This window comes from Nostoc sp. WHI, from assembly GCF_015714725.1.
In the GTDB taxonomy this organism is placed as follows: domain Bacteria; phylum Cyanobacteriota; class Cyanobacteriia; order Cyanobacteriales; family Nostocaceae; genus Nostoc.
In genome coordinates this window covers 1-47562 of sequence record NZ_WBKM01000016.1, presented here as the reverse complement: position 1 = coordinate 47562, position 47562 = coordinate 1, and the positions used below count along the sequence as shown (strand labels likewise).

42 protein-coding genes are annotated in these 47562 nt (G+C 41.4%); 15 read left to right on the top strand and 27 right to left on the bottom strand.

The window, feature by feature from the left end:
- Window positions 1–312 precede the first annotated feature (312 nt).
- From F8S12_RS01630 to F8S12_RS01620, 3 genes are all read right to left on the bottom strand, one after another.
- Window positions 313–1008, bottom strand: coding sequence for a haloacid dehalogenase type II (locus F8S12_RS01630; RefSeq protein ID WP_196514482.1), 696 nt, complete (start codon window positions 1006–1008; stop codon window positions 313–315).
- Between the two features lie 92 nt (window positions 1009–1100).
- A complete protein-coding gene (locus F8S12_RS01625) occupies window positions 1101–2192 on the bottom strand; it encodes an ABC transporter substrate-binding protein (protein ID WP_442946779.1) in 1092 nt (363 codons plus the stop codon).
- Between the two features lie 92 nt (window positions 2193–2284).
- Window positions 2285–3415 (bottom strand): ABC transporter ATP-binding protein, encoded by a 1131-nt coding sequence (locus tag F8S12_RS01620; RefSeq protein WP_196514481.1) that lies wholly within the window; start codon window positions 3413–3415, stop codon window positions 2285–2287.
- Window positions 3416–3627: 212 nt separating this feature from the next.
- Between F8S12_RS01620 and mrdA the strand changes: the two genes are divergently transcribed.
- The 3 genes from mrdA to F8S12_RS01605 all read left to right on the top strand — a co-directional run bounded on the left by mrdA (window position 3628) and on the right by F8S12_RS01605 (window position 7893).
- Window positions 3628–5451: a penicillin-binding protein 2 gene (mrdA, locus tag F8S12_RS01615; protein ID WP_196514480.1), complete on the top strand. Its 1824-nt coding sequence runs from the start codon at window positions 3628–3630 to the stop codon at window positions 5449–5451.
- Window positions 5452–5535: 84 nt separating this feature from the next.
- On the top strand, window positions 5536–5766 hold the full coding sequence (locus F8S12_RS01610) for a serine hydrolase (protein WP_230967721.1): 231 nt from the start codon (window positions 5536–5538) through the stop codon (window positions 5764–5766).
- A 573-nt stretch (window positions 5767–6339) separates the two neighbouring features.
- Window positions 6340–7893, top strand: coding sequence for a DUF6798 domain-containing protein (locus tag F8S12_RS01605; RefSeq protein ID WP_196514479.1), 1554 nt, complete (start codon window positions 6340–6342; stop codon window positions 7891–7893).
- Between the two features lie 123 nt (window positions 7894–8016).
- Here F8S12_RS01605 and F8S12_RS01600 read toward each other — a convergent pair whose 3' ends face one another.
- Window positions 8017–8817 carry a M15 family metallopeptidase gene (locus tag F8S12_RS01600; protein ID WP_196514478.1) on the bottom strand — a complete coding sequence of 267 codons (801 nt, stop codon included), beginning with the start codon at window positions 8815–8817 and terminating at the stop codon, window positions 8017–8019.
- Window positions 8818–8919: 102 nt separating this feature from the next.
- Between F8S12_RS01600 and F8S12_RS01595 the strand changes: the two genes are divergently transcribed.
- Complete coding sequence (locus F8S12_RS01595) at window positions 8920–9837, top strand: AEC family transporter (RefSeq protein ID WP_196514485.1); 918 nt, start codon at window positions 8920–8922, stop codon at window positions 9835–9837.
- On the opposite strand, the gene F8S12_RS01590 is transcribed toward F8S12_RS01595, so the two are convergent.
- The 3 genes from F8S12_RS01590 to F8S12_RS01580 form a co-directional block, all read right to left on the bottom strand.
- Window positions 9802–10284, bottom strand: a complete 483-nt coding sequence (locus tag F8S12_RS01590) for a hypothetical protein (RefSeq protein WP_196514477.1) — start codon at window positions 10282–10284, stop codon at window positions 9802–9804. The genes F8S12_RS01595 and F8S12_RS01590 overlap by 36 nt on opposite strands.
- 46 nt (window positions 10285–10330) lie before the next feature.
- Window positions 10331–11260 carry a hypothetical protein gene (locus F8S12_RS01585; protein WP_196514476.1) on the bottom strand — a complete coding sequence of 310 codons (930 nt, stop codon included), beginning with the start codon at window positions 11258–11260 and terminating at the stop codon, window positions 10331–10333.
- 357 nt (window positions 11261–11617) lie between these two features.
- Window positions 11618–12829 carry an EAL domain-containing response regulator gene (locus tag F8S12_RS01580; RefSeq protein ID WP_196514475.1) on the bottom strand — a complete coding sequence of 404 codons (1212 nt, stop codon included), beginning with the start codon at window positions 12827–12829 and terminating at the stop codon, window positions 11618–11620.
- 38 nt (window positions 12830–12867) lie between these two features.
- Between F8S12_RS01580 and F8S12_RS01575 the strand changes: the two genes are divergently transcribed.
- Window positions 12868–13020 carry a hypothetical protein gene (locus F8S12_RS01575; RefSeq protein ID WP_196514474.1) on the top strand — a complete coding sequence of 51 codons (153 nt, stop codon included), beginning with the start codon at window positions 12868–12870 and terminating at the stop codon, window positions 13018–13020.
- Window positions 13021–13797: 777 nt separating this feature from the next.
- Here the strand turns inward: F8S12_RS01575 and F8S12_RS01570 are convergent.
- The 3 genes from F8S12_RS01570 to F8S12_RS01560 all read right to left on the bottom strand — a co-directional run bounded on the left by F8S12_RS01570 (window position 13798) and on the right by F8S12_RS01560 (window position 19108).
- Entirely contained in the window at window positions 13798–16599 is a 2802-nt protein-coding gene (locus F8S12_RS01570; protein WP_196514473.1) for a glycoside hydrolase family 10 protein, read from the bottom strand.
- A 290-nt stretch (window positions 16600–16889) separates the two neighbouring features.
- Window positions 16890–18212 (bottom strand): TIGR03279 family radical SAM protein, encoded by a 1323-nt coding sequence (locus F8S12_RS01565; RefSeq protein WP_196514472.1) that lies wholly within the window; start codon window positions 18210–18212, stop codon window positions 16890–16892.
- Window positions 18213–18283: 71 nt separating this feature from the next.
- Window positions 18284–19108, bottom strand: coding sequence for an undecaprenyl-diphosphate phosphatase (locus F8S12_RS01560; RefSeq protein ID WP_196514471.1), 825 nt, complete (start codon window positions 19106–19108; stop codon window positions 18284–18286).
- Window positions 19109–19527: 419 nt separating this feature from the next.
- On the opposite strand from F8S12_RS01560, the gene F8S12_RS01555 reads away from it, so the two are divergent.
- Window positions 19528–20307: a DUF3120 domain-containing protein gene (locus tag F8S12_RS01555; RefSeq protein WP_196514470.1), complete on the top strand. Its 780-nt coding sequence runs from the start codon at window positions 19528–19530 to the stop codon at window positions 20305–20307.
- A gap of 409 nt (window positions 20308–20716) precedes the next feature.
- The gene (gene psbU, locus F8S12_RS01550) at window positions 20717–21145 is read left to right on the top strand and encodes a photosystem II complex extrinsic protein PsbU (RefSeq protein WP_196514469.1); all 429 of its coding nucleotides are present in this window, start codon (window positions 20717–20719) and stop codon (window positions 21143–21145) included.
- 188 nt (window positions 21146–21333) lie between these two features.
- Here psbU and F8S12_RS01545 read toward each other — a convergent pair whose 3' ends face one another.
- Window positions 21334–22215, bottom strand: a complete 882-nt coding sequence (locus F8S12_RS01545) for an Npun_R2479 family HD domain-containing metalloprotein (RefSeq protein WP_196514468.1) — start codon at window positions 22213–22215, stop codon at window positions 21334–21336.
- 571 nt (window positions 22216–22786) lie between these two features.
- Between F8S12_RS01545 and F8S12_RS01540 the strand changes: the two genes are divergently transcribed.
- From F8S12_RS01540 to F8S12_RS01520, 5 genes are all read left to right on the top strand, one after another.
- The gene (locus F8S12_RS01540; RefSeq protein ID WP_196514467.1) at window positions 22787–24244 is read left to right on the top strand and encodes an efflux RND transporter periplasmic adaptor subunit; all 1458 of its coding nucleotides are present in this window, start codon (window positions 22787–22789) and stop codon (window positions 24242–24244) included.
- A 210-nt stretch (window positions 24245–24454) separates the two neighbouring features.
- Window positions 24455–27604 (top strand): efflux RND transporter permease subunit, encoded by a 3150-nt coding sequence (locus F8S12_RS01535; protein WP_196514466.1) that lies wholly within the window; start codon window positions 24455–24457, stop codon window positions 27602–27604.
- Window positions 27605–27933: 329 nt separating this feature from the next.
- Window positions 27934–28281, top strand: coding sequence for a hypothetical protein (locus tag F8S12_RS01530; RefSeq protein ID WP_230967719.1), 348 nt, complete (start codon window positions 27934–27936; stop codon window positions 28279–28281).
- A 361-nt stretch (window positions 28282–28642) separates the two neighbouring features.
- Window positions 28643–29110, top strand: coding sequence for a DUF29 domain-containing protein (locus F8S12_RS01525; protein ID WP_196514465.1), 468 nt, complete (start codon window positions 28643–28645; stop codon window positions 29108–29110).
- Between the two features lie 719 nt (window positions 29111–29829).
- Window positions 29830–31500, top strand: coding sequence for an MBL fold metallo-hydrolase (locus F8S12_RS01520; protein ID WP_196514464.1), 1671 nt, complete (start codon window positions 29830–29832; stop codon window positions 31498–31500).
- A 40-nt stretch (window positions 31501–31540) separates the two neighbouring features.
- Here F8S12_RS01520 and F8S12_RS01515 read toward each other — a convergent pair whose 3' ends face one another.
- The 9 genes from F8S12_RS01515 to F8S12_RS01475 all read right to left on the bottom strand — a co-directional run bounded on the left by F8S12_RS01515 (window position 31541) and on the right by F8S12_RS01475 (window position 38937).
- Window positions 31541–31852 (bottom strand): DUF6679 family protein, encoded by a 312-nt coding sequence (locus F8S12_RS01515; RefSeq protein ID WP_196514463.1) that lies wholly within the window; start codon window positions 31850–31852, stop codon window positions 31541–31543.
- Between the two features lie 955 nt (window positions 31853–32807).
- Window positions 32808–33020 carry a hypothetical protein gene (locus F8S12_RS01510; protein ID WP_196514462.1) on the bottom strand — a complete coding sequence of 71 codons (213 nt, stop codon included), beginning with the start codon at window positions 33018–33020 and terminating at the stop codon, window positions 32808–32810.
- 261 nt (window positions 33021–33281) lie between these two features.
- On the bottom strand, window positions 33282–34070 hold the full coding sequence (locus F8S12_RS01505; RefSeq protein WP_196514461.1) for a Nif3-like dinuclear metal center hexameric protein: 789 nt from the start codon (window positions 34068–34070) through the stop codon (window positions 33282–33284).
- 32 nt (window positions 34071–34102) lie between these two features.
- Window positions 34103–34852, bottom strand: coding sequence for a hypothetical protein (locus tag F8S12_RS01500; protein ID WP_196514460.1), 750 nt, complete (start codon window positions 34850–34852; stop codon window positions 34103–34105).
- A gap of 470 nt (window positions 34853–35322) precedes the next feature.
- Window positions 35323–35736, bottom strand: coding sequence for a secondary thiamine-phosphate synthase enzyme YjbQ (locus F8S12_RS01495; protein WP_196514459.1), 414 nt, complete (start codon window positions 35734–35736; stop codon window positions 35323–35325).
- A 43-nt stretch (window positions 35737–35779) separates the two neighbouring features.
- Window positions 35780–36004: a hypothetical protein gene (locus F8S12_RS01490; protein ID WP_196514458.1), complete on the bottom strand. Its 225-nt coding sequence runs from the start codon at window positions 36002–36004 to the stop codon at window positions 35780–35782.
- Window positions 36001–36504 (bottom strand): hypothetical protein, encoded by a 504-nt coding sequence (locus tag F8S12_RS01485; RefSeq protein ID WP_196514457.1) that lies wholly within the window; start codon window positions 36502–36504, stop codon window positions 36001–36003. The genes F8S12_RS01490 and F8S12_RS01485 overlap by 4 nt, the downstream gene beginning before the upstream one ends.
- 27 nt (window positions 36505–36531) lie before the next feature.
- Window positions 36532–37614 carry a glycosyl transferase gene (locus F8S12_RS01480; RefSeq protein ID WP_196514483.1) on the bottom strand — a complete coding sequence of 361 codons (1083 nt, stop codon included), beginning with the start codon at window positions 37612–37614 and terminating at the stop codon, window positions 36532–36534.
- Between the two features lie 132 nt (window positions 37615–37746).
- Window positions 37747–38937, bottom strand: a complete 1191-nt coding sequence (locus F8S12_RS01475; protein ID WP_196514456.1) for an aminotransferase class V-fold PLP-dependent enzyme — start codon at window positions 38935–38937, stop codon at window positions 37747–37749.
- A 269-nt stretch (window positions 38938–39206) separates the two neighbouring features.
- On the opposite strand from F8S12_RS01475, the gene crcB reads away from it, so the two are divergent.
- Both crcB and F8S12_RS01465 read left to right on the top strand, forming a co-directional pair.
- The gene (crcB, locus tag F8S12_RS01470; protein ID WP_196514455.1) at window positions 39207–39605 is read left to right on the top strand and encodes a fluoride efflux transporter CrcB; all 399 of its coding nucleotides are present in this window, start codon (window positions 39207–39209) and stop codon (window positions 39603–39605) included.
- A gap of 75 nt (window positions 39606–39680) precedes the next feature.
- A complete protein-coding gene (locus tag F8S12_RS01465; protein WP_196514454.1) occupies window positions 39681–39977 on the top strand; it encodes a hypothetical protein in 297 nt (98 codons plus the stop codon).
- Window positions 39978–40027: 50 nt separating this feature from the next.
- On the opposite strand, the gene F8S12_RS01460 is transcribed toward F8S12_RS01465, so the two are convergent.
- The 5 genes from F8S12_RS01460 to F8S12_RS01440 all read right to left on the bottom strand — a co-directional run bounded on the left by F8S12_RS01460 (window position 40028) and on the right by F8S12_RS01440 (window position 45487).
- A complete protein-coding gene (locus F8S12_RS01460; protein WP_196514453.1) occupies window positions 40028–40711 on the bottom strand; it encodes a Uma2 family endonuclease in 684 nt (227 codons plus the stop codon).
- Window positions 40712–40873: 162 nt separating this feature from the next.
- Complete coding sequence (locus tag F8S12_RS01455) at window positions 40874–41815, bottom strand: HEPN domain-containing protein (protein ID WP_196514452.1); 942 nt, start codon at window positions 41813–41815, stop codon at window positions 40874–40876.
- A 187-nt stretch (window positions 41816–42002) separates the two neighbouring features.
- Window positions 42003–42641, bottom strand: coding sequence for a Uma2 family endonuclease (locus F8S12_RS01450; RefSeq protein ID WP_196514451.1), 639 nt, complete (start codon window positions 42639–42641; stop codon window positions 42003–42005).
- A gap of 103 nt (window positions 42642–42744) precedes the next feature.
- A complete protein-coding gene (locus F8S12_RS01445) occupies window positions 42745–43980 on the bottom strand; it encodes an LL-diaminopimelate aminotransferase (protein ID WP_196514450.1) in 1236 nt (411 codons plus the stop codon).
- A gap of 145 nt (window positions 43981–44125) precedes the next feature.
- A complete protein-coding gene (locus F8S12_RS01440; RefSeq protein ID WP_196514449.1) occupies window positions 44126–45487 on the bottom strand; it encodes an NAD(P)/FAD-dependent oxidoreductase in 1362 nt (453 codons plus the stop codon).
- A gap of 231 nt (window positions 45488–45718) precedes the next feature.
- Between F8S12_RS01440 and ilvC the strand changes: the two genes are divergently transcribed.
- Window positions 45719–46714: a ketol-acid reductoisomerase gene (gene ilvC / locus F8S12_RS01435; protein WP_196514448.1), complete on the top strand. Its 996-nt coding sequence runs from the start codon at window positions 45719–45721 to the stop codon at window positions 46712–46714.
- A gap of 128 nt (window positions 46715–46842) precedes the next feature.
- Here ilvC and F8S12_RS01430 read toward each other — a convergent pair whose 3' ends face one another.
- Entirely contained in the window at window positions 46843–47007 is a 165-nt protein-coding gene (locus F8S12_RS01430; protein WP_196514447.1) for a hypothetical protein, read from the bottom strand.
- 12 nt (window positions 47008–47019) lie between these two features.
- On the bottom strand, window positions 47020–47562 hold a 543-nt coding region (locus F8S12_RS01425), incomplete at its 5' end, for a WD40 repeat domain-containing protein (RefSeq protein ID WP_196514446.1).

Genomic DNA, 47562 nt, shown 5'->3' with positions numbered 1-47562 from the left:
TGAACTCGGAAGTTGCACCTTTTAACTCGGAAGTTGAGCCTCTGAACTCGGAAGTTGCACCTTTGAACTCGGAATTTTCAAAATTCTCAAAGAACAAGTGAAGATTTTGTTTAAATGAATATGAAATTCAAGCTACATATCACCCAATACTTTTCGGTTAAGGTACACAGTCTTTAATGATCCCCCTTAGTCCCCCTTAAAAAGGGGGAAATAGAGTCATTCTTAGCCCCCCTTTTTTAAGGGGGGTTGGGGGGATCGAGTCTTATCCGAAAAGTATTGACATATCACCTTGACAGGACTAGCACTCAGCACTTATTGCTCAGTATTGTTTTGATGACTCAAAGCCGCGAGAGTCTTTAAATCTGGAACTTCTAAGTCAGGTTGACTTACTGCTGCTCCTTTTTGGACTGCTCGACGGTTTACCCAGACTGTTGATAGTCCCAGAGATTTGGCTGTAACAATATCGTGATATACACTTGCAGCAACGTGTAATATCTGCTCTAGCGGCAAATCAATTCTCTCAATAGCTAGTCTGAAGTTGTTTAAGGAGGGTTTATAGCTTTTTGCCTGTTCTGCTGTAATTATCTGGTCAAATTCCACCTTCAAGTGCTTTGCCGAGAAAGCAAAAAGATCATCATCTACATTTGAGATAATTACCAGCTTAAACTTTGAATGCAAAGCTCTAAGTGCCTCAACTGTATCGGGAAAAGGCAGCCAATACTGAATCGAATCAGCAAGTGAATTTAATTCGTCAGCAGTTGGCTCAAAGGCAAATCGTTCACCAAATTTCTGGACTACTCTTCTCAAAACTTCTCGATATTTGATATATTCTCCTTTCTCCAGTTCTGCTTCAAATCCAGCAAAAAGTTCCAGAATTTGATCGTCATCCAAATTGCTGTTGTGTGCCAGCAGAAGCGGCTTTAGTACCCCTAAGATGCCGTTCTCCCAATCGATTAGGGTTCCGTAACAATCGAAAGTTAAAGTCTTGTAATTATTAAAGTCAATCACTTTTTTATACTCCAGAACTTTATCAATCAAGTTAAACTTTTTAGTTTTTTGAATTTAGCTATAGGCAGCCCAGAAGGTAACTTCATCAATTTTTAGCTACTAGTTAATTCAGTCCAGTAGCGCTCATAAATCTCTTCAAATTGTCCTAGAGGAGTGACTCGCTCACAATTTTTTAAAAGCGACTCTGAGGGAAACAAATTAGCATTATTTTGGATTCTTTTTGGCAATTGCTCAAATCCGGCACTATTAGGTGTAGAAACATTCAGACGTTCAGTGATTTGGGCTGCTACTTCTGGTTGCAAAATCATGTTAATCCAAGCATAGGCTCCAGCTAAATTGGAGGCTGTTTTGGGGATAACAATAGTGTCTGTCCATAATGAAGAACCGCTTCGAGGAATCACATATTTGAGCTTAGGGTTTTCTTGAGAGATTCTCACTGCATCTGCTGAATAGCACATTGCCAATAGTAAATCTCCTGCCAGAATTTGATTTTGCCAAGCGTCGGTGTCAAAACGGGCGATCGCAGGTTTTAGTAGCTTCAATTTCTCATAAGCTTCTTTGATTTCGGCTTCATTTTTTGAGTTGTAAGAATAGCCTAGCATCCGTAACGTTGCACCCATCACTTCTCGAACATCATTGATCAAGGTTATCCGTTTCTTTAATTTTTCTTGGTTTTGCCAAAGATATTCCCAATCTTTCGGTGCATCTTTGATTTTTTCAGAATTGTAAATTAAACCTGTTGTCCCCCAGTTAAAAGGGATACTGTAACGATTATTGGGGTCATAGCTAGGATTATAAAACCGGGGAAATAAATTCTCTAAACCAATTAAGCGATCGTGATTTATTTCTGTTAACAAATCTTTGTTTACCATCTTCTGCACCATATAATCGGATGGGTAGATGATGCTATAATTGCCACCACCACTAGCTTGGAATTTAGCCAGCATGACGTCATTGGAATCATACACATCCGCTAGCACTTTCATGCCAGTTTGGGTGCTAAAAGTTTTCAATAATTGGTTGTCAGTATATTGTGTCCACGTATAGATATAAAGTTGGTCACGTTGACCGGAAGTAGTAGAATTAGCACGTACTTGGGCTAGTCTCCAGCCACAGCCAGCTAAAGATAAGCTAGAAAGTGCTGCTACTCCTTTCAATAATTGTCGTCTTTTAATCAACGGCATGGTCAAAATCCTAAATTTTTAATATTAAAGCGCACTTCAAACGCCAAATGTGAGCGGTAAAAACAAACATCAAATTCTTGAAAAAAGGACAACTAATTACTTGATAATGCTAAACAATCGGTTTGTGCCCACCAAGCATAAATTGGTGTGTCGCGGTCTGGAAAACCGCCAAAGGTATTGGGTTGTAACACATTAATGCTAATGCCATTTGTTAATTTCACAACATAATTAACGTGTGTACCCAAATACATAACGTTGATAAGCCGTCCTTCAAAACAGTTAGTCGGCAAATTGGGTTGATAAAGCGAAAGCTGTATTTTTTCGGGACGCACACTTACCACCACTGATTGTGATATTTCAGTTGGTGTATCTTCAGCACGACTAATAATAATTGAGAGTCCGGTTTTCGTCGAAATTTGTACCTCAGAGGAGTTTACCGCAACGATTTCACCACTGAAGAAATTAGTATCGCCAATAAAATCAGCCACAAAAGATGTCTGGGGACGTTCGTAAATTTGGCTGGGAGTGCCAACTTGCTCAATTTTGCCTTGATTCATCACGGCAATGCGATCGCTCAAGGAAAGTGCTTCTTCTTGGTCGTGTGTCACCATCACAAAGGTCAATCCCAAGTCTTTGTGTAAATTTGATAACTCAACCTGCATTTCCTTACGCAGTTTTAAATCTAACGCCCCTAAAGGTTCATCTAGCAGGACGACGGTGGGACGGTTGACTAAAGCCCTTGCCAAGGCGACTCGCTGCTGTTGACCACCAGAAAGTTGATGAGGAAAACGCGATCGCAAACTTTCCATTTTTACTAGCTTTAAAGCCTCTTGGACTCTACTTTCAATTTCCGATTTGCGTAATTTTTTTAACCGCAGTCCAAAGGCGATGTTATCCCAGACATTTAGGTGATTAAATAAAGCGTAACTTTGAAATACAGTATTGACGGGTCGGCGGTAAGGCGGCACATTAGTCATAGACTGACCCTGAATCAACACCTTGCCAGCGTCAGCGATTTCAAACCCAGCAATTAAACGCAGTGTTGTTGTTTTACCACAACCGGAGGGGCCTAAAATACTAAAAAATTCTCCCTGTCTAACATCCAAATCTATTCCATGTACTGCTGGTTCTTGGTTAAAAAACTTGAACACGTTACGCAGTTCAACATCAAGTAGCTGAAAAGTTGTTATCCCCCTTTGATTCTCCATGACAATTTGAGCCATAATCCTCAGTAGAATGCTGTGATATTAAGTTATTTTGTCAATTGATGTAGTCTATTGGGCAAACTAGAGTTGACACTTTGGTTTATTGTATCCGCCAAAAACAATTGTTCAGGAATATACTCGCCTGATTCTTTTGTACTCACTACTGGTTATGAGTTTAGGGTAATTGTATACAGATAATAAATAGCACTCTCAGAATCATTCTTTGTTTTATGAGTTTACTGCAACCATCTCCACTTGGCGGGAAAAAAAATATCCGTACAGTTGGACAAAGTTTCCAGCCGATATTTTTAATCATATTTACTCTATTGATGATGACTGGAATCGGTGTTCGTTTGGGATACTTGCAAATTATTGAAGGAACGAACCACCGAAAACGAGCCGAGGCAAATCGAATTCGGATGATTCCTAAACAACCCGAACGGGGCAACATTTTTGACCGTGATGGTAAGCTTCTAGCCAGTACTCGCTATCCTCGCTCTGTATATTTGTGGCCGATGTCACATACCAAGCCAGCCTGGCCGGTTGTGGCAGCACGTCTATCTCAAATTATTGAGGTTCCCCAAGAAGAGATGGAAAAAAAACTGGAAGAAGCAGGTGCTAACTCTTCTTCACTGATTCGAGTCGCTCGTGATTTGAATGAAGCGCAAGTCACGGCATTGAAGGAGTATCAAAGCGAACTTCAAGACGTGGAGATTTCTACGGAAGCCGTTCGCTACTACCCCCACGGTAAGCAATTAGCACATTTACTAGGCTATACACGAGAACTGACCGCCGAGCAGTTAAAAGAAAGGCAGCAGGAAGGCTACAGATTGGGTGATGTAATCGGTCAGATGGGAGTTGAAAAAGCTTATGAGAAAAGTCTGCGGGGCGAATGGGGCGGTCAACGGGTAGAAGTTGATGGTGCTGGTCGGCCGCTGCGGGTTTTGGGTGAGAAACAGGCGAAAGCTGGTAATGATTTGCACTTGACCATAGATTTAGATATGCAAAAGACAGCAGAAAAAGCTTTAGGCGATCGCAATGGTGCGATCGTGGCACTTGACCCAAAGAACGGTGCCGTTTTAGCAATGGTATCTCACCCCACGTTTGATCCAAATATTTTCTCGAAGCAGAAACTCACCCAAAAAGATTGGGAAACTGTACAAGGTGCCGATCATCCCTTGGTCAATCGTGCCCTCAGCGCTTTTCCTCCCGCTAGCACCTTCAAAATTGTTACCACCACAGCCGGGCTAGAATCGGGTAAATTTTCTCCTAGCACAGTGCTACAAACCTACGGTTCCTTAAACTTTGGCGGCACCCGATTTGGTGAGTGGAACCACGCCGGATTCGGCCCATTGGGTTTTGTCGGCGCATTACAGTGGAGTAGTGATACCTTCTTTTATCAAATTGGTCGGGGAGTTGGCGGCCCAACTTTGATCGAATGGACTCGCAAGTATGGATTTGGTACAAAAACCGGCTTTGAGTTTGTTAACGAAGAAACAAAAGGTTTAGTACCAGATGAGGCATGGAAGCAAAAAGTTTGGAAGATACCTTGGACTGTTGGCGATAGCATCAATATGTCAATTGGTCAAGGTGCTTTACAAACTACACCCCTACAAGTCGCTATTATGTTTGCTGTACCTGCGAATGGTGGCTACCGAGTCCAGCCGCATTTGCTTAAAGACAATGAAGAAGCAAAAAGCTGGCGACAATCTTTAAATATGAAGCCGACAACCATAAGTATCCTTCGTCAGGGACTGCGGAAAGTAGTAGCTGAAGGTACAGGTAAAGCTTTAAACAAGCCAACAGTTCCCCCAGTTGCTGGTAAGAGTGGCACCGCCGAAGCCTGGAAGGGTCGTGTTAAACAAAATCACGCTTGGTTTGGTGCCTATGCCCCCGCCCAGCAGCCGGAAATTGTGATTGTGGCATTTGCTGAACATTCTGGCGGCGGTGGTGGTAGCATTGCTGCGCCGATGATTTTAGAAATTATGGAGGAATATTTTCACCGAAAGAATCCAGGTAAGTATCAGAAACCTGAAAAACCAAGAAACAGCTGAGGAAGCTAAGTATTGGGCATTGGGCATTGGGTATTGATTATTGTCTTCTGCTCCTTTGTCCAATATCTCCATCGCTAAACAGAAATGAGGTCAATGATGATTGACGACTATATTCAAGCCACAATGACTAAAAACCAGATTCCTGGACTTTCTGTTGCAGTGGTTCAGGAAGGTGAAGCTGTTTTAGTTAAAGGCTATGGACTGGCGAATGTTGAACATTCTGTTGAAGTGACTGAATATACAGTTTATGAAATTGCGTCTGTCCGTAAAACTGATATTCTATGGATGTTGCAAAAATGTATGAAGATAATATAAAGATATTATGAAGATTATATGAGTAATTAATGTAGATATGAGTAAAAGAGTTACTCTCTTAAATGAATATTTATTAGGACTTACGCATTGACAGGAAAGACTAAATATGGCTATTTGAAAAACCACATCTGTTGTAGGGGCAATTCATGAATTGCCCCTACAACAGATGTGGGTCTATCTAGCATCAAAGAATGATTAATAGAAGCCTAAAACGACCTATTTTGGTAAATACATACCACGATTAATTTGTATAGTGCGTAAGTCCTATTTATATTCACCGAACTTGGCTTGAGGATCAGAAGTAAAACTAGCGTCAGTGGCTGGAGTTATGTCAGGCGTTTTTTATCTCGTGGATCGCAATTTTTGCGATTAGTTATCCTTTTTTTAGCGGATTGATTTATCATCTCAAGCACTGAAGAATTAAATAAATAAACAACGCCTATCCCAAACTGAAAACTGGTTATGAATTGGAGAAAGCTAAATTTTTATTCGATATCAAAATTATACAAGATAGGATTTGAGGTTCTGGCAATCACAGCACTCTTATGTGTCTTGCAACTACTGGATGAAAATATGTCCAGATCAAATGAAATTGATATCTTACCCTTAGCTAAACAGTACGCGAATCCCAACTGGATTCCAGGAGATTGGTATCTCAATCAATCACCAGGGTATAGATTCATATTCCAGATTTTAATAGGAAATTTGATACTAGCCTGGGGATTCTTGGCAACTTCTATAGTAGGTCGGATACTGTGCTATTGTCTCATTGCCTTAGGACTAGTCTTAATCAAAAGGAAATTGGGACTCAGTTTACCATTATTGTTGCTAGTGGTTTTTCTTTTCATGACTTCTCAAAGCTTTGCTGCTGGTGAACTAATAATATCAGGACTTCAGCCAAAGGTTTTGAGCTACGGTTTTGTTTTGTTAGCTGTTAGAGCAATGTTAGGTAGAAGCTATTATTGGATGGCTTTAATGTTAGGACTAGCTACTTCATTTCATGTGTTAGTAGGTGGCTGGTCATTTTTAATACTTCTAGTATTACTAATTCTGAGATGGAATACTTGTAGGATGAATTTTCGATGTTTCGGGGGGATTGTTCTCATCTATTTAATAGCTAGTTCTTTTTCTGTTAAAGCTGTACTAGAACAATTGTTCAGCCCTAATCCCGAAAGTTCTATACCTACTTCTTACATTTATGTTTTTTTACGGTTGCCCCACCACTTAAACCCCCTGTCCTGGTCTTCACTTTGGTGGATAAAGCTGATAACGTATCTAGTAGTACTAATAATCACCGCTATATTATTAAGGCGTATCCAGCAAAAAAGCGCCACAAATCAGAAATCTATATATGAGTCTTCTGAGCAATATATAGCCAGAATGAGGCTATTCGACTTTACGATTATTAGCCTAATACCTTTCATTCTAGGGATAGCTGTCGCACCTTTTGACTCTAACGGCAGTTTCTTACAGTACTACCCTTTTCGAGTCGGGAGCGTTATATTACCACTTAATACTTATTTACTCTTTGCGTGCTTATTAGAGCAGATATTCGTTGAGAAAAAACGGCAGTTGCTTTTATTCGGAAGTATTTTACTCCTGAGCTTTTTAATGACTAAGCCCAGCATAACCTTTAAAAATCAACTACTGAGCCTAAGTCAATTTCCCGGTGCAATGCAAAGAGTATCTCTTGAGGAAAAATCTTTATCTGCTTGGATTAGAGGTAATACTTCTAGAGATGCAATTGTAATATCTCCTCCAGGCTCTTTTGATAGCTTTAGTTGGTTAACAGAGCGTCCAACTATAGCTAAATTTAGGCTTTTCCCTCAGAACAAACTGGGAATATTTGAGTGGTATCAACGGATGAGAGACTTGAGCGGCAATAACCCTTCTATTTTGCCAGTTATTAGTAAGGAATTAAAAGTAAAAACAAAAGGATTTGGACTTCCAAAAATGCTTGACAGTGGATACTATTCCTTAACAACGGCTCAGGTTAACTTTTTGATGTCTAAGTATCAGACAGACTATTTTGTAACTAACGTTAAACACCAATTAAATTTGCCAATTGTTTATCGGAATCCACAGTACTTAATTTACTACAAAGTAAAATATAGTAATCCGACTTAATATTACCCGGTTTATTGATGACAAAATTGCTTAATTTCACTTTGCAATCTAGATAAAATTTCCCGATTAGATGCGATCGCTAAGAAAATCGCTGGATATTATTATCCAACTCTAATTGCATATCTACTTTTGTATGGTAGGTTTCAAATTTTTGGCTTTGTAGAACATTTCCAAGCTGTCGCGATCGCCTACAAAACGCCAGTGCCAAGGCTCATAACTCACACCTTGAGCATTATCTTTGGGAAATGACATTTCAAAGCTGAAACGCGCCGCATTTGCTTGTAACCATCCAAAAGCTTTAGTATTTTCAAAGTTGGTACTCAGATTAGTTGCTGGTACTGCTCCGTCTCCAATATCTACAGCGTAACCTGTGTGATGTTCACTATAACCAGGAGGAGCGCTAAGGGCAGATCGTTCTGCTGGTGTTTGATTTCGCTGTGCACCAACACCAAAAAATAACGGTTCCTGTTCTTTGACTGAGCGAAAGCCAGAAATTGGCACTAAAATTACACCTGCACTCCGCGCTGCTGCTACCATCTCCTCAAACTTTTGGGCAGCAGCTTTTCGCATTCTAATGCCCCTATTTGCGGAGATGGTTACTAATTCTGAATCAAGGGCTTCTGAGTATGCCAAATGCCCTAACAGAGTGTTAACAGAGTTACCCGATTCTATAGTTGGTGTAGGTGCAGAACTAATAGGTGAAGATTGAGAATCGGCAGTTTTTTTAGGTGCAGTGACGAAAAACAAAAAACCGCCAATTAAAGCCAGCAGGATAAACCCTGTGACTCCTCCAATCACTACAATTCGCGGTTGCAACCACTTTTTAGGTGCTGCATCAGGGGTATCGCGTATTGCTACTGGAATATCATCACCAGGGTCATTTGATGAGTTTTGCGGTTTTCCAGAAAACCCACCTTTATTCAAGGGTAAACTCCTGTTTCTGTGGGACAGCCATAACAGATTTTGCACTGGACAAAAGCAGACTTAACAGGTAGCATTTTACATCTGTGGTTTTTAGGCGCAATTTTGACAAACCTTTTAGAACTATACGTCAAGCTGGGAGGATTAGTCCTGGTAGGTTTCATTCTGGGACGCAAACTACCTATGACAGTTCCTACCTATTTGGGACAGTTTCTTTACTGGGTGGGAGTACCCATCAGCATAGTATCGTTTTTGCGCCAATCTAGCTTTTCGGGACAAATTTGGATTGCACCTGCGATCGCTTACCTAGCCATTTTACTAGGAGGATTTTTAGCTTGGTTAGGGATTAAAGGACAAGCCTATTTTAGAAATACCGTTACCCAAGCACCAACTCAGGCTAGCTTGATCCTAGCGGCAATGTTGGGTAACACAGGTTATCTTGGCTTTCCTATCACCTTAGCAATGGTAGGTAAGGAATATTTTGCCTGGGCGCTATTCTACGATTTGCTAGGTTCATTCCCAGGAACTTATGGCTTGGGTGTGTTTATAGCAGCGCGTTTTGGCGGCGGTGTCCAAAATCATTGGCAGACTGCTAGAGCAATTTTAATTAATCCTGCCCTGTGGAGTTTCGGATTTGGCTTACTGTTTCGACAAGCGACAATTCCAACTGTAGCGGAATTTTGGTTAGAGAAATTTGCTTGGAGTATGGTAGCTTTATCTTTGATGTTAATTGGAATGCGATTAGCGCTGCTCAAATCTTGGCGTAGCCTACCACAAGTAGGGATGAGCTTGGGAATCAAAATGCTACTAGTTCCCTTAATATTGGGGAGCATTTTACCAGTGTTTGGATTAACTGGTTCCACTGCAAAAGTCATTGTCCTCCAAATGGCTATGCCTCCAGCTTTCGCCACACTGGTAATTGCTGAGACATTCAATCTTGATCGCGATTTAGCAGTTACTGCCTTAGCTGCTGGGGCTATAGTATTGCTAGTTACTCTCCCAATTTGGCTGTGGCTGTTTTGATTTTGGATTTATGCACTGTGAGGCGACACGATTTTGAAATCCTACTAATCCGCCTTGGCTCTCCCAATGTTTGTTGAATGTAGGGGTTTCCAACTTCATCACTCTACCCCCTTGAAGATGTACATGATAACCAAACACCATATTTTGTTCTGGAGATACACTCGGATAATCTGCTATCCAAACTACTTGAACGAGACGGGAGATACCAAATTCTCCAGGCTCTTCATCCAAAGTATTGTTCAGAAGTTTGACAATATGTGTCACTTTGCCACGCTGTCTTAAAAGAATGAGATCGCTTTTCTCTGGTTTAAGGGCGTTCTTTGCTTGTTCTTTTTTCCAATTTAATGGAAAAATATTTGAATCTGGGTCAATATTTTGATAAGCCCAATCTTTATCATCACCCTGATGATTTACATTTTTAGTCCACTTTAATTCTGTCAGATCCATACATTTAATCTCTATTGGAACAACAAACTTTATATATCAATATCAGCTAGGGATTTTGTATTACTCCAGAATAACCGCTACTCTCAACTTTTACAGTTTTAACATCACAAGTGGAAAAAGTGCTATTTGCCATATTTGTAGAAATTTGCTTAAACCCTTGTTCTGTTAATATCTTGCCACTATCAGATATAATAATGTTCATAGTCTTGTTACTACTATCAAAGGTTGCTTCAGCCCCTCCTGCCATACTCTCATTAAAATTTTTTGCACATAATCTTCCGTTTACCTTTCCAGATATTGAAGAAGATTCAGATACACTTCCAGAAGATGAAGAAACAGATGAAACTGGTGGAGATGAAATATGGTATCCTCTCAATGCTAAAATTATAACTCCTAAAATAATAAATATGATACTAACAAACATTCTTAAACCTTGGTGACATGATCGGATAAATTTAGAAGATACATAAGTTTCTTCATAGGATTTTCCACTAAATCCTGATATATACCACTTACAAAAATTCCATAAAGCTGATAATATTACGAATATTACTACCTTTGGGTCATATTGCTTTTTGCCAGAGATAGATTGATAATATTCTGAAGATTTATCTGTTGATTGTTTTTTGGTAGGAGAATTTGTTAATTTAATTTCCGATGAATTTGATGAAGGCGGTAATTCCTCTGCTAATGTAAATTCTTGGCTCCATGCCGGAAACTCTTCACCTGTCTGTCGTCCGTACACCTGAACTATTTTAACGGACGAAATATTCAAACCCGTTATTCCTCTGCGAATAAACTCAACTAAAACCTGTTGCTCTGGTACTGTAGTTGATTCCAACATTACCTTTAAGCAACTATTTTTAAAAGCAATCTTGGCATTGATACCTTTAGGTTGGAGAGAGCGGTTTATCAAAACAGCAATCGCTTGTGTATCACCCTGCTTTGCAAGTTTCAGATAATTTAGTTGCGTCATTTTTTAATTCAAATAGGTTTGGTAGTGCTGAACTCCACAAAGCCCTATCTGCTGTGGACACATAGCAATTATTTACCATATCGTATTCTCTGCAAACTATTGCTGTCATCCGAAGAAAACGAAGATTGTTGAAAACTAACATTATGTTGTTTCAAGTAAATTTACTGTAAGATTATCATCTATAAGCTGTAATTTTTTCAATGAGTTTCGTGGAATTCACCGTCCCCATCGCCCTTGGGAGAATACCAGTTTACAAGCATTATGCACCTTGTACTGGATGTTACCCATAATACGGCAAAGCCTCTGACTAATTAGGATACTTGTCGTGGCTCCCCATGTCCAATATCAATCAGATATTTACACATATAAGCATTTCTTAGTCAACAAAAAATTTGCAAATTCTGCTGCTGGCAATGCACAACTAAATAGAAACCCTTGCATATAATCACAGTCATGTTGGCGTAAAAAAGCCAGTTCTGCTTCTGTTTCTACTCCTTCAGCAACTACATCTAGATTGAGATTGTGAGACATTTGAATTAATGCTTTAGTAATCGCTGCTTTTTGAGGATCGCTAGCAACATTATGGATAAAATAACGGTCGATTTTTAATGTATTAATTGGTAAGTTTTTTAGATAAATTAATGAAGAGTAGCCCGCACCAAAATCATCGATCGCAATCTTTACACCCAAGGAGCGCAATTTATTCATAGTAGCGATCGCACTATTTATATCTTGCATAATCATACTTTCAGTGAGTTCTATTTCTAAGTAATGTGGTTCCAAATCATTCGTAACTATAAAATTAATTATTTTCTGAATAAACTCTGGTTGATTAAATTCAATTACCGATACATTGACAGTAATAATTAAGGAATCAATTCCGGCATCACGCCAGTTTTTCATTTGTTGACATACCCTTTTGAATACCCATTTACCAATAGGAATAATTAAACCTGTAGACTCTGCTAACGGAATAAATTCTGTTGGATAAATCATCCCTATTTCCGGGCTTCGCCAGCGCAATAAACTTTCAGCAGCTACTATTTTACCAGAAGCAATATCGACTATTGGTTGATAATAAATTTCAAATTCTTGAAAATTTTGTTGTTTGATAGCCCGGTATAAGCTAATTTCTAACAACTGCGTTTTTGGAGACAAGTTGTTAATTGCAGTCCGAGGAGACAAGTATCTTTTCAAAGTAGCGTGTTTTTCCAACCTGTTAATTATGGCACTCAATAACTCAGATCGAGTGAATGGTTTAGTTATATAATCATCTGCACCCATATCCATACCTTGACGAAAGTCAGATTTGGCAGATTTTGCAGTTAGAAAAATGAAGGGAATTGTTGCCGTCAATGGATCTTGGTGTAATGCTGTTAGCACACCATAACCATCAATTTCTGGCATCATCATGTCACACAAGATTAAATCGGGAACTTCGGAGATGGCTAAATGTATACCGATTTTGCCATTAGCCGCAGCAATAGGTTCAAAATCTTCCGCTTCTAGCAAATCTAAAATGTTTTCACGGACTGATTCTTCATCTTCTATTATTAAAATTCTGGGCATAATTTACCTCAATTTATATGCCATTATTTAATGGCGCAATGTCAGTAAATTTTGTACCAAATTCCAATGTATCTGTGACAAATATTGCACCTTATTGTCGCTGTGGTTGGATACCGTCTGTCACTCTCGCGCCGGGCAATTTATGCTGCTACGCGATCGCCAATGCCAGTATTTCTACCAAGCCGATTTAAAATTTTCCCTTGGCGATCGCATAATCATAAAGCACGTATTTAGATGGCAGCAATAGGTTTTGTCAGTCCCTCTAGCTAAGAACGCTTAGTTGTCAGCGACTCGGTAAACTGAAAGATGCCGTTGAAGATAGCGCGAAATCGCCTTTGACGTTGACGCAATGCTACTTCCGCCTGCACACGAGAGGTAAGATTCACAGAAACTCCTATGAGAGGAGCGTGTTTACGTGTCGTGTCTTTACGTACTATAGCGTGCTAGTAACCATTTGTATTCCGGTAATTGTCCCTACATGAATATCCGATGTTTTACCCCAAAGGAATCAATACTAGCGATCGCCCAGGGGTTAGCCCAAACAAATAGGTATTATCAAACAATAGTTATCTAAAGCGGTTTATCTAAGTATTTTCTAATATTTTGGCGCTAAATAATTAATAATATATTAGGACTTACTCACTGTACAAATTTATCATTTTGTGCATCAATGAAATTACGTCGTTTCCGGCTGTGATCAATCATCCTTTGATAAATAGCGTAGGCGTAGCCCGCCGCAGGCATCGCCTAAAAAGTATCGAAAAACCAAGGTTTAATGACTGAAATCTATAACCCATATTTGGTTTTTCCTGTCAATGCGTAAGTCCTATATATGGAGTATAAGCATGGGAAAAATCGTATTAAGAAATATAAAGCAGTTTATACGGCGGATAGCAAGCTAGTGAGGTGCAGTTTTTTAGTTTACAAACCATATAAGTTAATATTCTGCCCCTCTGTCCTCTACCTCTTCACTGAGGAAGCAACTGCACTCGCCGTTCGCCGTAACGCAATAACCTTTCTATAGTTACAAGCCGATTTTCCCAAACTTTGACTTGATAGGAATTCGACTTAAGCTCTTGGCTCATCAATACCCGAAATTGAGACTGGAACCTACTTAAAGAGGCGATCGCCACTATTAATTTACTGTCAGAAGGCGAGGTGGCTAACTGATTTAAAGCACTGCGTAAAACTTCTGCCTGGTTGTTAAAATCTGAAATTTTTTCAGGAGTCCTTTGTAGTTGCTGATTTTGCAAAACAAACTTCCATTCACGTTGCAGCGCAGTGTAACGGATGGCGGCAGTTTGAAAAGGCTGGCGATGAGGAATAGGTTCACTTGTAGTCGGTGTTGGGGATTGAACCCTACCTTGGGTACTACTAAAAAGTTTTTGTAGCTCATTGTTAAAATTCTCGGCGGCAAAAAGTGCATAACCACTAACTGGCAAGTCCCTTACCAACTGGAGTTGATCGAATGTCCCAACTGTTGGCAAAGAAAGTAAGCGAATTCCCGGCACCAACAAGGTAGCTCCCAATTGTTTAGAGGCGATCCAGGGTTGGGCTAGTCGTTGGAAGCGAGAAGTATCTAGAGCATAAGTCATAGGAACAATTAAATCTACATCCCCCCGCCTTGCCCAAATTTCCCAGTTTTGTTGAATTTTCTGAATTCGCTCTTGTTGCGGTAGAGGAAATACTGCAACCGACAAAATCAAATTAGGTCGCTTTTTTCGCAACTGCTGTGATGCTTGGGCGACAAAACTATCAACTTGCTCAGTCCGAAATGTCGTCCATTTTTGCCAGAGTTCTGGTTGGCTAGGAGAAATACTTATCGGATCTACACCAGTAAGTTGCTGAAACTGCGCTCTTGCAGCTTTACCGTAGCCGTAGGTTCGATCTGCTAACGGGTCTTGGAAGGGGTAGCGAATGTAGTCTAAGTGTACACCATCTACATCATAACGGGTGACAATTTCCTCATACAGCTTGAGCAAGTACTGCCGCACTTCGGGGTTGGCTGGGTCGAAGAATGGCTTAGTTTGGCCAAGGGGAATCATGTTGCCAAGGTTATCGTAGTTTGCCCAATCGGGATGAGCTGCCAGCACTGGCCCTGGATAATTAGGATTAACGTTGAGAATCTCATTGTGACCTTGGTTGCCAGCAGCAAATGTCCAAACCCAAGCGTGTAATTCCATGTCTCGCTCATGGGCTAATTTCACTGCCTCTTCCAGTGGGTTCCACCCACGAATTAATGGGTTTTGCTCTTTTGCGACTTGGCTCGGATAAATGGTATAGCCAGCATTAACAGTTTCAAAAAAGACAGTATTAATCCCAGTTTGGGCTAGACGGTCAAAAATCTGGGCTAGTCCCGCCTTGCTACCAGCACGAACAATCGTCCCCCGATCTAACCAAACTGCCCGAATTTCTGGTTGAGCCAACTTCTGATCAACAGGAAACTGCTGCCACAAAGTCGTCTTAGCTACGAGCCACTGCTGACGAGCCAGAGCGTAGTTTTTTTGTGCAATCAATTGGGGTAAGTTTTTGGCAATTACTCTTACCTGTGCCAAGGCTTGGTCTTTACTTATGACTAGCCCCCGCAATTTGGTTGAGGCCAATTGTGTCGGCTGCTTCTTGACAGATTGGGGGGTGTCGGTGCTAGAGATTTCCTTGTCCTCAGATGTCGCAACGCCTTCATTAGCTGCATCTGCTAACACCGCTAAATGGGCGCTTTCCACCCGCCCAATCAGATTTGCTAGCTCTTGCTGGAGGGCGATCGCTTCGTTGTTGTCAATCGGTACATTGGAGTTGGCTGCAACATCAAGACGCACAGCTTCTTCCAACTGGTCAATAGCCTCCTGAGAACTGGGCGGTTTGACTATAGGAAGCGGTCTAGATTGCGGAGCAGTGACAGTTTTGACAGGAATAGAAGATGAGGGAGATGAATTACCCCTCTCTCCCCCTGCTCCCCTGCTCCCCTGCACCCTCGGCGCAGCCGCCACCGTCGTAGAACAGTTTTGAGAACCTCCTGCTACTTTTTTCATGCGACTTGATGGCGGTGGCGCTGTCAAATAGTGATTGACAGCAGCTTTTAACCAGGCATTATCTAACTCGGCGGCTGTTGCTGTATCTGTTCCCCAGCGCCAGCCCAAAAAGGTAGAGCGCTCAGTTGTCACTACTGCGGCGGGATTATCTTTGGAATTCCAAACAGCAGGAGATTGAGTACCCATATCATTAGGAATCACAACGCCGCCGCGCACTTTGCCAAAAAGTTCAGTTTGATTTGCCCATTTTGGGATCTTGGTTGTTGCCGGTTTGATCTGTTCTGTGTCACTGAGGCTGAATCCCCAATAACCTCCCAAGAGCGATCGCAATAACTGACGCACTCCCGGCGCTGATAGACTACCTACAGGCCCACTAGCAATCAAACGCCCTCCCTTACTCATCCATTCTTCTAGAGTGATCGCTTGAGTTGGCGTTAATGTCTCGACATTTGGCAAAAATAATATCCGGCGATCGCCCCAATCTGCCGCACTCTTGACATTAGTCAGGGGAATTACACAATATTTCACCCCAATTGTTTGTAAGCGATCGCTTATCCCTGTCCATTGATTTGCATTTTCTTGACTATGGACTACGCTCAAAACAGGTTCTTCAGTCGCCGCCGTTACTGGCAAAATACTAAAAAAATTTAAAATTGCAATTTCAAAACTTAAAATAAATAATCTTCTAGTTTCTTTAATTTTTAAACTTATATCTTTTGGTTTTTTCTGATGCTTCACCACTGACTCCTTACTTAATTATTAATTAATTGAGTTATTAGTCATAATTCATTAGTACATCATAGTCTTCTTGGCAATATACTTAGTGAATTACTTTCATCCTAGCCTATCAAAACCATTAAAAAATGCCAAGATCGATACTTAAATTCTCACAGGCGATTACACATAAGTTGTCGATTCTTGCATCGTGAATTTAATTCCATTTGAACGAATAATTAATAATTATCTTGACTCAACTATTGCAAATAAACCTTCAGGGATTTGTTCAGATTTAAAGAGTTAACAAAAGTAGCTTAAATAATACAGGTATTAATTAAATCTTCAACTCCTGCCACTGGTAAAATTTTTGTCTTTAATTTGCAAGCTAGTTCTTCAACACTCATATCATCTAAAAATACCAATTCCCCATGTTTGAGCATTACATTTGGCAGTAAAATCCCTTCTCCTAAATCTTGCCCTTGTAGGTTCAACAATAAATCATGACCAGTTAGTAATCCCGTGACAGTGATACTCTGTCCCCAATAATCACTACATAGAGCTTGCATATTTACTTCTAAACCTTCAACAGAATTCAACCGTTTTAAGATAGGTTGAAATGCCTTTTTAACTGCGTTGCCCACTACCCAAGTTAATTTCCTCTGTGGATAGACTTTTGGTGGTAATAATTCTGTTGCGGCGGCGGCAAATTGCTTGATAAATAATTGAATGGAACCAACACCGTTATCAATTTGCGGATATTCTTCATAGTCAGATTCGCTGGGTAATTCCTCACCTGCAATCAAAAACCACTCATCGGCTAACCAAACAACGCTGGAACCGAATTGTTGGCGAAATTGCCGCGAGAGCATTTGCATTTGGGAAATCACTTCTAGGGCTTTTTCCTGAGTTACGGGTATGAGTTCGTCTTCTGAAGGGCGAAACCGTGTCAATCCAACTGGCACAACTGCCACCGATGCCACCGTGGGCACTTCACCAGTATGAAAAGACGCTAAATCTTTGAGGGTTTGTTCCAGATGTTTGCCATCATTTATACCAGGACAAACAACTACTTGAGCATGAATTTGTAGTCGCCTTTCTTGAAACCATTTGAGTTGTTGCAAGATTTGTCCCGCACGCGGGTTTTTTAGCAGTCTAATTCTTACTTCAGCTTCCGTAGCATGAACAGAAACATACAACGGAGACAAGCGCATTTGCTCGATTCGCTGCCATTCTCTTTCTGACAAATTGGTCAGGGTAAGATAAGAGCCATACAAAAAGCTCAGACGGTAATCGTCGTCTTTCAAGTACAAGCTGGTGCGCTTACCTGGTGGTTGTTGGTCGATAAAGCAGAATGGGCAGCGATTATTGCATTGAATTAAACTATCAAATAAAGCAGTTTCAAATTCTAACCCCAAGTCTTGATCGTAATCTTTTTCGATTTCCAAGCTGTGAGTTTTACCCGCAGCGTCTAAAACTTCTAGTTGCAAGACTTCATCAGCACACAAAAATTGATAATCAATTAAATCGCGGGGATGAGTACCATTGATTGCAACGATCGCATCCCCAGACTCAAAGCCAATCTCTGCGGCTATAGAATCAGGTAATACTCTGGTAATTCGGGCAGGATGAATAGTCATTGGGAATGGGGCATTGGGTATTGGATAAAGGACAAATGATAAATGACAAAGAATTATTAACTATTATGGAATTATCCTTTCCAACCTGCTGCGATCGCCAATAAGATGGCACTGCCAAATGCTAATCTATACCAAACAAAAACCAAAGTGTTTCTGGTTGCTAAGTATTTGATTAAGAATGCAATTGATAGGTAGGAAAAAATAAAGGTTGAAATAATCCCTACAATTAATAGTCCAACAATGTTATCTGGCAATTCTTGAGCTTGAAATAATTTGAATATTTTCAAACTTTTATACAGCGTAGCAATGGTAAGAGTTGGAAATCCTAACAAAAATGAGAATTTCGCTGCTATGTCGCGTTCTAGTCCTAAAAATAAGGCAGTCGTCAACGTCGAGCCAGAACGAGAAACGCCCGGAATCAAAGCAAGTGTTTGTGCCAATCCAACTAAAATACCATCTCGAATCTCTAATGAATCATAACCTCGTTTGCGAGTGCCAATTTTTTCTGCCAAAGCTAGTAAAAGTGCCATGATGATTGACATGATGGCAATAATTAATGCGCTCTCCGGTAGAATATCTTTCAAAAGATAGCCGAAAATTAAGGCAGGTATTGTTCCTACTAAAATACCAACAAGAATCTTCCACTCTTCACGTTGCCAGTCTCTATGTTTTAGTGCTTCGATTCCACCCTTGACAATACTGTAAATCAGTGACCAAAAATACCCCAAAATTGCTATAACACTACCAAATTGAATTGCATCAACAAAATCTTTAGAACCTAGTTCTTTCCAACCAAATATCTTTGTCACAATCAAAAGATGTGCAGTGCTGCTAATTGGCAAAAACTCTGTAATACCTTGAACAATACCCAAAATAAAAGCTTGAATAAACTCCATATCTAATTAATACCTTTTTCTAGAGATCATATTGTTTAGCTGATGATGTTGCTTTATATACTTTCCACTGCACCCAATCTTGGAGAAAATTCAATTTTACTGATCAACAACACTATCGAAGACGCTGACTATGTTCTTACACCCACTTCAATAAGTCAACGCAATTTCGCCAATTTATCAAACTTTAATATTTAGCGGACTGATGCCAGTTCACTTTTTAACCGTTAAATTTACCCCTCGCTCCTCTGTAGTCTTTAGCTTACAAAGTACTACATGAAAGTTCTGTACATAGTGCAACTTTAATGGATTGGTTTGGGCGATCGCTCCCGAAATTTCAGTATAATTACAATGCCCCAGGGGGGGATTCAAAAATGTGATATCTTAAATAAGATAAAGTTTAGTAACAAATATTAAAAACTTTGATTAATAATACATTGTCCTCCTACACCACTTCTACCCCTTCTATTGATACGGAGTTGCATCCAACTGACACTGAGCAAAGAAGTATTAAGGAATTAGAGTCTACACTCTCCTTATCTCCCTCTCTACCTTTATCTATATCTTCTCGACAAACTTGGTTAGTGTTTGCGGCGGCGGTGTTTTTGGTAACAGTGCCAGTCTTTATCGAAGCGCCAATAGTGCGATCGCTACCAAGTCTGAGTTTAGCGCTGACAGGATTTTGGGTGTGGCTAAGTTTTAGGTTAATGTCACATCCTGCAACTTATGTATGGGGAGATTTGCTCTTAGGGTTTAGCTGGAGTTGGTTAGCAGGAGCGATTTACTGGGGCTGGTTACGTTGGGAACCTGTATGGCATCTACCAATGGAGTCTATAGGATTACCCTTTGCCTGCTGGTGTTTGGCGAAGAATTGGGGCAAGGTGGGTAGCTGGTTTTATTTAGGTTCTTTACTCGGTACAGTTTTAACAGATGTATATTTTTATATAGCAGAATTAATGCCCTATTGGCGGCAAATCATGAGAGTAGAGGCTGATATAGCACCGCAAATATTACAAAATGCCTTAACGCAAGTACAAACACCTTGGGGACAAACTTGGGCAATAATTCTCGCCTTCCTGCTGTTAACAGTGGGGAGTTTACCTTTAGCTAGAAAGCAAAGACACTGGTATGCCTTTGGTGGCGCAGTTTTAAGCACCATTTTGGTAGACAGCCTATTTTTGTTAGCTGCGATCGCTGCGTGAAGGAGGCAGCACTTCTCTACGAGAGGATGCGCCAACAGCACATCAAGAATGATGTTGTAGATGATTAATTAGTTAAGAAATATTACATAACCGTCCATCAGCATCAAGTCTTTTTTGGTGGGGTTTTCGGTATTAGACATCGCACAGTTTCGTGTCTGGTTGGGAGGTAGAATCAGCCACCCCGAAAAGATTTCGTCTAGCTGGGAATGCTACCAGGATCATGGATGCAACGCTATTGCAGCTATGCAAGCACTCTTACCACTATGAAAATTTTTTGCAAAAGTACAGTCAAACCCAGTAACGGTAAATATTGTGGATATTAATACGCTGTATATTAGTTTCTGATGACTGCTGACGGCTGTTAGCTTAAAACTTTTATTTCTGTTTGATGGAAAGAGGTAGAAAAATCGTGAAAGGATTGGCGCGTTTATTAACAGTGTTTAGTTTGTTACTTAGTTGCTGGGGATGGTTGGGAACAACTCAGATAGCCCAAGCTGCTAGTTTCAACAGTTTTGCTTTTCCTCAAGTCCCAGTTCTGGCAATTGAGCGGCAGAATCGGGCAGACGCTAAACTAGGAACGGAATTCGGTAAAAAAATTGATTTGAATAATACCAACGTCCGAGCTTTTCAACAGTATCCAGGGCTTTATCCCACCCTGGCCAAGAAAATTATCACGAATGCTCCCTACAAAAAAGTAGAGGATGTATTGGATCTTCCAGGATTGAGCGATCGCCAAAAAGAAACCCTGCAAGCCAACTTCGATAAATTTACCGTGACAGAACTAGAGCCTGCCTTCAACGAGGGAGACGATCGTTTTAACAACGGCATCTACAGATAACTGCCTTTGCAAATGTAGCAAATAGCAGCCCACTCCTGATTCTAGGGAGTGGGACACGATTATGAATTAGGAGTTAGGAGTTATGAGTTAAAAATTCAAAATTCCTAACTTCTCACCCCTAACTTCTCACTCCTAACTTCTCACTCCTAACTTCTCACTCCTAACTCCTCACTCCTAACTCCTAACTCCTAACTCGCAACTCCTAACTTTTCTAAATACCGTTGCTGTTCTTGCTGTTGTTTTTCGTGTTCTACAACAAACACATTTGAGTAGAGATTAGCCAAAATTTGTTTTCCCTGTTGTGTCAATGACAGATAATGCAGTCCTTCTTGGATATAGGGAAAAACGCCATTCCAGTAAAATTTAGCGTAGTTATTACGTAAATCGGCAGGGGTTTTATAGCCCAAAACTTTATTTACACCAGTTTCTTCAAACTCGTAAAATAAAGAAGTAATTTTCTTCAAGTAACGTGGGTCGCTTAGTTGCCCAATCAAATCAGCAGCACGTACTAACCCTGCAAAGCACTTTGTCTCTTGCTGATCCTCTGCCGCAGGCACGGGAAATCTAGTCAATTCAATATTGCTCTTAATCGCTTCAGCATCTATTAACTTGTGACCCCCAAAACGCTCATCAATAAATAGCTTTGCTCTATCAACATGATAGGGTGTGAGACTGGCATCAGAAGCGCCAGAAGCTACAGCAATCATTTTGCCATTCTTACCTGTGGCATATAAGTCTGCTGCTTCTCGGTCTTGCCGGCAAACTCCCTTAACGTAGCCAATATCATGACACACTAAGGAAATGATACAATGCAACCAGTCTTCACTGGAAACACCGCCTTCTCTAATGTGTTTCCCACGTAAAATTTCTTGCCCCACTAGGGCTACTAGGACAGTGTGTTCAACATTGTGATAAAGGGCATCGCTGTTGGCAATGTTTTCCAAAGCCATGTTACCAGCCCAGGCAATAATGTCCTGATAATCATTTTTGAAACAGCCATAAGTGCGACGGTAGCCTTCTCGAATTTCATCAACGAAGGCATCAATTAAAATTTCAGTGGCATTGAACATATTTGATTAATTTGGTAAATACCAATTATTTATTGATTTTATTGATTGATTTCAAAATTCCATAATCAGGGCCACCCTTGCTGGAATTTAGGGCAATGGAGTTTGCTCCTTTGTAACTCAGGTATAGGTCTGGATGCTAGCTTTCCCTATGTGTAGATTGCATGGTAGACCATAACTTCTTTGCAACATAAAGGGTTCTGAGGGATTATGGGTTGCGTAGAAAAAATAATTGGCTAGTGTACAAAGATACATTAATGTTTTTGATTTTAATTAGCTAAGTCTACATTAGCTTCATCAGTATTTCATAGCTAACCACTGGTTGACAGTGATCTAAATACATATTGTGTGTGACTTAGAGTAGCCAGATGAGATAATTTTTCGCATCATCATTTACATAATTTTCTTAGTAATTACTCGTAGTATAATATAGTTTATGCAATATTTTATACTATAAATTATGAAGGACATTTACTGATAAATGCGTCATAGTTGATATAAAGTAAATAAATTTCAAGTTTTCTTAAGAAAATATTTAAAGTTGTATGGGTAGACGAAAAGTGGAGGTGAGACTGTGAGCGATGAAAGAGTTTCAGAAGTCGGGGTGGAAGAACCTGTAATATCTGAGGATGCTAGCTTTACGAGCCAGTTAGATGAAAAACAAACCAGAGCATGGTTGAAGCCATTATTCTTGGGTGCTGGTTTAGGAATTGCGATCGCCTTTGGTGGGATGGGTGTATTAAATCGTCTTCCATCTGGTCAACAAAGTGCGATCGCGGATAAAAAAGTTAACCCAGCGCTGACAGTCACCATCGCTACAGTAAGAACCGCCCGTGTTGTCCGTACCCTCAAAACTACTGGGACTGTCGCAGCGCGTGATTTAATTCCGGTGTTACCGCAGACAAACGGCTTACAAATCAAAAGCATCCCCGAAGATGTGAAAGAAGGAGCTTTTGTGAAAAAAGGTCAAGTTTTGGCGGTATTGGATGATTCCATACTGCAAAACCAAATTAGCCAAGCAAAAGCAGATGTGGAATCTAAGCAAGCAGATGTAGAATCCAAACAAGCGGATTTAGCATCAAAACAGGCGGATTTAGCATCAAATAAAGCGATAGTCCAGCAAAAACAAGCCGATTTAGCTCAAGCTAAGGCGAGGCTAGAGGAAGCAGTCAAAAATTATCAACGCTATCAACAACTTGCTGACTCTGGGACGATTAGTAAACAAGAACTTGATACTCGTTCCTACAATGTGAAAACTGCCATCCAAGTTGTGAATCTCGCCCAAGAAAATGTGCGTAGTGCCCAGGCGAATATTGGCAGCGCCCAGGCGAATATTGGTAACGCCCAAGCTATTATCAACAAAGCCAAAGCCGATGTCCGCAGCAGTTCTGCCAAGGTGCAACAACTGCAAACTCAGTTGGGACAAACTGTGGTGCGTGCGTCGGTTTCTGGAACGATCGCCGAGAAACTAGTTAGAGTAGGTGATGTTACTGGTGTACCGCCGCAAACCCAAGTCGGGACTGTGATTGGTGGCACACAAAAGCTATTTTCTATTATCCAAGATCAAAAACTAGAACTTCAAGCAAAGGTTCCCGAAACTCAACTAAATGAGGTGAAAATTGGCGCATCCGTGCAAATTACTTCTGGTGTCGATCAGCGTGTGCGATCGCAGGGACGAGTTAGGGACATCCAACCACAAGTGAACGATCAAAGGCGTGAAGCTACAGTAAAAATTGACTTGCCAACAACAAGTTTACTTAAACCAGGGATGTTTGCGAGTGCCGCCATTACTACTAACTCAGGGATGAGGATGGTAGTGCCGCAAAAAGCAGTCCAGTCTCAAGCAGACTCAAGTGTAATTGTATTCACCTTATCGGGTGTAGATACAGTCCGCACCCAGAGAGTAAAGTTAGGAGATCCTGCTAGTGGTGACAAAGTGGAAATTATGAGTGGGTTGCAGTTAGGCGATCGCGTCGTAGTTGATGGTGCAGGTTATCTCAAAGATGGCGATAAAGTTCGAGTGGCAAATTGAAGAAGGAGTCAGGAGTCAGAAGTCAGGAGTCAGAAGCGATGCCCTGAGCCTGCCGAAGGGTCAGAAGTCAGAATGCAAACAGTGGCAATACTGCTCGTTTAAGCCTAAAAAAGCACTCCAGGGTAGGTTGGGTTTCGTTCCTCAACCCAACCTACAAATCTACTGAGATATCTAATCTAAAATCTAAAATCTAAAATCTAAAATTTCCCGATGTCTTTCAATATCTCCGCTTGGTCGATTAAAAAACCTGTTCCTACAATAGTTTTATTTTTAATTTTGACAGTGGTGGGTTGGTTCTCCTTCATATCCTTGGGGATTGATATTAACCCAAATATTGATGTGCCAACAGTTTTGATAAATGTCACCCAACCGGGTGCAGGCCCGGCAGAACTAGAATCCCAAGTGACGAAAAAAATTGAAGATGCCGTCGCGGGGTTGGGCAATATCGATTATATGATTTCCACTGTCAGCGATGGAAATTCTAGAACGACAATCAGTTTTGTTTTGGGTACAGATAGCGATCGCGCCACCAATGATGTCCGCAATGCGATCGCTCAAATTCGCCAAGATTTACCCCAAGATATCAACGATCCAATTGTGGAACGCCTGGAATTTTCCGGTGGCTCGGTGATCACCTACGCGGTTAAATCAGATCAGCGTTCTGTAGAAGAATTAAGCAACCTCGTAGATCAAACCATTAGCCGCGCCTTATTGGGAGTCCGTGGTGTCGCCCAAATTCAGCGTGTGGGTGGAGTTGACCGAGAAATTCGGATCAATCTCAATCCCGATCGCTTACAATCTTTAGCGATCACCGCCACCCAGGTAAACGACCAAATCCGCGCTTTGAACATTAACTTACCTGGCGGGCGTGCCGAAGTTGGTGGTAGCGAACAAAGTATCCGTACTTTAGGAAGTGCCACCAGTGTAGATATTTTGAAAACCTACGAAATTCTCTTACCAGAGGGTGGTTCCGTACCCTTATCCAGCTTGGGAACCGTAGAAGATAAATTTGGCGACGTGCGCCAAACTGCCCGCCTGAATAATCAACCTGTGGTAGCTTTCCAGGTATTGCGTAGTACTGGCAGCGTTCTGGTGACAGTGGAAGAAGGAGTCAAAGCAGCAGTTAAACAACTCGAAAAAACACTTCCCGCAGATGTCAAGCTGGATTTAATTTTTACTAGAGCCGATATTGTCCGCCAATCTTACCAAAGCACCATTGAGGAATTGATTCAAGCTTCCGTGCTGGCGATCGTTGTTATTCTAGTGTTTTTGCGTGACTGGCGAGCAACATTAATTACTGCTGTTGCCTTACCTTTATCAATAATTCCCACCTTCGCAGTGCAGCAAGCCTTTGGTTACACCCTCAACAATATGACTTTGTTGGCATTAGCGCTGGCGGTGGGCAACTTGGTAGATGATGCCGTTGTGGAAATTGAAAATATGGAACGGCACATGGCTATGGGCAAGTCAGCTTGGAAAGCGGCTTTTGATTCTTCTGAGGAAGTAGGATTAGCGGTTGTAGCAAGTGCCGCGACGATTATTGCCGTGTTTATGCCCGTTGCCTTTATGGGTGGGATTCCGGGGCAATTTTTCCAACCATTTGGTGTTACAGTTGCCGTTTCCACAATTTTTTCAACTCTTGTAGCGCGGATGGTTACGCCCATGATGGGGGCGTATCTCTTGCAGGAGAAACAGGAGCAGGGAGGCAGGGGAGCAGGAAGGCAGGGGGGCAGGGGAGTAGTAAAATTCTTTAATTTTAAATTTACCCTTCCAGGTAGCGGGAACGGAAATAGAAAACTCAGCACTGAAAAGCGTCGGCGTTTTCAACCTTATAGATCACTTTTAGAATGGGCATTACGCCATAGATTGACAACGATCGCGATCGCCTTAGCTTTCTTTATTGCTAGTCTGATGCTAGTTCCCTTAATTCCCAAGGGTTTCGTTGATGATGGCGACTTCGGATTTTCCAATGTATCCGTAGAACTAGCTCCCGGTTCCACTTTAGAAGACGTTAACAAGGTAGTCACACAAGCAACTAACATCATTCGGCAAAACCCAGTAGTTGAAAGGGTACTAGCAACGGAACAGATCAATTCTGCAACCCTTGCCATTAATCTCAAACCTAAAGAGGAACGAAATATTTCCCAAAAACAGTTTGAGGAACAAGTGCGCCCTTCCTTTGAGCAAATACCAGGAGCTAGAATTAGTTTTCAAAGTCAGTCACCAGGTGGCAGTCGTAAAGGTTTATCAATTGTTCTCAGGAGTGAAAATCCTCAAGCATTGAATCAAACTGCTGATGCCCTAGAAAAGCAGATGCGAGCTATAACTGGATTGGTAGAAGTGTCTTCTAGTGCGAGTTTAGTTAAACCAGAGATTTTAGTAATTCCTAACCCACAACGGGCAGCAGATTTAGGAGTGACAGTGCAAGCGATCGCTCGGACTGCTTCCCTTGCCACCATTGGCGACAATGATGCTAACTTAGCAAAATTTAATTTAAGCGATCGGCAAATCCCCATTCGTGTCCAAATCGACCCGAAAGCACGGGCTGATATCAACACAATTACAAATCTCCAAGTCCCCAGTCAAAATGGTAGATTAGTTCCCCTTGTGGCAGTGGCAGATATCCGCTTTGGTAGCGGCCCTGCTACCATTGACCGTTACGATCGCGCCCGTCAAGTTGCCGTGGAAGCCAATTTACAAGGGATTTCTTTAGGCCAGGCAGTCGAGACAATCAACAAACTACCTGTGATGCAAAACTTACCGCCAGGAGTTGTACAGCAACCTTCAGGCAGTGCCAAAATTATGCAAGACATTTTCGGTCGTTTTGGAGTAGCACTGGGGCTGTCATTAATGTGTATCTATGCAATTCTGGTGCTGCTGTATAACAACTTCCTGCATCCATTATCGATCATGGCAGCCTTGCCCTTTTGTTTGGGTGGCGCACTGATAACGTTGATGATTGCCCAAAAACCCTTGGGACTTTATGCGTTGATTGGTGTCGTGTTGCTGTTGGGGATTGTTACCAAAAACTCGATTTTGTTAGTTGACTATACAATCATCAATATGCAAGAAGGCAAAACCCAACGTCAGGCACTCGTAGAATCGGGTGTGTCACGTCTGCGCCCGATTTTAATGACTTCTCTGGCAACGATCGCCGGGACTTTGCCCCTAGCATTAGGAATTGGCGCGGGTTCTGAAGTCCGCCAACCAATGGGAATTGCCATAATGGGCGGTTTCACAACTTCCACCCTGCTGACACTGGTGGTAGTACCAGTAATATTTAGCTACATTGACAACTTCCAAACTTGGATTATGGATACATTGCGCTATGGCTTTGGCAAGAAACCATCGCGCCAATAATTGTAGAGACGGCGATTTATTGCGTCTTCTTAACCTTTTGATTAGACTGCAACAGAAGTAAACCTGCTAAAACTGCATCTGATTCATAGGCTGTAAACTTTGCCAGAGATAGGGAAAGGATGAAAGGGGAAAAGTTAAAGGGAGATTTAATTCCTTTTCTTTTCCCCTTTCTGTTTTCTATAGGACTTACGCAAAACTACACGCTGTAGGGGCAATTCATGAATTGCCCCTAATACGGTTCAGTTAAGGGCTACTGGTACAAAACTTTGGGTTTTTGAGACGCGATAAATCGCCGTCTCTACAAATGTTTTGGTCTTATCTGAACTGTATTGGAATTGCCCCTACCTGAAAATCAAGGTTTCGACTATTGGTTGCGTAAGTCCTGTTCTAAACTCGTGGACGAGTCTTTAATACTCATGGACGAGTCTTTGATACTCGTGGACGAGTCTTTAATACTCGTGGACGAGTCTTTAATACTCGCGGGAGAGTCTTTAATACTCGCGGGAGAGTCTTTAATACTCGTGGACGAGTCTTTGATACTCGCGGGAGAGTCTTTGATACTCGTGGGAGAGCCTTTGATACTCGTGGGAGAGCCTTTGATACTCGCGCGAGAGTCTTTGATACTCGTGCGAGAGTCTTTGATACTCGTGAGCGAGTGTTTAGGACTTATTGAATAGCCTAAGAAAACCTCACCCTGTTTCTGCTACGCAAAACCTGTTCCTCTTCTTAGTAAAGCTATGGTGTACACACAAGTCAGACAGGTTTTACTCCAATACACTTGGGATAAACCAGAAAGCCCTCATGTAGAGACGCGATTTATCGCGTCTAAAATACTGGAACGTTAGAGAGACGCGATAAATCGTCGTCTCTACAGAGAATGTTCTCGTCAATTATTCCTTGACAAAGTAGTATGATTTATTGCGTCTTCAAAAACTAGCCCTGGCGAATGGAATTCGCCCAATACTTTTCAAATATCCCTAAGTGCGATCGCATTCCTGGCTATGATCGAGTGAGTAACTCTGGGAGTTGATCTAAGAAATGCCTAACACGCTATACGATCAAGATTTGCAATTATGGATTGAGCAAACCATTCAACAGTTACAAAATCATGAATTTGAGGCGTTGGATATTGAGCATTTGATTGAGGAGCTAGTTGATTTGGGTAAGGCAGAGAAAAATGCGCTCAAAAGCAATCTGACAATTTTATTGGCGCATTTACTCAAGTTACGAGTTCAGAATGATGTACCTGATATGATGAAAGGAAGCTGGTATAGCTCAATACTTGAACATCGTCAGCGAGTTCTGAATAATTTGGCAGATACTCCTTCTCTAAAAAGTTTTCTGGTAGAGGCGCTGGAAAAAGCCTACCCAGATGCTCGGAAGCTAGGCATTAAGGAAGGTAAGCTTGCTAAGTTTGGGGTTCGGATACCCTATGAAAGTGAATATCCCACTGTTTGCCCTTTTTCGATTGAGCAGATTCTAGATGAGGATTTTTATGGGTTGTAGAGGATTGCGTAGGCGTAGCCCGCACTTCTCTACGAGAGGCTGCGCGTAGCAAGATCGTCTCCGACGGGAGAAGGATACGGCAAGCTCAGTGACCATCGTAGACATCGCAATCATATTGGTTTATGTGTAGATGAATGGACAGGTTGACCGAAAAGTTCTACAATCTGACTGATTGCGGTAAATTTACCTATTGCCCAATCCACATAAGCATAGTAAAGATTTTCTAGTGATTGCGTTTGATTGCGGAAGCACTAAATTAATATAGGGAAGTCTTTCATAAAGGGCAGCAAACAAATGGATGTAAAGCTGATTCTAGCTGGATTAACAGTTATATTTACGCTTTCGTGCTTATTTTTTGGTACGAAAAATGGATTCTATGATTCAGACAACTATCACGGCAATGGCTCCGCACATTGAAATAAGTCTGTAGATACTTGGGCGACTTCCCGTAGAGTGAGTTGGCTAAGATAGCTCAGAACTTGCAAAGGGAAAATAAACAACAGCCAAACTCCTTTAGCTCCTAGTTTGATGGCTTTTGGTTAGCCCACCTTTCCGAACCAGTGCAAGTTCGGTGCAAGCGTCCTCCCCAATCAAAAATCTGTATTCTCAGGGTGTAGGGGCGCACAACAAAACTTACCCCTAAGTCACAAAACCAAAATTTGTGTAACTTTTGGCTTTTGGGATATGTCCATGATGATCAGGTTTGAGGGGAGGAGAGCATGAGGGATAATCTGTCGGTATCCTCTCGCGTAGATGCTGCGGAAGCGGGTAGTGAATTAGAATGTTTGCCCTATAGTGTCCAGCATGACAACGAGGGCGTGTGTTTATTGGTGAAGATGGGGCCACACCGCATCCTGTTGGACTGTGGTATGGAGGATATTTCATCCCTGGCGAAGGGGCTTACTAAATCGGTACATGGAACTAGTTCGCCTTTACCGGCAGATTTAGTTTTGGTTAGTCACGCCCACCCAGATCACGCCAGAGGCTTACTGGCACTGCATAAAGCTTTCCCAAAGTTACCTGTTTATGGCAGTGAGGTGACCACCAAGTTACTGCCACTGAATTGGCTAGACCAAAACGCTGAGGAAATTTCCCAATTTTGTCATGCCTTGCCGTTGCGATCGCCTGTGGAAATCCAAGAGGGTCTAATAGCAGAATTATTTCCCGCCGGGCATTTACCAGGAGCAGTAGCAATTCTGCTTACTTACACTACCCAGCAGCGTACTTACAAGCTACTATATACAGGCGACTTTTTCCTATCAAACTCCCGGTTGGTAGAAGGTTTGCGTTTAGAGGAACTGCGGGGCTTAGACTTAGATGTGCTGATCATTGAAGGCAGTTATGGCACATCCCGTCATCCCCATCGCCGCAACCAAGAAAATCAACTAGCAGAGCGAATTAATCGGGCGATCGCTGACCATTGTTCTGTAATCTTTCCCACTCCGGCTTTAGGATTGGGTCAAGAACTATTAATGCTCTTACGCTCTCATCACCACTTCACCGGACGAGATTTAGATATTTGGGTAGATGCTGCTGTTGCCACTGGGTGCGATGCCTACCTAGAACTACTACCCCACCTCCCCCCATCCGTCCAGAACTTCGCCCGCCATCAACCTTTGTTTTGGGATGAACGGGTACGTCCCCGCGTGCGTCGTTTACAGCCAGAACATCGTGCCACTGTGGGCAAGTCGCCTTGTATCGTCCTTACCGACTCTACATCTGATTTGGGTGAATATTGCCAATTAGACACTGGCCCCTGGCTGATCCTCCTGCCAGAAAAAATTGATATAAAAGTTAACAAAGAATATTTAACACCCACAACTGTCGAAACCTATCTTCTAGCTCAACATAGTGATGGCCCTGGCACTACGCAGCTAATTCATAATTTGCGGCCCCAACACGTAATTTTTGTTCACGGTTCTCCTGCCTACTTGGCAGACCTAACTAGCTTAGAGGAGTTACAAAACCGTTACCATGTGCATTCGCCGGCGGCTGACACCTTAGTAGAACTGCCCATCGGCGATACATTTTTACAGCCGGCAGCACCAGAGACTAACTACGAAGGTGAACTTACAGAGTTAGGAACAGTAATCACTATCACCCTACCTGATGTGATTACTGCTGATCCGCGTTGGCGGCAGTTTGCCGATACTGGTTTAGTCGAAGCTCGTTGGCAAGGGGAAGAACTAGTATTACGGGGATTGTCTCAACGAGAATTGCTCAACCAAAACAGCGATCGCTATACATGGACAGATGTAGACTGTTGCGGTACTTGCCGACATCAAAGGGGGCAGAGGTGTTGGAACCCAGCTTCCCCGTTGTATAACTTTAAGGTAACTCTAGAAGGTTACTGTCCTGCCTTTGAAGGTTTGTCTAGCCCTGAGTCCTGAGTACTGAGTTAGGTATTTATTAATCAGCACTCAGTAGTGATTATTCAGGATTTGAGTCAGTGTAATGGTTGCGGATGCGTTCAGCTTCAGGACAGTCTTCAGTCATTAGAGGTTCCACGTTACCGCGTGGTACTGAAGCCAATTTTTGCGTTACAGCACCAATGCTCTCAAGGCGAACCATTTCTTCCCAAGAACAAACTTCGTCCTCTTCTTCTGTTTCATAGCGTAGGGTCACTAAATCTCCCTCGATATCGATGATGCGGGCGCGTTCAATCCAGCGTTGCTGGTCCCGCAAGAAAACACATACCTCGCGCCCATCGCAACACAATTGATAAATCTTGCGGTGTAGCATGTATTGTTTCTGCCTTTTTAAACAATGTAGTTAAACCTATCAAAATCTCGGTTCTACCCCTTTACATTACACCCTTAGGAGGTTAATTTCACGGTTCAGAACAAGTACGTCTCCTGACTAATCGCAAGACTTGCTTGTAGTTGTCAGAATCTAGCGTAATCTTGGGTTATCAACCTGTACCAATCAACTCAATCTCCCTCAGGCTCATTCTCGGAAATGTCTGCTTCATAGAAGTCAAACAATCCGAAATTTGTCCTAATAAGGTTAGTATTTGCTGGTGAGTCCTTCTTACTATTATATAAAGTAATAAAGAATACTCCCACACAAGCGTTGATTGCGGTTGTTTAAGTTGCCTACTTATAGTAATTGGCATTACTGGGAAGTCCGCGGACTCGGCTTTATTTTTACCCCTATTGTGTTTGATCTTAACTCATTCTCTTGCTGACCTTCATGGTTTTCAACAACAACCCCCAAAGAGTTTTGAGTTTTTAGGGTTTTTACGTGATCAGGACTAGGGTAGGACTTACGCAAAATAGATTCCCCAATCTGTTTAAAAAGGGGGCTTTTAAGGCTACGGTGTCACACAAGCCCTAAAAACCTAGCTTAATAAGGCTTTCCTCGTTCCCCGGCTCCGCCTGGGAATGCATTCATTGAGTCTCTGGCTCACATGTCTGACTGGAGGCAGTAGCCCCTAATCGGCCATTCCCATGCTCTGCATGGCAACGAGAGAGCAATGGGAAATCGAGCTTTTTTGGACTTATGTGTACACCGTAAAGTAGTTTACTTCCACTTGTATGTACACCGTAGCTTTTTAAGGGAGACTAGGCGAGATAAAACTTTCAGGTTTTCAGTGCGTAAATCTTGTAAGGAAAAAGTAAGGGAGTAGGGATTAGAAAGACTTACACCAAGTTCCCTTGTGCCCTTCTGCTCTCCTGCTTCTGTTGAAGTATCAGCACTATTTATCCGGTAGGGTAAATTCCATGAGCACATTCGACGCGGATGCTTCTCGTTTAATTTGACCTGAGCGAACTGCATTGTATAGAGATGCGATCGCTGGTAAGTCTTCTGACTGATAGCATTTAGTGGTGAGCACTTGATGGAGCAAACCCTCAGATTCAACACTAAGATATCCAGTTTGGAAAGCAGATTCAACGAGTGTACGAATCATGTTGATTAGGGCAGAGTGAGCAATTGTTACATCTAGTGTGAAACATTTTCTTCTGCTGCTAGTTGATATGGAACATTAAAAGCATGTGATTATAGTTACAACTAATTAGTGATTTCCGTCACAAGATGGCTAGATTTAAAAATTTTAGATACATATATCACTGATATACGGATATAAGTTGGTACAAAAATTTCCAGTAACAATATTAAAATATAAAAAAATCTTTAGACAAGCTTCAAAAATATAGTCAACCACACGCAATCAAGCAAAAAACTGGCGGAAATCTTCATCCTTTTGACTCAACTGCACCCAGTCTAGGTTTAAGGACTGGAATTTTTGCACCAAGCGATCGCACGCCGGGCGTTCGGTAGCATAATGTCCGGCGTCGATTAAAATTAGATTGCAATCGCGGCTTTCTTGAAACTGATGAAACTTACAGTCAGAAGTCAGATAAGCTTGAGCGCCAGTTTTGGATACAGATGAAATGTAACTAGCCCCCGAACCACCCAAAACAGCAACTCGTGAAATTGTTTGCTGTAAATCAGCAGTTGGGGAGGAAATCAATTTAGGGGGAGCAAGTCGGGTTTGAATAGTTGTAAGTAACTCCTGTAGTGTCAGAAATGGCTCTAGCAAACCAACACGACCATATCCTAATCCTCCTTGTGTGGGTACTATGGGAGTAACTTCTTTGAGTTCCAAAATCTGAGCCAAAACGTCAGCAGTACCATCCTGCACTTGATCAAAATTCGTGTGGGCGCTGTAAATACCAATATTGTGGGTAAAGGCTAACCGTACCATTTCTGCGATCGCTTCACCACTGCGTAAAGATTTGGGAGGAGTAAAAATTAAGGGATGATGGGCAAAAATCAGATTAGCATTAAGAGCGATCGCTTCGTGCATTACCGCTAAAGTTGGTGTTAAACACACCAGAATCCGTGCTTTTTTCTGCAAAACTCCTGGCTCAATCTGCCAGCCACAATTATCCCAGCTTTCACACCAAGCAGGATTTGCCCATGCTTCAAACCAAGTAATTAAATCAGCAATTTTCATAATTATTTTCTTCAGCAATTAAAAATTGCCAATCAGTGTTTCTGTGGTTGAATATTTAATTTTAATGCTAATTGCTGGCGCATTTCCTGGAAAGGTTTGTTCCATACAGGGCAGGCATTCCACTCCCACACTGCCACTGGTATAAGTTGTTCTTCAGCAAGATAAGTTAGCAGACGATATTCATCTTCTGGTTCACGGGAAAAGGTGAAGGGGTTACGATAACCTGTGTCACACAGTTTATAAGATGTAATATGATCCTGACTAATACGTTGTAAAAGTTCTTTACCTTTGACGAGCAAATAATCCAAAAAAACTAGACTAAAAGGCTCTATATGTGCGCGATTTTGTGGCTCTTTTTGTACCCATCTTGCCCACTCAAATCCATACATAAAATCGTGAGCATAACGGAAGCGCATTTCCGTTTTATTTCCGAACATCTCTATCAGAGAAACCATCTTTTCACTAAAAACTTTTAAAAAAGGAATAGCGCCCTGATCTGCTACTAAAGCCTGCCTAAGCATACTACTTACAAGAAAATCAAAATCCCAGAAGATATTTTCTGGGAAATTTTGCAACTGAGTATACACTATGGATTCGAGAGTTTCCTGAAGGGCTATGATGAGTTTAATTTCGGTGTTTTGTTGAGTAATCAAATTTCCCAATTCTGCAAAACTGGTAATTAATTTCTTTTGGGGATTAAGTGACAACAGATTAACAGACTGCCGGGCAAGAATTACATCAATAAATTGGAAAGCATGAGTTGGTGTCAGTTTTTGCTTCATAGTAATTGAAATAGCCCAGACAGCTTACACCAAATATTAGTTTAGATTTAATTAACTAGATGATTAAACAATGACAAATAAACTTAACTTTTTAATTTACAAATTTAAACAAATTATTCAGTGTCTATCTGATTAATTTCGGATCAATGATTTTCATAGGAAAGTTATCACGACGAAATCATCATCAACCATTTGTCAATAAGTAATAGTGCTTAAAGCTTTGCCAAAATCAAAAGACCTCTTGCATAAATAATTTTTTATCTCACGCAAAGGCGCAAATTTGCAAGAAGTCTAAAGTCGTAAACACAATTTCTCAGTCAGCAATGCCTACGCCTGGCTACGCCTAAGCATCATACTTAAAAGCATATTACCGCTCATTTAACAATATTATACACATAGGATACGCAATAGAAACAGGGTATTTAAACCCTACAAAACTATACTTTAAATAAATGAAAACTGAGAACTATCTATCCAGAAATATGGACAACCAATTCTCTTAAATGACTGTGCTGGCGGTGTTCCCAAATATAAATTCCTTGCCAAGTTCCCAGCACCAAATGACCTCGATTAATGGGGATATGCTCAGAAGTTTGGGTGAGTACGGTACGAATATGTGCCGGCATATCATCGGCGCCTTCTGCATTGTGAATGTATTTTCCCGATTCTGGCACGAGTTTTGCCATAAAGTTAGCTAAATCTACAAGGACATCAGGATCGGCATTTTCTTGGATTACTAAACTGGCTGAAGTGTGGCGCAAAAATAGAGTACAAAGACCAGTTTCAACTCCCGACTCTGCAACTGTGGCTTCAATTTTCGCAGTAATGTTGTAAAAAGATTTGGCAGTGGTGGAAATTTTTAGTAACTTTTGGTAGTGACTCATTTGAAACAGTAATTATTGATGAAAGTAAAAGCTAATAAGCAATTCAATCTGCTTGATTTGGTTGTTGTTCCGCCGTTGATTGATTACTAGACTGAGTATGTCTTCTCTTAAAGAGGCTTAACACCGCATTTACAGATTCTTTTAGGAAATCGGGGATAATAGGTGTGCTAGGCAGATTGTGAGATAAAGCTGTAATGTTAGCCCGATCTGGCTCTGGCAGTTGTAAACTATTTTTAGAAGATTTTGTATCGTCTTGGTTGGTATTCATAGTTTTTGTAATTCAGGAATGAAATAAACTGTTACTTGATGTAACAAGGCAACAAAGGCGATTCCGGCAGTCACAAAAGTAGCGTATCTCAATCTCAAGGATTGAGAAATATCCTCTACTTGCTTCTGGTTCTCATTATAAGTCTCTCTCAAGTTAACTAACATCTGTGACTGGTATTCGTGAGGTGAGAACTTCAAATATTTATTCTGAAAATCGTCAGTTTCTAGGTTGGGGCTGACAAAAAATTTGCGTGGTAATAAAGCCCGTATTAGTAGCATAAAATTGACGAGAACTAACAATATCTCTAACGCACTGAAAAGACTAAATATCGTAATCAGTCTAGAGATTGTTAAAAAACTTAATAATGCAGTGTTTGTGACAAATAGGATGTTCATCTGAGTGATTAAAATTTGCCGTTCTTCTTTTTGTCTTTCAATCACTCGACGCACATCTTGGGAGGCTAATTCCAACGTTTCTTTGTCTATTGTTGGACTTTCCATGATTAATTTATGTTGTTTTGAATAACTTTAATTTGACTGTAAATATTTAATAACGGCATGAGCGATCGCTTCATTACCATTTTTAGCAATTAGTTCATATTGCTTCGGTGGTTGAGGTAACTCACGCAGAAAATCCCAAGTCCCTTGAAAAAACTCAGATGGGGTGATGATTTGATGCTGGTTATAATTAGTTATGCCTTCTAGTATAAAAGTTGCTTCGGCAAAATCATCACGCGGGATCGTAACAATAGGCACTCCCAATAGTGTGGCTTCAGCAAAAGTGCCGTAACCAGGTTTAGAAACAACTCGCCCACAAATAGGCATAAAATCTACAGGGCGGTATTTGCGATCGCTAATTTTCATTAAATTAGGTAAATCAGGGGCAGATTGATCAAAAACGATAAATTGCCAATCTGGAAATTGCCGCAGGTTATCATAGGGAATTTGCTGTAAACCCAAGCCGCCAAAGGTCAATAAAATAGTTTTTTCAACTGGTGCAGTTATTCCCCAAAGAGAACGTAAATCATCAGCAGAGTAACGGGGGGAACCGCCTGTTAATCCGACATCTGTGATATTATTAAAAGCTTGCATCGGTTCATGGAATGGTAGACGAAACAAGCGATCGCACTTTGAATACCAATCACTAATCCAATCGGCAACTGCTATAAATTCACCTCCCCAATCTCGGTAGATCAAGTCCCAGCCAAAGTTACTCATCATCCAGCAGGGAACATTTGCAGCTTTGGCAAATCCAGAAGCTAGGAAAGGAATATCTGCCAAGATGAGATTAACGCGATTTTGGCGGATAAAATTGACTTCTGAAGCAATCAGCGAATTTTGATGCTTCTTAATATCGAGCAACTTTTCTAAAGTCGCTACTTTATCCATTGTCAGACTATCAGTTTGCACCACACCCAAATCAAATGCACGGGGACGATAGATAAAATCGCCTTCTAGATAACACTCTAGTAACCAGCGTGGGGCAGTAGTCGCTAGAATTAGCAGAACTTCTGGACATAACTTTTGAATTGTCGCAGCTACAGAAGCCGTGCGCGCTGCATGACCAAAGCCGTGATTAGTTATGGCTAAATATAAAATTGGGCGTTCCATTTTCAAGTTAGGAGTCATTCAATTTTGGATTTTGGATTTTAGATTTTAGATTGAAGAAAAATCTAAAATTGGCAGAGTTAGGAGTTAAAATCATCATTTCCACACTGATAAGTTATAACTCCTAATTTTTAACTAAGTTTTGCAAAAGCTTTGAATCGTCTCAACTAATTGGTCAATTTCCGATTCTAAAGTAAAGTAATGGACGGTGGCGCGTATACAGCTAGGATCGGCAATTGTGCGAGTTAATATTCTTTGTGAGTCTAAAAATTGCACCAATTTGAGATTAGCTTGGGGCTGATTATTTGTAAGTTGAAAAGAAACTATACCGCTTTCAGGTGGGGAAGTTCGCAAACATTTAACATCGGGTAACGCCGCTAACTGTCGCCAGAGGTAATGACTGTTATGGCAAATTTGCTCGTAACGTTCTTGTGACGTTCCCCATTGCTGATGGATGGCGATCGCTTCCCGTAACCCAACATACAATGGATAAGCTAATGTAGACACTTCGTATCGTCGCCCATCTGGAAGCCAATCCACAGGTTGAGATTGACTATCTACAACAATGCCATTCAAGCCAATAAATGTTGGTTTCAGGCTTTCTCGTGCTTCTGGTCGCACATACAAACCACCCGCACCCGCAGGGCCACATAACCATTTGTGACCAGTGAAAGCATAAAAATCTACTCCCAATTCAGTTAAGTTTAAAGGCAACAAACCAGCAGATTGGGCAGCATCTATCAATAGTAAAGAATGATTATTTCTGCATACTTCGGCAATTTTATCAAGAGGTAAAACTTGACCCGTATTCCAGAAAACATGACTCAATATCACAAGACGGGTATTAGGGCGCAAATGTTGGACAATAATTTTTACGGGATCGCCCTCATTTAAGGTTGCCTTTAAGGGACAGGTAGTAACTTCTACAGCGAATCTCCGCGCGATTTCCTGCGATGTAGCAATCACGCCTGGATGTTCGCAGTCTGAAAGCAATATATGGTCGCCAGCACGCCATTCAATGCCCCACATGGCGATATTACAGCCAACAGTGACATTTTGGGTGAGGGTAATTGTTTGACTTGGTGCGTGTAACTCCGAAGCGATCGCTTCTCTTGCGGCTTGAGTCTGGGGTGCTATCCAGCCATACGCCTCATTGCCAAAGGGGCCAATATGCTGAACATGAGCTTGAGTTTGGGCGATCGCATCCATTGCTTTTTGGGGCATCGGGCCTTGTCCGCCGTAGTTAAAATAAGTCTTATTTGCTAAAGCGGGAAATTGCTCTCGATGCCGATGCAGCTTGATTGGTGATGCAGAAATACTAGTCATAATTTACAAGGGATATCTGTTGTTTGCAAGCTATTAATTAATATCAGAGGTATTCGTACTTTGCGGTATGAACAACGCTAAAAATAGTGATGAGATTAATTTAAGCCCTCGCTGCCAAATTTCATCTCGTAAGTTGCAAAGTTTAGTGTTGGATGAAAACTGCACTCTTATATTATAATACGTAGCCGCTTGTTATTAGACATTACTTGACTTGTTAACACTTGACCAAGTTAAATCACACAAGGAGATGATTAGACAAAAAATTGAATATGCTACAACAAGAAGACATTCGCAATGCGATCGCTATTAGTTTGGGTGCGATCGCAGGTGCTTTAAGTCGCTACTATCTGACATTGTGGTTTGCCCAACGCTTCGGCAGCAGTTTTCCTTATGGTACTTTTTTTATTAATCTTAGCGGTTGTTTAGCAATGGGATTTTTCGCTACCCTGGCTGTAGAGAAGGTGGCAATTATTTCCCCAGAAATGCGGTTATTAATAACAACAGGATTTTTAGGAGCATATACAACTTTCTCTACCTACGGTTTAGATACTATCTCCTTATTACGTAATAGCACTTTGTTAACAACAACTCTCTACTGGGCTGGCAGCGCCATCTTCGGAATTATCAGTGTTCAGTTAGGGGTACTTCTTGCCAGATTATGGAGGTAGAGAAATGAGAGAGATACTGATTTAAGCAAGTTTTAAAGTTATTCGTAAGTTATTAAGTGATAAGAGGTTTGACAAATGAAGAATCATGGATTTGGCAAATTAGTTATCTTTCTAAATCAATTGGAACAAGAGAGAATTAGTTACACTCTAGCCCATCATCGGGATGAAACCATTATGGTGAATGTAGCTGTGGCTGGAGAGCGATGGGAAGTGGAATTTTTTGAGGATGGTTCGGTTGAGGTAGAACGATTTGTTAGTAGTGGAGAAATTAATGGGGAAGAGGTTTTTAGTGAATTATTTGCTATGTATTCAGAGCCAGAAAGTCATTCTGCCAAACTTACCCAAAACGCTAACTTGGCAAGCAGAAGATGAAGGCGATCGCACAACAGACTCGGTTAAAACCTGCTCAACTAAAATACTCATTAATTTTCCTCTACTACTGTTGATGATTTTGCTAACTGTTCCCTTACCCATTGACGCAGATGACGAATTAAGCTCGTTTCCCCCATCGTTAAACTTAACTCCAAAAACTTCATCAGCACAGCAGCATCAAACATAGGCAATACTAACGACACCTCACGGGGTTGATAGTCATCATTAACCAAACTGCAAATTGTCAAAATCTCACGATCAAAACGCCACACCTCTGGCACACCCAACGCCGCATAAATACCCATCCGATTCATCGAACTGGTGGTACTATCAACCTCAATCGCCAAATCTGGGGGTGGATCAATTGTCAAATTAATCGCATCCTTACCGCGCACAGCTAACTCATTTTGAATGTAATAACACTCATCTGGCTCTAAACCCTTTCGTAAATCTTCTCGTGTCCAAGTTGTAGAACCTAAACTGCAAATTTCAATTCCTAACTCTTCCGTAGTAGCTTCAACAAAACGACCCAATAATCGTTTATAACGTTCGTGTGGTGGTAGCGGCATCATAATCTCCAAAGTTCCATCATCATAAGTCAGTCGCGTTCCTGGTTGTGACTCCAAGTCTCGCACTAAATTCTGATAGGTATCCCAGTGAATGCCTTGAAGTATAGTTATGTTTGTAGGTAATGATTTTGCCAAAGGCGTGTCAGAAGCGATCGCAGAAGTCATAGTTTTCTCCTTTAGCTATAAATATTCAGTTCTTTGAGATATTCCACTCATTTTAACTCGCACCTCAGATAGATCAGTGCCATCTTTGAAGATTAAATGAGTGCGATCGCATTTTATCTACCCTGTAAAATCGAACCTTTAATTTAACTGCTCATCTCAAGGCTAATCATTATTTGTATATGTGATTGCTGGGTCACGAAGTTCGTATCCGACTATGGCAGAGTAGAGACGGCGTATAACGTCTTCAATTTTATAACTTTTATCGCGTAAATCTGGATAGAAAGCCCCTTCATGTAGAATCTTGCTGCGGATTGCATAAGCTTCGTCCAGAATTTTTAATGCCATTTTGTCCTCAGTTAAATGAGTTATAAAAAGACGTTTAATAGCGTGTGAGACAGATTCACGCGTTAGATTACTGATACTCCCTTCGAGCGATCGCTTTATATCATCAGGTAAATCCAGTGAATCTTGCACCTTATTTAAGGTATCTTTTACAATTTTTTTTAAATCTGGGTATTCAAATTTTTTCTGTTCAGCTAATGGCTCAAGTGCTGATACAAGACCAACAAATCTTGCACGTTCTGTCGCCTCTAAACGAGCTGCGGCAAAAAGCTCCATTGAGACGAGCAGCCGTTTATTATTAATTGGGATATTAGAAGTGAAAGTTTGCTCCACTACTTCAACAACTAGGTTTGCTCCACTAGTTGACATACCACGAAATTCTATCCCCATCAGCATCCCTTCGTGTAGAGTCCGATCATATACTACACATGGCAGTGGAGTGTGATATTCTAACCGCAGTGGACATTTTAATGAGACTGCTGCCCACAAAACTGACATTGCAAACTTTAAACCAGCCTCCTCTGCTTCGCTAGCAGTAGCAAAACCTTCTAAATAGGCTGTAAATTTCTGAAATTCAAACTTTTTATTTTGGCGAGGAATCAGACGAACAATCAGATCATTGCCCAAAATGAGACAACTTTCTCCATCAAAACCAAACTGATGGGTATCACCAAGAATAATATCAACCTTTGAGCCATAGGGTCTAAGTTTAGGTTTGTCTGCTATTTCGTATCTTGTTTTTGGTAAATGATTACTTGGCATTTACTAATCTTACTCCTCTAAGTATTGCTAGTTAGGTAACTTTAACTATAACCGTTAAGATACCAAAACTGATGCCCAACAAACCTACACCTTAAAGTTTTCCGTAATTTGCTGAACTGTTTAACTCGCCATTTCTCTCACCATTTCCCGAAATGCGATCGCACCTTATACTGCTTATTTTTATTTACTAAATCATTGCTTCCAATTCTTTCAAAGCTTGAAAACTTCCGACTTGCCAACTACGTTCCACAGCAGCCGGTATAATTTGAGTAATAGCTATATCTTCAAAATTAGGATTGGTATTAGATTTTATGTACTTCCCATCTTTCAGCAAATAAATAGAAAGGCTCCCGCGATCGTAAACCCATAGTTCTGAGACTCCAATCGCTTCATAAGCATCAAGAGTAGTTGTCGATGTGACATCAGTTTCAATCGCTAAATCTGGCGGCGGATCATCAGGTTGTAAACGGCGATGACCAATCATCCGTTGATAATTCTGAATATAAAAGCAAGCATCAGGTTCAACTCCTGCTACACCTTGCCGTTTAAAGGTGGTGGAACCAAAAGGTTGATATCTAATATCTTTAGCCTTCAGCAATATTTTGACAATATCAGAAATTAAATCTTTAGGTATTTCATGTTCTGGTAAGGGAGCCATAATTTCTAAAGTACCCAGGCTATAGGCAATTCGTGTAGTTCTTTTTTCTCCCAATTCTTTTAAAATAGATTCAAATTCTTCCCAGCTAACATCTGGAATGGTCACGGTGCTACCAGGTGCTAACTGCATCTGGCTAACAGCTTTGAAAACGGGGATGGCAGCAGTCATAACTAAAATATAAATAATTATCAGGTTGCGGTGGATAATACAGCCCACCGTAACCTTTAGATTAATAGATTGAGTTTAACAAAAGCGGCTAAAAGCGATCGCTTTACACCTGAAATTTCTCAGCAATCCGCTTCATCGCCTCTTCGACATTCTCCCGACTGTTAAACGCCGAAATGCGGAAGAAACCTTCACCCGCAGCACCAAAGCCAGAACCGGGTGTTCCCACAACGTTAACAGTTTGCAATAACTTATCAAAGAATTCCCAACTTGATAAACCATTAGGCGTTTTCACCCAGACATAAGGTGCATTCACGCCACCATACACCGCTAATCCGGCGGCTGTGAGTTTCTCGCGGATAATTTTGGCGTTTTCTAGATAGAAACTAACCAATCCCTTAATTTGTGCCTGTCCTTCTTCAGAGTAAACTGCTTCGGCTCCCCGTTGGACGATGTAGGACACGCCATTAAATTTGGTGGACTGGCGGCGATTCCACAGTTTCCATAGTTCCACATCGGAACCATCGGCAGCTTTTCCTGTGAGTGTTTTTGGTACAACAGTTAATGCACAGCGAGTTCCCGTAAAACCTGCATTTTTGGAGAAAGAACGAAATTCGATCGCAACTTCCCTTGCACCTTCAATTTCATAAATTGAGTGGGGAATCGACGGATCGGTAATGTAGGCTTCGTAGGCTGCATCAAAGAAAATAATCGAGTTATTCGCTTTGGCATAGTCCACCCATGTCTTGAGATATTCCTTCGTAGCAGTTGCGCCAGTGGGATTATTGGGGAAGCAAAGATAAATTAAATCAACTTTCTTTGAGGGAATCTCTGCGGTGAAATTGTTGTCAGCCGTAATTGGCAAATAGACTAAACCCTCAAATTCGCCTTTCTCGTTGGCATTCCCCGTATTTCCCACCATTACATTCGTATCTACATATACGGGATAAACGGGGTCAGTAACGGCAATTATATTGTCATGACCAAAAATCTCCAAAATGTTGCCACTGTCGCACTTGGAACCGTCGGAGATAAAGATTTCTGAGGCATCGATCGCAGCTCCCCGCCCTTGGAAATCTTGAGTAGCAATTTTTTCTCGTAACCAAGCATAACCTTGCTCTGGGCCGTAGCCTTTGAAGGTGTTGCGATCGCCCATTTCCTCTACAGCTTTAATCATCGCTGTGCGGCAAGCCTCCGGCAGAGGTTCGGTAACATCGCCAATGCCCAGTCGGATAATTTTAGCATCAGGATTCGCTTGTGCAAAGACATTCACCCGACGAGCAATTTCTGGAAACAGATAACCCGCTTTCAGCTTCAGGTAGTTGTCGTTAATAGTTGCCATTATGTAAATTATGAAAAACGCCCTAAAATAGCTTACTGCTAATTTATAAGGGCGGGGAGTAAGAATTTTAGATTTTAGATTTTGGATTTTAGATTGAAATTTAATCCAAAATCCAAAATTGAATTGCCCAATGCCCCATAATCAACTAGACATTTATCGGCTGTTTATTACTCGCTGATGTGTAATAACCTTTACCATCGCCAATTCCGAACGGCGTGAGTGATTCTTGACCTGTAATCAATCTTGCTCCACGATTACGGCTGAAATAGTTCCATGCCCACTGAATTGTCACTATTAATTTGTTGTCAAATTCAATTAAAAAGTAAACGTGAATCAACAGCCAAAACAGCCATGCAAAGAAACCTTTAAGCTTGATAAAGCCCAAATCTACCACGGCAGAATTATGCCCAATCATCGCTAAACTACCGCGATCAACATAAGAAAAGGGTGGTAAACTGTTACCTGCAAGCCGCTTTTGGACTAGTTTTGCTACATATTCTCCTTGTTGGGTTGCTACAGGTGCAACACCAGGTAGTGGTTTACTATTTTGATGAGAAAAATTTGCTAAGTCGCCAATTACAAAAATATTGGGATGTCCCTTAATACTCAAGTCAGATTCAACGATAATCCGTCCAGCGCGATCGCATTCGGCACCTGTGTGTTCTGCTAGCACTTTTCCCATTGCTGAAGCTTTCACACCTGCTGCCCATAATACGGTTTTTGAGGCAATTTCTTTCACTTCATCGCCTTGTTTGAGGGTAACAATATCGTTCTCAATATTCGTTACCAATGTTTTTGTTTGGACAATCACCCCCAACCGCGTCAGAGATACTTCTGCTTCTTGTGATAACTCTGATGCAAAGGGTGGCAGAATCCGATCCAAACCTTCTAATAACAAAATATTGGCTTCCGATGTGTCGATGTTGCGGAAATCTTCTTTGAGAGTTTGGTTTGCCAATTCTGCGATCGCGCCTGCCAATTCTACACCAGTAGGGCCACCACCAACAATTACAAAAGTTAACCAAGCACGGCGTTTTTCTGGATCAGTTTCTTTTTCTGCGGCTTCAAACGCCGTAAAGATTCGACGACGCATTCCTATGGCATCTTCTACGGTTTTCAAGCCTGGGGCGAATTCTTCCCAGCTGTCTTTACCAAAATAAGAATGCTTGGCGCCTGTAGCAACAATTAACGTATCGTAAGGTATTGCTTCGTCACCTACAAGCACTTTTTGTGCTTGTGGATCAATATTATTCACCTCTCCTAGCAGCACTTTTGTATTCTTGCTCTTACTCAGTATGGAACGCAAGGGTGAGGAAATATCAGCAGGAGATAGGGTACCTGTGGCAACTTGGTATAAGAGAGGTTGAAATAGATGAAAGTTGCGTTTATCGATTAGAGTAACGTTTACCGCCGCCTTCGCGAGTGTTTTTGCAGCATAAAGTCCACCAAAACCACCGCCAACAATAACTACTTGATGGGGTGGATTATTGTCAAGTGAATTTACCATAAGAAATATTTCCCTGGGTAAGGAGTGCTGTAACTATTCTTTACAAATTTTATATCAAAATTGTCGTCATTGGTTCTGTATAGCTTTTTACATCTGTAACCACGAGGGAACGGAGGGTTGGGGATAAGGGGGCAATGCCCAATGCCCAATGTTGATTTTTAGTTACTCAATTTGGGGTACAATCGAAAGTCTGCAAATTAATGACGATGCTTGCTGACAGGAGATGCTTCTATGGCCCGGATGTATTATGACGAAGATGCCAATTTAGACCTTTTGGCTGGAAAAACTATTGCCATCATCGGCTATGGTTCTCAAGGTCATGCCCATGCTCTCAATTTAAAAGATAGTGGTTTGAATGTGATTGTGGGACTATATCCGGGTAGTAAGTCAGTAGCAAAAGCTGAAGCATCTGGGTTAACTGTGAAAAATGTTGCAGATGCTGCCAATGCTGCTGACTTGATCATGATTTTGCTACCTGATGAAGTCCAAAAAACGATTTACAAAAACGAGATTGAACCAAATCTACAAGAAGGAAATGTGTTAGCTTTTGCCCACGGATTTAATATTCACTTTGGGCAAGTTGTACCACCTGCTAACGTAGATGTGGTGATGGTAGCACCAAAAGGGCCGGGGCATTTAGTGCGGCGGACTTTTGAACAGGGGGAAGGTGTACCAGCGCTATTTGCAGTTTATCAAGATGCTAGTGGTCAGGCACGCGATCGCGCGATGGCTTATGCTAAAGGTATCGGTGGTAGCCGCGCCGGGATTCTTGAAACGACTTTCCGCGAAGAAACCGAAACAGATTTATTTGGCGAACAAGCAGTATTATGTGGTGGTTTGAGTGCTTTAATCAAAGCCGGATTTGAAACTTTGGTAGAAGCTGGTTATCAACCAGAATTGGCTTATTTTGAATGTCTCCATGAAGTCAAGCTGATTGTTGACTTGGTGGTAGAAGGCGGTTTAGCTAAAATGCGCGACAGTATTTCTAATACTGCTGAATACGGCGATTATACCCGTGGCCCAAGGATTGTCACTGAACAAACTAAAGCTGAAATGCAGAAGATTCTCAGCGAAATTCAATCTGGACAATTTGCACGGGAATTTGTTCTGGAAAACCAAGCTGGTAAACCCGGATTTACCGCCTTGCGTCGCAAAGAAGCTGAACACAAAATTGAGGAAGTTGGTAAAGATTTACGCGCTATGTTTAGCTGGTTGAAAAAGGCTTAATTAGAATGAGGAGCCAAAGACTAAAGTCGCGGCTATATGGACTAATCAGCGCGCCCACAAATTTTACTGTGGGCACGCTTCGATAATGACCGATCGCACCATCAAACTCTTCAGTAAAACATCATCATTTAAAATAATACAGGCGATCGCACGTAAATATCTAAGCTTTCGTCAACAAAATCACGATTTTTATCACTAACATTGCGATTTTTGTTATAAAGCTTTGCTTGTTGGTTGTGTTTAGCAGAGAATACAGTTGCGATCGCACTATTATCAACCAAAGCGATTCCCAATGCAAAATGGTATCACCTGCGTGTGCCAATATCATCACATAAATGGCGATCGCTCTTGCTCACATTGGGGTTATTTTGCAAATAATCGCGCACCCAAGCACAACCCTTAACCATTAAATCATCCAAATTGAGATTCCACAACTTCACCGTCTTGTCAGAACTTGCAAAGGCAATGGTTTGGCCGTCGGGGCTAAATGCCACGCTATAAACCGGATAGCTATGGAACTCTTGCAGAGTTTGTAACTCCTGCCCCTGGCGATTCCACAACTTCACCGTGTTGTCAGAACTTGCAGAGGCAATGGTTTGGCCGTCGGGGCTAAATGCCACGCTATAAACCGAATTGCTATGACCTTTGAGCGTTTGTAACTCCTGCCCCTGGCGATTCCACAACTTCACCGTCTTGTCTAAACTTGCAGAGGCAATGGTTTGGCTGTCGGGGCTAAATGCCACGCTATAAACCGAATAGCTATGACCTTTGAGAGTTTGTAACTCCTGCCCCTGGCGATTCCACAACTTCACCGTGTTGTCAGAACTTGCAGAGGCAATGGTTTGGCC

Bases quoted from the DNA above. Each gene is read 5' to 3' on its own strand.
- F8S12_RS01625 (WP_442946779.1), bottom strand. From the start codon at position 2,192: ATGCCGTTGATTAAAAGACGACAATTATTGAAAGGAGTAGCAGCACTT.
- F8S12_RS01620 (WP_196514481.1), bottom strand. From the start codon at position 3,415: ATGGCTCAAATTGTCATGGAGAATCAAAGGGGGATAACAACTTTTCAG.
- mrdA (WP_196514480.1), top strand. From the start codon at position 3,628: ATGAGTTTACTGCAACCATCTCCACTTGGCGGGAAAAAAAATATCCGT.
- F8S12_RS01610 (WP_230967721.1), top strand. From the start codon at position 5,536: ATGAGGTCAATGATGATTGACGACTATATTCAAGCCACAATGACTAAA.
- F8S12_RS01605 (WP_196514479.1), top strand. From the start codon at position 6,340: ATGTCCAGATCAAATGAAATTGATATCTTACCCTTAGCTAAACAGTAC.
- F8S12_RS01590 (WP_196514477.1), bottom strand. From the start codon at position 10,284: ATGGATCTGACAGAATTAAAGTGGACTAAAAATGTAAATCATCAGGGT.
- F8S12_RS01585 (WP_196514476.1), bottom strand. From the start codon at position 11,260: ATGACGCAACTAAATTATCTGAAACTTGCAAAGCAGGGTGATACACAA.
- F8S12_RS01580 (WP_196514475.1), bottom strand. From the start codon at position 12,829: ATGCCCAGAATTTTAATAATAGAAGATGAAGAATCAGTCCGTGAAAAC.
- F8S12_RS01575 (WP_196514474.1), top strand. From the start codon at position 12,868: ATGTCAGTAAATTTTGTACCAAATTCCAATGTATCTGTGACAAATATT.
- F8S12_RS01565 (WP_196514472.1), bottom strand. From the start codon at position 18,212: ATGACTATTCATCCTGCCCGAATTACCAGAGTATTACCTGATTCTATA.
- F8S12_RS01560 (WP_196514471.1), bottom strand. From the start codon at position 19,108: ATGGAGTTTATTCAAGCTTTTATTTTGGGTATTGTTCAAGGTATTACA.
- F8S12_RS01545 (WP_196514468.1), bottom strand. From the start codon at position 22,215: ATGTTCAATGCCACTGAAATTTTAATTGATGCCTTCGTTGATGAAATT.
- F8S12_RS01535 (WP_196514466.1), top strand. From the start codon at position 24,455: ATGTCTTTCAATATCTCCGCTTGGTCGATTAAAAAACCTGTTCCTACA.
- F8S12_RS01525 (WP_196514465.1), top strand. From the start codon at position 28,643: ATGCCTAACACGCTATACGATCAAGATTTGCAATTATGGATTGAGCAA.
- F8S12_RS01520 (WP_196514464.1), top strand. From the start codon at position 29,830: ATGAGGGATAATCTGTCGGTATCCTCTCGCGTAGATGCTGCGGAAGCG.
- F8S12_RS01515 (WP_196514463.1), bottom strand. From the start codon at position 31,852: ATGCTACACCGCAAGATTTATCAATTGTGTTGCGATGGGCGCGAGGTA.
- F8S12_RS01510 (WP_196514462.1), bottom strand. From the start codon at position 33,020: ATGATTCGTACACTCGTTGAATCTGCTTTCCAAACTGGATATCTTAGT.
- F8S12_RS01505 (WP_196514461.1), bottom strand. From the start codon at position 34,070: ATGAAAATTGCTGATTTAATTACTTGGTTTGAAGCATGGGCAAATCCT.
- F8S12_RS01500 (WP_196514460.1), bottom strand. From the start codon at position 34,852: ATGAAGCAAAAACTGACACCAACTCATGCTTTCCAATTTATTGATGTA.
- F8S12_RS01495 (WP_196514459.1), bottom strand. From the start codon at position 35,736: ATGAGTCACTACCAAAAGTTACTAAAAATTTCCACCACTGCCAAATCT.
- F8S12_RS01490 (WP_196514458.1), bottom strand. From the start codon at position 36,004: ATGAATACCAACCAAGACGATACAAAATCTTCTAAAAATAGTTTACAA.
- F8S12_RS01485 (WP_196514457.1), bottom strand. From the start codon at position 36,504: ATGGAAAGTCCAACAATAGACAAAGAAACGTTGGAATTAGCCTCCCAA.
- F8S12_RS01480 (WP_196514483.1), bottom strand. From the start codon at position 37,614: ATGGAACGCCCAATTTTATATTTAGCCATAACTAATCACGGCTTTGGT.
- F8S12_RS01475 (WP_196514456.1), bottom strand. From the start codon at position 38,937: ATGACTAGTATTTCTGCATCACCAATCAAGCTGCATCGGCATCGAGAG.
- crcB (WP_196514455.1), top strand. From the start codon at position 39,207: ATGCTACAACAAGAAGACATTCGCAATGCGATCGCTATTAGTTTGGGT.
- F8S12_RS01465 (WP_196514454.1), top strand. From the start codon at position 39,681: ATGAAGAATCATGGATTTGGCAAATTAGTTATCTTTCTAAATCAATTG.
- F8S12_RS01460 (WP_196514453.1), bottom strand. From the start codon at position 40,711: ATGACTTCTGCGATCGCTTCTGACACGCCTTTGGCAAAATCATTACCT.
- F8S12_RS01455 (WP_196514452.1), bottom strand. From the start codon at position 41,815: ATGCCAAGTAATCATTTACCAAAAACAAGATACGAAATAGCAGACAAA.
- F8S12_RS01450 (WP_196514451.1), bottom strand. From the start codon at position 42,641: ATGACTGCTGCCATCCCCGTTTTCAAAGCTGTTAGCCAGATGCAGTTA.
- F8S12_RS01445 (WP_196514450.1), bottom strand. From the start codon at position 43,980: ATGGCAACTATTAACGACAACTACCTGAAGCTGAAAGCGGGTTATCTG.
- F8S12_RS01440 (WP_196514449.1), bottom strand. From the start codon at position 45,487: ATGGTAAATTCACTTGACAATAATCCACCCCATCAAGTAGTTATTGTT.
- ilvC (WP_196514448.1), top strand. From the start codon at position 45,719: ATGGCCCGGATGTATTATGACGAAGATGCCAATTTAGACCTTTTGGCT.